At 66.9% G+C, this 56,480-nt stretch carries 51 protein-coding genes, 1 tRNA gene and 2 pseudogenes; 31 read left to right on the plus strand and 23 right to left on the minus strand.

The features are described 5' to 3' along the window. Positions 1–70: 70 nt before the first annotated feature. Positions 71–2,506, minus strand: a pseudogene (gene ponA2 / locus AU193_RS13165) (transglycosylase/D,D-transpeptidase PonA2); the annotation flags it as partial. A 90-nt stretch (positions 2,507–2,596) separates the two neighbouring features. After that, positions 2,597–3,424 (minus strand): DUF1906 domain-containing protein, encoded by an 828-nt coding sequence (locus tag AU193_RS13170; protein WP_064422829.1) that lies wholly within the window; start codon positions 3,422–3,424, stop codon positions 2,597–2,599. Positions 3,425–3,572: 148 nt separating this feature from the next. Here AU193_RS13170 and AU193_RS13175 point away from each other — a divergent pair, with 148 nt between their 5' ends. Beyond that, entirely contained in the window at positions 3,573–5,141 is a 1,569-nt protein-coding gene (locus AU193_RS13175; RefSeq protein WP_253867804.1) for a serine hydrolase, read from the plus strand. Positions 5,142–5,152: 11 nt separating this feature from the next. Further along, positions 5,153–5,902: a TIGR02206 family membrane protein gene (locus AU193_RS13180; RefSeq protein WP_064422830.1), complete on the plus strand. Its 750-nt coding sequence runs from the start codon at positions 5,153–5,155 to the stop codon at positions 5,900–5,902. Between the two features lie 395 nt (positions 5,903–6,297). Here AU193_RS13180 and AU193_RS13185 read toward each other — a convergent pair whose 3' ends face one another. Further along, positions 6,298–7,062 (minus strand): SDR family NAD(P)-dependent oxidoreductase, encoded by a 765-nt coding sequence (locus AU193_RS13185; protein ID WP_064422831.1) that lies wholly within the window; start codon positions 7,060–7,062, stop codon positions 6,298–6,300. Positions 7,063–7,227: 165 nt separating this feature from the next. Between AU193_RS13185 and AU193_RS13190 the strand changes: the two genes are divergently transcribed. Next, the gene (locus tag AU193_RS13190) at positions 7,228–8,454 is read left to right on the plus strand and encodes a TerC family protein (RefSeq protein WP_064422832.1); all 1,227 of its coding nucleotides are present in this window, start codon (positions 7,228–7,230) and stop codon (positions 8,452–8,454) included. Between the two features lie 113 nt (positions 8,455–8,567). Next, the gene (locus tag AU193_RS13195) at positions 8,568–9,419 is read left to right on the plus strand and encodes an SDR family oxidoreductase (RefSeq protein WP_064422833.1); all 852 of its coding nucleotides are present in this window, start codon (positions 8,568–8,570) and stop codon (positions 9,417–9,419) included. Positions 9,420–9,432: 13 nt separating this feature from the next. On the opposite strand, the gene AU193_RS13200 is transcribed toward AU193_RS13195, so the two are convergent. Both AU193_RS13200 and AU193_RS13205 read right to left on the minus strand, forming a co-directional pair. After that, a complete protein-coding gene (locus AU193_RS13200) occupies positions 9,433–10,278 on the minus strand; it encodes a mycofactocin-coupled SDR family oxidoreductase (RefSeq protein ID WP_064422834.1) in 846 nt (281 codons plus the stop codon). Positions 10,279–10,333: 55 nt separating this feature from the next. After that, positions 10,334–10,606, minus strand: coding sequence for a hypothetical protein (locus tag AU193_RS13205; protein ID WP_064422835.1), 273 nt, complete (start codon positions 10,604–10,606; stop codon positions 10,334–10,336). Positions 10,607–10,670: 64 nt separating this feature from the next. Between AU193_RS13205 and AU193_RS23585 the strand changes: the two genes are divergently transcribed. After that, positions 10,671–10,796: an Rv1535 domain-containing protein gene (locus AU193_RS23585; protein WP_253867808.1), complete on the plus strand. Its 126-nt coding sequence runs from the start codon at positions 10,671–10,673 to the stop codon at positions 10,794–10,796. 44 nt (positions 10,797–10,840) lie between these two features. On the opposite strand, the pseudogene AU193_RS23850 reads toward AU193_RS23585, so the two are convergent. The 5 genes and pseudogenes from AU193_RS23850 to AU193_RS13230 form a co-directional block, all read right to left on the minus strand. Beyond that, positions 10,841–14,731 (minus strand): annotated as a pseudogene (locus tag AU193_RS23850) (HAD-IC family P-type ATPase); the annotation flags it as partial. 275 nt (positions 14,732–15,006) lie between these two features. After that, positions 15,007–15,462 carry a hypothetical protein gene (locus AU193_RS13215; RefSeq protein ID WP_064422837.1) on the minus strand — a complete coding sequence of 152 codons (456 nt, stop codon included), beginning with the start codon at positions 15,460–15,462 and terminating at the stop codon, positions 15,007–15,009. Positions 15,463–15,680: 218 nt separating this feature from the next. Beyond that, positions 15,681–16,325: a hypothetical protein gene (locus AU193_RS13220; protein WP_064422838.1), complete on the minus strand. Its 645-nt coding sequence runs from the start codon at positions 16,323–16,325 to the stop codon at positions 15,681–15,683. A gap of 3 nt (positions 16,326–16,328) precedes the next feature. Next, positions 16,329–17,006, minus strand: a complete 678-nt coding sequence (locus tag AU193_RS13225) for an MspA family porin (RefSeq protein WP_064422839.1) — start codon at positions 17,004–17,006, stop codon at positions 16,329–16,331. A 21-nt stretch (positions 17,007–17,027) separates the two neighbouring features. Then, complete coding sequence (locus AU193_RS13230; RefSeq protein ID WP_064422840.1) at positions 17,028–17,708, minus strand: MspA family porin; 681 nt, start codon at positions 17,706–17,708, stop codon at positions 17,028–17,030. A gap of 341 nt (positions 17,709–18,049) precedes the next feature. Here AU193_RS13230 and AU193_RS13235 point away from each other — a divergent pair, with 341 nt between their 5' ends. Together AU193_RS13235 and AU193_RS13240 are read left to right on the plus strand one after the other, a co-directional pair. Next, positions 18,050–18,577: a hypothetical protein gene (locus AU193_RS13235; RefSeq protein WP_064422841.1), complete on the plus strand. Its 528-nt coding sequence runs from the start codon at positions 18,050–18,052 to the stop codon at positions 18,575–18,577. Beyond that, positions 18,574–19,269 (plus strand): sensor domain-containing protein, encoded by a 696-nt coding sequence (locus tag AU193_RS13240; RefSeq protein ID WP_253867806.1) that lies wholly within the window; start codon positions 18,574–18,576, stop codon positions 19,267–19,269. The genes AU193_RS13235 and AU193_RS13240 overlap by 4 nt, the downstream gene beginning before the upstream one ends. Positions 19,270–19,290: 21 nt before the next feature. Here AU193_RS13240 and AU193_RS13245 read toward each other — a convergent pair whose 3' ends face one another. Next, positions 19,291–20,157: an alpha/beta fold hydrolase gene (locus AU193_RS13245; RefSeq protein WP_064422842.1), complete on the minus strand. Its 867-nt coding sequence runs from the start codon at positions 20,155–20,157 to the stop codon at positions 19,291–19,293. Then, positions 20,154–20,726, minus strand: a complete 573-nt coding sequence (locus AU193_RS13250; protein ID WP_064422843.1) for a TetR/AcrR family transcriptional regulator — start codon at positions 20,724–20,726, stop codon at positions 20,154–20,156. Before AU193_RS13250 ends, AU193_RS13245 begins: the two co-directional genes overlap by 4 nt. Positions 20,727–20,844: 118 nt before the next feature. On the opposite strand from AU193_RS13250, the gene AU193_RS13255 reads away from it, so the two are divergent. The 4 genes from AU193_RS13255 to AU193_RS13270 are packed head-to-tail and all read left to right on the plus strand — an operon-like array spanning position 20,845 to position 25,710. Continuing rightward, the gene (locus AU193_RS13255) at positions 20,845–21,852 is read left to right on the plus strand and encodes an NAD-dependent epimerase/dehydratase family protein (protein WP_064422844.1); all 1,008 of its coding nucleotides are present in this window, start codon (positions 20,845–20,847) and stop codon (positions 21,850–21,852) included. Continuing rightward, positions 21,849–24,068, plus strand: a complete 2,220-nt coding sequence (locus AU193_RS13260; RefSeq protein WP_064422845.1) for an acyl-CoA dehydrogenase — start codon at positions 21,849–21,851, stop codon at positions 24,066–24,068. The genes AU193_RS13255 and AU193_RS13260 overlap by 4 nt, the downstream gene beginning before the upstream one ends. A 19-nt stretch (positions 24,069–24,087) precedes the next feature. Next, on the plus strand, positions 24,088–25,296 hold the full coding sequence (locus tag AU193_RS13265) for a thiolase family protein (protein WP_064422846.1): 1,209 nt from the start codon (positions 24,088–24,090) through the stop codon (positions 25,294–25,296). A gap of 3 nt (positions 25,297–25,299) precedes the next feature. After that, on the plus strand, positions 25,300–25,710 hold the full coding sequence (locus AU193_RS13270) for a Zn-ribbon domain-containing OB-fold protein (RefSeq protein WP_064422847.1): 411 nt from the start codon (positions 25,300–25,302) through the stop codon (positions 25,708–25,710). 5 nt (positions 25,711–25,715) lie between these two features. On the opposite strand, the gene AU193_RS13275 is transcribed toward AU193_RS13270, so the two are convergent. Both AU193_RS13275 and AU193_RS13280 read right to left on the minus strand, forming a co-directional pair. Beyond that, complete coding sequence (locus AU193_RS13275) at positions 25,716–26,330, minus strand: TetR/AcrR family transcriptional regulator (protein WP_064422871.1); 615 nt, start codon at positions 26,328–26,330, stop codon at positions 25,716–25,718. Then, positions 26,317–27,648, minus strand: a complete 1,332-nt coding sequence (locus AU193_RS13280; protein WP_064422848.1) for an SRPBCC family protein — start codon at positions 27,646–27,648, stop codon at positions 26,317–26,319. Before AU193_RS13280 ends, AU193_RS13275 begins: the two co-directional genes overlap by 14 nt. 92 nt (positions 27,649–27,740) lie before the next feature. On the opposite strand from AU193_RS13280, the gene AU193_RS13285 reads away from it, so the two are divergent. The 8 genes from AU193_RS13285 (at position 27,741) to AU193_RS13320 (ending at position 41,065) form a co-directional block, all read left to right on the plus strand. Continuing rightward, complete coding sequence (locus AU193_RS13285) at positions 27,741–29,501, plus strand: amidohydrolase family protein (RefSeq protein ID WP_064422849.1); 1,761 nt, start codon at positions 27,741–27,743, stop codon at positions 29,499–29,501. 167 nt (positions 29,502–29,668) lie between these two features. Beyond that, positions 29,669–32,566, plus strand: coding sequence for an RND family transporter (locus AU193_RS13290; RefSeq protein ID WP_064422850.1), 2,898 nt, complete (start codon positions 29,669–29,671; stop codon positions 32,564–32,566). Positions 32,567–32,656: 90 nt separating this feature from the next. Then, a complete protein-coding gene (locus AU193_RS13295; RefSeq protein WP_082682962.1) occupies positions 32,657–33,331 on the plus strand; it encodes a PAS and ANTAR domain-containing protein in 675 nt (224 codons plus the stop codon). A 110-nt stretch (positions 33,332–33,441) separates the two neighbouring features. Beyond that, positions 33,442–33,792, plus strand: a complete 351-nt coding sequence (locus AU193_RS13300) for an STAS domain-containing protein (protein ID WP_064422873.1) — start codon at positions 33,442–33,444, stop codon at positions 33,790–33,792. Continuing rightward, complete coding sequence (locus AU193_RS13305; protein WP_064422851.1) at positions 33,789–37,955, plus strand: SpoIIE family protein phosphatase; 4,167 nt, start codon at positions 33,789–33,791, stop codon at positions 37,953–37,955. Before AU193_RS13300 ends, AU193_RS13305 begins: the two co-directional genes overlap by 4 nt. Before the next feature lie 198 nt (positions 37,956–38,153). After that, complete coding sequence (locus AU193_RS13310; protein ID WP_064422852.1) at positions 38,154–39,485, plus strand: APC family permease; 1,332 nt, start codon at positions 38,154–38,156, stop codon at positions 39,483–39,485. A gap of 273 nt (positions 39,486–39,758) precedes the next feature. Next, complete coding sequence (locus AU193_RS13315) at positions 39,759–40,571, plus strand: PHB depolymerase family esterase (RefSeq protein WP_172798299.1); 813 nt, start codon at positions 39,759–39,761, stop codon at positions 40,569–40,571. A gap of 65 nt (positions 40,572–40,636) precedes the next feature. Beyond that, positions 40,637–41,065, plus strand: coding sequence for a VOC family protein (locus tag AU193_RS13320; RefSeq protein ID WP_064422853.1), 429 nt, complete (start codon positions 40,637–40,639; stop codon positions 41,063–41,065). A 15-nt stretch (positions 41,066–41,080) separates the two neighbouring features. On the opposite strand, the gene AU193_RS13325 is transcribed toward AU193_RS13320, so the two are convergent. Beyond that, the gene (locus tag AU193_RS13325; RefSeq protein ID WP_064422854.1) at positions 41,081–42,274 is read right to left on the minus strand and encodes a thiolase family protein; all 1,194 of its coding nucleotides are present in this window, start codon (positions 42,272–42,274) and stop codon (positions 41,081–41,083) included. 91 nt (positions 42,275–42,365) lie between these two features. On the opposite strand from AU193_RS13325, the gene AU193_RS13330 reads away from it, so the two are divergent. Continuing rightward, positions 42,366–42,797 (plus strand): Zn-ribbon domain-containing OB-fold protein, encoded by a 432-nt coding sequence (locus AU193_RS13330; protein ID WP_064422855.1) that lies wholly within the window; start codon positions 42,366–42,368, stop codon positions 42,795–42,797. Positions 42,798–42,803: 6 nt separating this feature from the next. On the opposite strand, the gene AU193_RS13335 is transcribed toward AU193_RS13330, so the two are convergent. From AU193_RS13335 to AU193_RS13345, 3 genes are all read right to left on the minus strand, one after another. Then, the gene (locus AU193_RS13335) at positions 42,804–43,664 is read right to left on the minus strand and encodes a SigB/SigF/SigG family RNA polymerase sigma factor (protein ID WP_082682965.1); all 861 of its coding nucleotides are present in this window, start codon (positions 43,662–43,664) and stop codon (positions 42,804–42,806) included. 152 nt (positions 43,665–43,816) lie between these two features. After that, positions 43,817–44,002 (minus strand): hypothetical protein, encoded by a 186-nt coding sequence (locus AU193_RS13340; RefSeq protein ID WP_064422856.1) that lies wholly within the window; start codon positions 44,000–44,002, stop codon positions 43,817–43,819. A gap of 109 nt (positions 44,003–44,111) precedes the next feature. Further along, positions 44,112–45,029 (minus strand): LysR family transcriptional regulator, encoded by a 918-nt coding sequence (locus tag AU193_RS13345; RefSeq protein ID WP_064422857.1) that lies wholly within the window; start codon positions 45,027–45,029, stop codon positions 44,112–44,114. Positions 45,030–45,165: 136 nt separating this feature from the next. Here AU193_RS13345 and AU193_RS13350 point away from each other — a divergent pair, with 136 nt between their 5' ends. From AU193_RS13350 to AU193_RS13370, 5 genes are read left to right on the plus strand one after another with little or no spacing between them, the layout of a single operon-like run. Further along, on the plus strand, positions 45,166–46,461 hold the full coding sequence (locus AU193_RS13350; RefSeq protein ID WP_064422858.1) for an SRPBCC family protein: 1,296 nt from the start codon (positions 45,166–45,168) through the stop codon (positions 46,459–46,461). Then, the gene (locus AU193_RS13355) at positions 46,458–46,781 is read left to right on the plus strand and encodes a hypothetical protein (protein WP_064422859.1); all 324 of its coding nucleotides are present in this window, start codon (positions 46,458–46,460) and stop codon (positions 46,779–46,781) included. Before AU193_RS13350 ends, AU193_RS13355 begins: the two co-directional genes overlap by 4 nt. Before the next feature lie 6 nt (positions 46,782–46,787). Next, positions 46,788–47,618: a TauD/TfdA family dioxygenase gene (locus AU193_RS13360; RefSeq protein WP_064422860.1), complete on the plus strand. Its 831-nt coding sequence runs from the start codon at positions 46,788–46,790 to the stop codon at positions 47,616–47,618. Continuing rightward, the gene (locus AU193_RS13365; RefSeq protein ID WP_064422861.1) at positions 47,615–48,475 is read left to right on the plus strand and encodes a TIGR03619 family F420-dependent LLM class oxidoreductase; all 861 of its coding nucleotides are present in this window, start codon (positions 47,615–47,617) and stop codon (positions 48,473–48,475) included. The genes AU193_RS13360 and AU193_RS13365 overlap by 4 nt, the downstream gene beginning before the upstream one ends. Before the next feature lies 1 nt (position 48,476). Then, a complete protein-coding gene (locus tag AU193_RS13370) occupies positions 48,477–49,079 on the plus strand; it encodes a carboxymuconolactone decarboxylase family protein (protein ID WP_064422862.1) in 603 nt (200 codons plus the stop codon). Here AU193_RS13370 and AU193_RS13375 read toward each other — a convergent pair. Together AU193_RS13375 and AU193_RS13380 are read right to left on the minus strand one after the other, a co-directional pair. Further along, the gene (locus tag AU193_RS13375) at positions 49,076–49,792 is read right to left on the minus strand and encodes a TVP38/TMEM64 family protein (protein ID WP_064422875.1); all 717 of its coding nucleotides are present in this window, start codon (positions 49,790–49,792) and stop codon (positions 49,076–49,078) included. The two genes, AU193_RS13370 and AU193_RS13375, sit on opposite strands and share 4 nt — an antisense overlap. Before the next feature lie 117 nt (positions 49,793–49,909). After that, complete coding sequence (locus tag AU193_RS13380) at positions 49,910–50,104, minus strand: hypothetical protein (RefSeq protein ID WP_064422863.1); 195 nt, start codon at positions 50,102–50,104, stop codon at positions 49,910–49,912. A 19-nt stretch (positions 50,105–50,123) separates the two neighbouring features. Between AU193_RS13380 and AU193_RS13385 the strand changes: the two genes are divergently transcribed. From AU193_RS13385 to AU193_RS13395, 3 genes are read left to right on the plus strand one after another with little or no spacing between them, the layout of a single operon-like run. Next, positions 50,124–50,492 carry a DUF488 domain-containing protein gene (locus AU193_RS13385; RefSeq protein ID WP_064422864.1) on the plus strand — a complete coding sequence of 123 codons (369 nt, stop codon included), beginning with the start codon at positions 50,124–50,126 and terminating at the stop codon, positions 50,490–50,492. 32 nt (positions 50,493–50,524) lie between these two features. Then, on the plus strand, positions 50,525–51,220 hold the full coding sequence (locus AU193_RS13390) for a proteasome protein (RefSeq protein WP_064422865.1): 696 nt from the start codon (positions 50,525–50,527) through the stop codon (positions 51,218–51,220). 59 nt (positions 51,221–51,279) lie between these two features. Continuing rightward, on the plus strand, positions 51,280–51,903 hold the full coding sequence (locus AU193_RS13395; RefSeq protein ID WP_064422866.1) for a GNAT family N-acetyltransferase: 624 nt from the start codon (positions 51,280–51,282) through the stop codon (positions 51,901–51,903). Between the two features lie 19 nt (positions 51,904–51,922). On the opposite strand, the gene crcB (AU193_RS13400) is transcribed toward AU193_RS13395, so the two are convergent. Beyond that, positions 51,923–52,306, minus strand: a complete 384-nt coding sequence (gene crcB, locus AU193_RS13400) for a fluoride efflux transporter CrcB (RefSeq protein WP_371259198.1) — start codon at positions 52,304–52,306, stop codon at positions 51,923–51,925. Continuing rightward, complete coding sequence (gene crcB / locus AU193_RS13405) at positions 52,285–52,656, minus strand: fluoride efflux transporter CrcB (protein WP_156425203.1); 372 nt, start codon at positions 52,654–52,656, stop codon at positions 52,285–52,287. The genes crcB (AU193_RS13400) and crcB (AU193_RS13405) overlap by 22 nt, the downstream gene beginning before the upstream one ends. 64 nt (positions 52,657–52,720) lie before the next feature. Between crcB (AU193_RS13405) and pgm the strand changes: the two genes are divergently transcribed. The 3 genes from pgm (at position 52,721) to AU193_RS13420 (ending at position 55,769) form a co-directional block, all read left to right on the plus strand. Then, the gene (gene pgm, locus AU193_RS13410) at positions 52,721–54,367 is read left to right on the plus strand and encodes a phosphoglucomutase (alpha-D-glucose-1,6-bisphosphate-dependent) (RefSeq protein WP_064422868.1); all 1,647 of its coding nucleotides are present in this window, start codon (positions 52,721–52,723) and stop codon (positions 54,365–54,367) included. Next, positions 54,364–55,641: an MFS transporter gene (locus AU193_RS13415; protein ID WP_064422869.1), complete on the plus strand. Its 1,278-nt coding sequence runs from the start codon at positions 54,364–54,366 to the stop codon at positions 55,639–55,641. The genes pgm and AU193_RS13415 overlap by 4 nt, the downstream gene beginning before the upstream one ends. 55 nt (positions 55,642–55,696) lie before the next feature. Then, positions 55,697–55,769 (plus strand) — tRNA-Ala (locus tag AU193_RS13420). A 128-nt stretch (positions 55,770–55,897) separates the two neighbouring features. Here the strand turns inward: AU193_RS13420 and AU193_RS13425 are convergent. Beyond that, positions 55,898–56,480: HNH endonuclease signature motif containing protein (locus tag AU193_RS13425; protein ID WP_156425200.1), on the minus strand; the 583-nt coding region annotated here is incomplete at its 5' end.

A 56,480-nucleotide genomic window follows, 5' to 3' on the forward strand; every position in this document is an offset into this window, starting at 1 on the left:
GAGCTATTCGGGCGTGAGTTGATCGGAGTCGGCGAACAAGAGCGTGCCCTCGTCGAGCATTACCGCCCGGCGGCGGGGGCGGCGGAGGTGGCGGCCCGAAGCCGAACGGCGGCAGACCGGGGATCTGCATCACCATCGGATCTGGTGGCGGTGGCGGAGGCGGTACACCCGGCGGAGGCGGCGGTTCCTCTCGACGCGGCGGCGGTGCCGGCACGATCCCGGTGCTGGTGTTGATGGTGACGACGGACCCAGGGATGGTTCGACCACTCGGCGTGGTCCCCACCACGGCACCGTAAGCGGCCCCGCTGTTGACCGGAGTCGTCTTCTCCGCCACCTGGAATCCGGCCTCCTTCAGCCGCTGGCGGGCTCTGTCGACATTCATGCCCGTCACGTCCGGCACCTCGCTGCCGGGACCGCCCTCGACGTAGCGCGGATCGGTCGGCGGCAGGCGCACCTCGCCGAAATTGTTGGCGATCGGTTTCATCGCCTCGAACCAGATGCGCGCCGGCTCGTTACCCCCATACAGGTCGCCGCTGTAGCACTTGCGCAGGGGAAACGAGCAGATCTCCGACGGCGAGTCGGAGTCGTCGAAGATGTAGACGCTGCCCGCGTACTGATTGGTGAAACCCAAGAACCCGGAGGACCTGTGGGATTCGGTCGTGCCGGTCTTACCGGACATCGGCAGATCCCAGCCCACCGAACCCGCGGCCCCGGCAGCCGTTCCCGCCCCCTTGTCGTCCTTGCTCAACGCGTTGGCGAGGGTGTTGGCCAACCCTTCCGGCACCGCCTGGTCGCACCTCTCCGCGGTGAAGGTCACCTCGTTGCCGCGACGGTCGATGATCTTGTCGATCGGGTTCGGCGGGCACCACATGCCGCCGGAACTCAGCGTCGCGGCCACATTTGACAACTCCAGCGCGTTGAGCTGAAACGGCCCCAGCGTGAACGATCCCGCGTTCTGTCGCTTGATGTAGTCGGCCAGGCTTTCATTGCTACCCCGGTCATACGCCCGCGCCGTTCCCGGAAGTGCATAGGAGCGCAGCCCGAGGCGAACGGCCATATCGACTGCCCGCGGCACCCCGACCTGCTGGATGAGCTTGGCGAAGGCGGTGTTGGGCGAGCTTGCCAGCGCGTCGGTGACGTTCATCGAGCCGCTGTAGTTGCCGGCGTTTTTCACACACCACGTTTCTTTCGGACAGCCCGGTGTGTCGCTGCTGCCGAGTCCCCGGGCTTGAAAGAACCCGGGCACGGCGAGTTGGGTGTTGGTGCCCATGCCCATCTCGAGCGCCGCCGCGGTGGTGAAGACCTTGAAGATGGAACCTGCGCCGTCGCCGACGAGTGAGAACGGTTGTGGCTGCACCGTCTGCCCGGCGTCCTTGTCCAGGCCGTAGTTCCGGTTGCTGGCCATCGCGAGCACCCGATGCGAGTCCTTGCCCGGCTTGATGACGCTCATCACGCTGGCGATGCCGTCCAGCGTGGGGCTTGCGACCTTGTCGATCGCGCGCTTCACCGAAGACTGGACCGTCGGATCGAGCGTGGTGCGAATCAGGTACCCGCCGCGGGCGACTTGTTCCTTGTTGATCCCCGCATGCGCCAGATACGCCAGCACGTACTCGCAGAAGAAGCCGCGGTCCCCGGCAGCGATGCATCCGCCGGGCAACTCCTTGGGGCGGGGCAGCACACCGAGGGGCGCGGACTTGGCGGATCGCAGTTCGTCGGCATGCTGGGGCAGGTGTTGAATCATGGTGTCCAACACCAGGTTCCGACGCTGAAGCGCGCCCTGGGGGTTGACGTAGGGATCCAGCGAGGTGGGCGACTGGACCAGGCCGGCCAGCAGCGCCGCCTGTTGCCAGTTCAACTGTGAGGCGTTGACACCGAAGTAGGTCTGTGCGGCGTCCTGCACACCGAACGCCCCGTTGCCGAACCCCACCAGGTTCAGGTAGCGCGTGAGGATTTCCGCCTTGGTGAACGTCTTGTCCAGCGTCAACGCCATCCGCATCTCACGGAGTTTGCGCGCCGGGGTCAGTTCGACCGCGGCACGCCTTTCGGCGTTCGTCTGCGCCGTCACCAGTAGCTGGAAGTTCTTGACGTATTGCTGCTCGATCGTCGAACCGCCGCGGGTGTCGAGATTGCCCGACAGATAACCGGACAGACCGGTGAGTGTGCCCTGCCAATCGACGCCCGCGTGCTCGGCGAACCGCTTGTCCTCGATCGAGACGATGGCCAGCTTCATGGTGTTGGCGATCTGCTCGCTTTTCACCTCGAACCGGCGCTGGGTGTAGAGCCAGGCGATCGGCTTACCTGCGGCGTCGACCATGGTCGTCACCTGGGGCACGTCGTCCTCCACCAACTGCGCCGAACCGTTGGCGACGACGTCCGAGGCCCGGTTGGACAACAGCCCGAACCCGCCCGCGAACGGGAACATCAGCGCCGCCACCAGCACCCCGGCCAGCGTGCAGCACAGAATCAGCTTGATGACCGTCCCCCCGGCCGGTGCGCGCTCCGGCATGTCAGCAGGGTATTAAATACGGACTCGCGGCGAACGTTCCCGCGCCGATTTCACAGCAACGACGGCGAAACGCTCTGGTAACGGACACGGTCACCCTCGGTCCAGATCCCACTGGCCGAAGTCGGGCGCGAGGACCTCGTCGACGTCGACATGGGTGTCTCCGATCGGCACACCGGGCTCGGACGGACCGATCACCACAGCCTGATACAGCACCGCTCTGGGATCGCGCTCACCAGCCGACCAGGCCTTCGTCTGCCACACCCACCAATGCCCGTCGCTGGTCGAGCGGCCGACGACCCCGTCGCCGATCGCCCACGAGCACGCCCGCGCGTGACCGTAAAGGCCGGTGCGCTGCACGCCCAGCACCGAGTTGATCCCGCGGTACCACTCGAGCGCGACGTTCTCCCAGGTCTCGGCGTCGATGTCCTCGTCGACGCTGAAGAAGATCGGCGCCGAATCAGGACCGCCCGCGGCTTTGTGCAGCCGCAGGGCGGTCGATGCGTCCGCGACACCACCGTCGTACCCGCGTGTGTAATCGGACGGCGTCGGCCAGCCGGGCTTGCCGTACTGGTAGCAGCTGACGACGTGCAAGCCCTCGGCTCGCAGCGAGTCGGCATACTCGCGCGTCACCGGTTTGAAGTCGAAGTCAGCGCCCGGCCGTAGCTCGGAGACGTATACCAGCGCGCCGTCGAAGCCCGCCGCCTTGAGCTGATCGGCCGGAACCTTTCGGTGCGCGAAGTCGACGACCCGCAGCGGGGCCGCCGACGCACGCGGGCCGGTAAGCGTCGCTGCGGTCGCCCCGAGGATGTATAGCGGCGGCGCGGCGACGGCGTACTTGAGCAGTTCGCGTCGTGAAGGAAGGTGCCCTCTGCCACGACGCCCTCCGCCACGACCGGGTGACGTCGGGGAATCCTGCACGGCGCGATGCTAACAACATTGACGACGCGCGTGGGTGCCGGTCGGTTGATTCCTCCGGCCCGGAACGTCCCCGCCCTATGCTGATGACCGACACGCCAGCCGGGCACGGCGGCGTCTCACCCGCACCTGCGACCTGACGGGGTGGCCCATGCCCGCCGACCAACTCGCTGTTCACGGCAAGCGGTCCATGTCGAGGTGCCTTGGCGTCGCCGCGGTCTTGATCGCGCTGACGGCATCCTCGGCGTGCGGTGCCCGGGTCGAGAATCCTCCGCCGAACTCCGGGGTGCAGGCGGCGCCGCAGCCGTCGACCACAACCCAGAGGCCCACCATCCCGGCACCCGGCCTGCCGGCGGTTGACGAGCTGATCAACACCGCGATCGCCGCACATGAACTGCCCGGCGCCGTGGTCGCGGTCGGACACCGTGGCAGGCTCGTCGTCCACCATGCGTACGGCTCGCGCAAGCTGGCGGGCGAACCGGCGCTCGACGGGGCCCCCGCCCCGGCCGAGCCTATGACCGAGGACACGATCTTCGACGTCGCATCCTTGACCAAGAGCCTCGCCACGGCCACGGCCATCATGCAGCTCTGCGAACAGGGCAAGGTCGCGATCGACGAACCGGTGCAGAACTATCTGCCCGCCTTCAACGGTGCGGGCGATCCCCAGCGGGCACGGGTGACGCTCCGCATGTTGCTCACCCACACTTCAGGTATCCCAGGCGATATCGACCTCCGCGACCCTTGGGGCCTGGCCCGCCCCGACAGCGCGGAAGGAATCCGTCGCGCGCTCGCCACGCCGCTGCAGTCGGAGCCGGGCGGGGTGTTCCGCTACTCCGACATTAACTTCATTCTGCTCGGGGCGCTGATCGAAGAGGTCGCCGGCGAGCCCGAGGACGTCTACGTCCAGCGGAACGTCTTCGCGCCGCTCGGCATGCAGGACACCCGCTACCTTCCTGCGGCCAAGGCGTGCGGTCCGCACAAGATCAGAGGAGCCGCGATCGCGTGGGCGTCCACTTCGCAGCCGCCCGCGTCGACCCGCTGTCCCGAAACTGGCTGGCGCACCGAGGTTTTGCCCCGAGTCGCCCCGACAGCCCTCGACGAGGAAGGCAGAGCACAACCGGGCAGCAACCCCGACCTGGACTTCCCGCTGCGAGGTACGGTCCATGATCCGACAGCGCGCCGCATGGGCGGCGTCGCCGGGCACGCCGGGGTGTTCTCGACCGCGCGTGACATCGGCATCTTCGCGCAGGCCCTGCTGGACCGATTGGCGGGCCGTCTGAGCACCTTTCCGTTGAAGCAGGAAACCCTGCAGCTGATGACGACGCCCCAGCAGCCCGGGCACTCGCCCGGGCAGGTCGAGGCGGCGAACGAGGCGGTCCGAGAGGCAATCGCGGTGGCACCGAATCCGAATCCGCTACTCGCTCCGAACTATCCGGCGATCTACGGCCAGAATTTGCGAGGGCTCGGTTGGGACATCGACACCGGCCATTCCCGGCCGCGCGGACTCCTCTTTCCCGTCGGCAGCTTCGGGCATACAGGTTTCACTGGCACGTCACTGTGGATGGATCCGGCCTCCGACACCTACGTGATCCTGCTGACGAACGTGATACACATTCGCGGTAGCAGCCCGCTGTCGAACCTGCAAGGAGAACTCGCCACCGTGACCGCGCGAGCGTTGGACCTGTACACCGACACGCAACCAGCCCCCAAGCCTCGCTGAACGAGCAGGAGATGGCCGAGTTGTATTACGCGCAAAGACAGTTCGAGGCCTACGGAACGTCCCACTTGCTGGTGCTCGCCATCTTCGCGGTAGGCGCGGCACTGCTGATCTGGTGGGGGCGCCGACAGACCGAAGCGCAGGCACGGGTGTTCTCGCGCGTGTTTGCGTTGCTGATCGTCGCGGCATTCGTGGTGGCGCTGGTCTACAAATTGATCCGGCCCGACATTCAAACGTCCGTGCCGATCCAACTGTGTGACATCGCCGAACTCACGGCCGCCTATGCACTGTGGTCGCAACGCCATTGGGCCTTCGCGCTGACGTACTACTGGTGTCTGCTCCTGAGCTCGCAGGCGTTGCTCACACCCGACGTGGGAACACCTCGAGAGGGCGCACCGGACTTTCCGCACCACCTGTTTCTCACGTTCTTCGTGCTTCACGTGTTCGCGGTCTGGACGGCCATCTACCTCACGTGGGGACGAGGGATGCGTCCGCGATGGCGCAGCTACCGCTTCGCCGTCGTCGTCACCCTGATATGGGCAGCGGTGACCTTCACCTTCAACGCGATCGTCGGCACGAATTACGGCTACCTGAACGCCAAGCCCCCGACCGCTTCGTTGTTGGATGTGTTCGGGCCGTGGCCGATGTATTTGGTGGTCGAAGTGGCGATCGTCATCGCCGTCTGGGCCCTGATGACGTGGCCGTGGGAGCGGAGGCGGCAAAACGCCGGAGTGGCTCGAGCCGCATCAGCGCCGTCGGGGTGACTCGCGAACGAAGGCCAAGTCGGGTCAACGACCGACTCCCGGCGCGCCGCAGGACTGCCCGGGTGGCAGCGACGGCGCTGTGCCGCCCGACCGCGGTCGCGCCGGCCAGGAATCCACACAAGGCGCCGAGAACAAAGATGCGCCGCGTATGCCGGTTGTTCCGCCGCATCGCGGTCGAGGTGACGAATCCGCACATCGCGCTGAGGATCGCGACCGCGACCAGACCTGCCCAATACGGCAGTCCGAGCGAACCCATAGGCAACCTTTCGGCGCGGCATCCGCGAGCCGCCGAGGTCAATGGAATCACCGTCACTGCGGGCCCGACGGTCCCGTACGCGTTTCGTGACCGAAGCGAACGCGAAGCGTTGCCGGAGGCCTCGGTGGTTGCAGGGCGCCTACGTGATCGTCACGCCACCGTCGACCACGATGGTCTGACCGGTGACGTAGCCACCGGCCTCGGACGCGAGCCAGACGACGGCGGCCGACAACTCGTGCGGTTCGCCCACGCGGTTGAACACCACGCGGCCGGCCAGGGTGCGGTCCAGATAGCCCGGCTTGTACTCGTCCGTCATCTCGGACCTGAAGAAGCCCGGTGCCAGGGCGTTGACACGGATCCCCTTGCGCCCGCCCCATTGTTGGGCGAGGTCGCGGGTGAGGCCGACGACCGCGGCCTTGCTGGCGCTGTAGGCGGCCTGGGGGAGCCCCGCGGTGGTCAGCCCCAAGACGCTGGAGATGTTGATGATCGAACTGCCCGGCTGCATCACCCGCCCACACGCTTGGGCGGCCCAGTAGGACCCGTTGAGGTTGACCTCGACGACCTTGCGGAACTCCTCGGGTGTTTCCCGAGTCGCGGGCACGGCGGTTCCGACCCCGGCGTTGTTCACCAGCACATCGACGCGGCCGAACTCCTGCATTGCAGCGTCGACGAGTGCCGCGCACTGATCGGGATCTGCGACATCGGTTTGGACGCTGAGAGCGCGCCTGCCTGCTGTCTTGACGAGTTCTGCGGTGGCTTCGAGCTTTTCGACACGCCGGGCAGCCAAGACGACATCCGCGCCTGCCTCGGCGAGCGCCTCGGCGAACGACACGCCCAGCCCGGACGATGCGCCGGTGATGACGACGACCTTGTCGTCGAGGCGGAAGCGGTCCAGAATCGTCATCTGCGACGTTCTCCTGTCTGTCGTGCTGGCTGTGTGCTCGCCCAACCGTAATGCGTGGCGCTCGTCGCGTCGGCCGGGCGGTCCCGGTCCCGGCTTGGGTTCGAAGCGGCCATTGCCGGGCACCACTAGTGGCGGCCGGTTCGGACGAGGGATAGCGAGTGACGCATGGTTGTACCCGGATGGGTGTGGGCGCTGACGGTCGTCGGCATCGCCGGACTCCTGGCTTTCGACTTCTTCTTCCACGTACGAAAAGCCCACGTCCCGACCCTCAAAGAGGCGGCGGTCTGGTCTGCGGCGTACGTCGGGATCGCCGTCCTCTTCGGGGTCGGTGTCCTGGTCTTCGGGGGCGTTGACGCCGGTGGCGAGTATTTCGCGGGATATATCACCGAGAAAGCGCTGTCGGTCGACAACCTCTTCGTCTTCCTGATCATCATCAGCAGCTTCCGCGTGCCGCGCGAGGACCAGCAGAAGGTGCTGCTGTTCGGCATCGTGTTCGCGTTGATCGCGCGTACCGGGTTCATCTTCCTCGGCGCTGCGCTGATCAACACCTTCGCCTGGGTCTTCTACGCGTTCGGGTTGATCCTTCTGCTCACCGCCGGAAACATGCTGACCCCGGACCACAGCGACTCCGAGACCGCCGACAACTTCGTCATCCGGCTGGCGAGGAAGGTTTTCCACACCACCGACTACTACGACGGCGACAAGCTGTTCACGACGGTGGACGGCAAGCGCGCGATGACGCCGATGCTGCTGGTGATGGTCGCCATCGGCGGCACCGACATCCTCTTCGCTCTCGACTCGATTCCGGCGATCTTCGGCTTGACCCAGAACGTCTACCTCGTCTTCACCGCGACGGCGTTCTCGCTGATGGGCCTTCGGCAGCTGTACTTCCTGATCGACGGCCTGCTCGACCGGCTGATCTACCTTTCGTACGGCCTGTCGGCAATCCTGGCGTTCATCGGTGTGAAGCTGATCCTGCATGCGTTGCACGAGAACAACGTGCCGTTCATCAACGACGGAGAACCCGTCGAGGTCGTGGAGATCAGCACCGGCCTCTCACTCTCGGTGATCATCGGAGTCCTCCTCGTCACCGTCGTCGCGTCGCTGTTCAGCAAGAAGGGTGCGGCCCAGACTGCGATCGCGAACGCTCGTCGCCACGCCAGGGCCTATCTCGATTCCGAGTACACCAGAAGCGCCGCGGAACGCGAACGCATCTTCAAGTCGCTTCTTCACGAACGCGATCAAATCCTCTCACTCGGTCCCAAGTACCGGCAGATGGTTCGTGATGAAACTGCCCTCCTCGATCTGCTCAATCGCGCAGCCGCCAAACACGATGAGGCAGTCGAGCGTGGCGAGGCCGCACCCTTCACCCGGAAGGGACTCACGAGCTGACGGCCCGCGAGTTCATCGACCTGCGGGAAGGGCTTCCACGGTTCGCCGATACGCTGCCCGTCGACATCGGGTGAACGACCGGCAGGGAACGGCGACGGCAGGGGATAGTCGAAATGGGTGTGTACGCAGTCACCGGAGCCGCATCCGGCATGGGACAACAAGCCGCCACCAAATTGAAGGCCCAGGGACACACCGTCATCGCCGTCGACGTCAAAGACGGCGACGTCGTGGCCGACCTGTCGACCGCCGACGGACGGCGAACCGCAGCCGATCAAGTCCTGGCCCGGTCCAACCGGCTTGACGGTGCCGTGTTGGCCGCGGGCATCGGGCCGACGCCCGGCAAGGACAGCACGCGACGGATATTCGAGGTCAACTATCGCGGCGTGGTCGATCTGCTGCAGGCGTGGCGACCCGCACTCGCCGCCACTGGACGAGCCAAAGTCGTCGTCATCGGCAGCAACTCGACGACCACCACCCCGGCGGTGCCGCGACGCACAGTGCGTGCGCTGTTGGCAGGCGATACCGACAGGGCGGTGCGCTCACTGACGTTGTTCGGACCGGTCGCGCCGTCGCTCGGCTATGCCGCATCGAAGATCGCGGTCTCCCACTGGGTCCGGCGCACGGCGGTGACGCGACAGTGGGCGGGCGCGGGTATCCGACTCAACGCGCTGGCGCCCGGCGCCATCATGACGCCGCTGTTGGAGAAGCAACTCGCCACACCGCGGGAGGCCAAGGCGGTCAACGCTTTCCCGGTGCCTGTGGGCGGCTTCGGAGATCCCGCTCAGCTCGCCGACTGGATGGTGTTCATGTTGTCAGACTCCGCCGATTTTCTCTGCGGCAGCATCGTTTTCGTCGACGGCGGGTCCGACGCCTACTTCCGGGCACGAGACTGGCCGAGGTCCGTGCCCGCACGGCGGTTGCCGTCGTATCTGTGGCGATTTCAAAGGTTCAAGGGCGCCGAATAGCGCCACCGCGGAGTCAGAACTTGGCGACGGCGCCCGCATCGACCGGCAACGCCGCCCCGGTGATGTACTGCGATTCGTCGGAGGCGAGGAACAACACCGCATTGCTCACGGCGCGGGCCTCGATCACCGGTTTCGGCAGCATATGGAAGTGACCGATGACCCGTGCGGCGTCCTCCATCGTCGGATCGGTGAGGTCCGGCCGCACCGTGCGGCGGAAGTGATCGTTGTCGATCATCGGTGTCAGGATGTTGCCCGGATGGATGGAGTTGACCCTGATCCATTGTGGTGCAAGCTCATTGGCCAGCGAGTTCATCAGTCCGACGACGGCGTGCTTGGCCGAGGCGTAGTGCGCCATATAGCCGCCGCCGCGGAGCCCCAGCATCGAGCTGACCAGGATGATCGATCCGCCGCCGTTGGTCATGTGCGGCAGGGCGGCTTTGACGGTGTGCCAGACGCCGGTCACGTTGATGTCGAGCATCGTCTGCCACGCGGATTCGGCAATCTTCGCGGCAGGCGCCGGATCCGCGCTGATGCCGGCATTGGCCACCACGATGTCGAGCGCGCCGAGTTCGCCGACCCCACGGGCGAGCGCTGCCTGAAGGCTCGCCAGGTCGCGCACATCCGCCGTGTCGGTCACGATGCGGCGGCCCGACTTCTCGACCAGCGCCGCCGTGTCAGCGAGGTCTGCCTCGGAGGGGCCGGGATATCCGGCGGCGTCGATGTCCTCGCACACGTCGACGGCGATGACGTCGGCCCCTTCCTCGGCGAGCCGAACCGCGTGTTCGCGGCCCTGACCCCGCGCAGCGCCGGTGATGAACGCGACCTTGCCGGCGACCCGCCCGACCCTGTTTCCCGTCATTGCGGCCTTTCCCGTGAGCAAGCAGCGATCACTGCGCCACGGTGGCGCCGCGACTTCAGGCGTCCTCCAACGCTTCGCCGATTTCATGTGCGACGCGGTTGTGCTCGTTCTGCAGCAGCACATGGCCGGCGGCCAACGCCAGAGCCACTGGCCACTCGATGATCTCGACGGCGGCCAGCACCCCGAGCGTTCCGTAGAACGCGAGTTGTTCAGGCCGGGGAATCTTGACGCGCCCGACCATCGGCAGGTCCATCGAGAACATCTGGGCGTCTCGAACACGCTGGACGGCATCGCGGTGGGTTGCCGCGTTTTTCGAGGATTTGGCCATCAGTTTGCCTTCCCGTCATGGCGTATTGGGCGTTTGGACGCTCGCGGTGCGGACCGTCGAGAGCATGGCCTCAACCGGTATAACACCCTCTTCCGATCCATTGGTTGTCGTTTCGGGCGTGATTTCAATACCGTTGCGGGAACTGTACGCCGTGCTGTGGCGGCTGGGAGTCGTCGAGATCGAGGACTGAGCCCGACGCAGTACCCAGGGTGCACAGCCCGCGGCGGCGGTGGCGACGCCTGCGGTGCCGAGTGCCTGAGCCCAACCGAGCGGCCCCAACGGCGTGCACCCCAGCATCTGGCTCACGCCCGGTGTGCTGATCAGGGCGCCCAGCGTCACCAGCGAACCCGCCGCCGTCGCGATCACCAGCGGGCTGCGCGAATCGATGAGCGTCTGGCCCAACTGCGTCGTCACCAATGCCACCAACGCCACCGTCGATGCCCGACGCGGCGCCAGCGTGAAACCGGCCATCACCCACGCAGACGTCGCGGCCGCGGCAGTCGTCGTTCCCCGGATGGCCACGGTTCGCCAGATCGCTGCGTGATTCGGTCCGTGTCCCACGTCGTCGCCGTTCCGCCGCGCCGGGCTCACGGCCAGGGCCGCCGCGGGCAGCGCATCGGTCATCATATTCACCAACAGCAGTTGGCGCGTGTTCAACGGCGAGCTTCCGGTCAACGCCGACCCGATAATGGAAAACGCGACCTCGCCGGCGTTGCCGCCCAACAACACCGAAACCGCGGCCTGCACGCGCCGCCACAGCTGCCGTCCCTCGTCGAGCGCGTCGAGCAGCGAGCCGATGCGGCCGTCGAGCAGCATCACATCGGCGGCGGTGCGTGCGGGATCACTGCCCTGAGCGGCAACCCCGATGCCGACCGTTGCTGCTCGGATCGCCGCCGCGTCGTTGGCGCCGTCACCGACCATCGCGCAGACCAAGCCGATGCGCTCCAGGGTCTGCACCACCTGCACCTTGTGCTCGGGTGTCATCCGCGCGAACACCAAGCCGTCCCGCACGGCGCGTTCTTGGCCCCGCCGCGAGAGCGCCTCCCAATCCGCGCCGCTGATGACCTGGGCGGCCGTGACCGACATCCCGAGTTCGGCGGCGATGGCCGCCGCGGTGACCGGGTGATCGCCGGTGATGAGCCGTACGCCGACCTCCTGCTTCTGCAGTGCGGCCAACAACGACGCCGACTCCGGACGTGGAGTATCCGACAGACCGAGCAGTCCGACGAACTGTAACCCTCTGCCGCACAGGCTGATCAGTGTCTCATCGCGGCGGCGTGCGGTTCGTGCCTGCTGCGTCGTCAACGTGCGACGAGCCACGGCGATCACGCGCAAGCCGGATTCCGCCATCCGATGCACCATGCGCTTGGCCGTCGGGTCAAGACCGGTGCACGCGGCAAGGACGCTTTCCGGAGCGCCCTTGATGTACAGCTCGGAGTCGAGGAGGGAAGCCGAGAAGGGCCGTCCCGACCGGAACGGCAGATTCGTCGTGTTCACATCCGGTGCGTGCGCATCGCCGGCTGCTTCGATGACAGCCGCGTCCGTGGCGTGTTCGTGTCGATCGCCGTTCTTGGCCGGAGTGGCCCGTGCCGCGCATTCGAGCACCTGTCCTCGCGTGACGCCGTCGGCGTGATGCACTTTCGTGACTCGCAGCCGGTTCTCACTGAGCGTTCCGGTCTTGTCGAAGCACACGACGTCGATGCGGCCCAGTGCCTCCACCGAACGCGGGGTGCGAACAAGCACACCTGTCCGCGTGAGCCGGCGCGCAGCCGTCTGTTGTGCCAGGGTGGCCACCAGCGGCATGCCCTCGGGCACCGCGGCAACCGCGACGGCGACACCGCTCGCAACCGCGCGGCGCAGGGGAACCATGCGCAGCAGCCCCATTCCGCTCACGAGCGCTCCGCCTGCCAGGCTCAACGGCAGGGCACGATCGGTCAATTCGCGCAGTTGTGCCTGCAAGCCGACTGCCGACTTCTCCGCCGACTGAACCTGCGCCGCCCGGCTTGCCTGCGTACCTGCACCGACCGCGGTGACGATCGCCATCGCGGTTCCCGCGACCACCGTGGTGCCGGCGTGCAGCATGCAACTGCGTTCGGCCAGCGCCGCGCCCGGAGTGGCAGCGGCCCGCTTGGGTACTGGAAGCGACTCGCCGGTCAGCGATGACTCGTCGAGCTCGACGTCGGATGCCCCGATGATCCGCGCGTCGGCGGGCACGACCTCGCCGGGCCTCACCTCGATCAGATCACCGGGCTGCAGGTCTGCGGCGTCGATCGTTTCGTACCCGTGGTCGGTCACGAGCCGCGCGGGCGGAACCTGAACGGCCAGCAGCCTGCCCAGCAGGCGCTCCGCCCGAACCTGTTGCGATGCGGCGAGAATCGAGTTACCCGCCAACACCGACCCGACCAGGATCGCGTCGATCGGCGATCCCAGCAGGGCGCTCGCCGTGGAGCCGACGGCCAGTATCGGTGTGAGGGGGTCCGACAACTCCTGGCGCAGCGAACCGACGATATCCCTGGTGAGCCGAGATGGGGGTCCGACCACCCGCGGGATGACGTTGATCGACGCGCTCGCAGCCGCAGCCGCCCGCGACTTGCGTTGCTTCAGTTCACGTTTCGGCGGTGGCAGTATCTGACGCACTTCCTCGGCAGACATCGCATGCCACTCGTGCACGGTGGCCGGGATCGGAGTCCGGTCGTTGAGGGCTCCACGCGCCAGCAGGAGTCCGGTGGTCAGCCCGGCGGCCGCGCCAGCGGTCACCGGTCCCGGTCCGCGGCCTCGCACGCCCGGAATCATGAGCAGGGCGCCCAGCATGGACGCGCTGGTTGCAAGTTCCACGCCCCGCTCACTGGCCCTACGCGCGGCGGGCAGGGCATGCATCACCCGCCACACGGCGTCGAGGTCAGCGGCGAGCAGATCGGCTCGCCATGGGGGTGGACCGTCGTCGGGTAACAGCCCGATCGATACATCTGCAGCCGAAAGCGCCTGCGCCGCATGTGAAGCGATGACGGCAACGGTACGGCCGTCGGCTTGGAGTGCGATGACGGCATCCAGCAACGCCGCGTCGGCGGGCCCCTCGAGCGGATACAGCTCGTCGAACGACGGTCGCAGGTCGTCGAGTTCGTCGCACTGCAGCGAGACCAATTCGGCGCCTGCCCGCCGAACCTCGCCGAGCACGCTCGCCGCCAACGGATGATGCACATGGCGAACCAACACTTCGGCCGTGGCCGCACCGTTGGTGCTGCCGTTCGTGTGCGACGGTGCGCGTTGCCAACCGACGTCCAGCTCACCGCGATCGAGGCTCTCGCGAGCCCACTGCCATGCCGCAGCCCGGTCGCGATCGGAGATGCCGCGTAGCCCCCCGATTCGCAGTCGATCGGTCAACAGGACGCGCGGGTCGACGACGACGGCGTCGACGCGGTCCAGCCGGCGGATCGCCTCCGGATCCAGCGCGACGATGTTGTATTTGTCGGCTAGGCCGCGACCGAGGGCAGCGGCGAAGCCCTCGCGGGCGTTGCGCGCCGCCTTCGGGGTGGAAACCACCGCTGCGGTGGCGGCGGTGTTGATGTCACGACTGAGGACGCCGACCGCGGCCGCCCACAAGCCCTGCACCACGCCGCTCCGGTCGATGTGTCGCTCAATCGGGCCGGGCGGCATCGGACAGGGGCGCTGTGGAGGCGAACCGATGTCTGGATCGTCCGCGTGCGACGCGATCGCCGGTTCGTGACGCTGCCACGCGCGCGAGCCGGCCATCGTCTCCGCGACCTGATAGAGATGCCGGACCGTCTCGACGGCCAGCGAGGTCGGCGCCTCGGTCACGGTGTAGACCGTCGCGGCGGCGATCGCTATGGCGGTGTCGGCGGCGCTGCGTCCCAGTCGTTGTTCGACGACTTCCCGTAGGCGCGGCTGATAGTCGACGAGCACCACCGCGGCCGCGAGTCCCGCGGGCAGCGCAGGCCACATCAGGGCCCGCCCCGCAATCGCAGTGCACAACCCGACACCGTTCGCCGTCGCCGCGATGAGCTTGCCTGCGAGGACGACGCCGTCGGCGGGCAGATCGGTGGCGGCCCCGGCGTCCGGCTCCGTTTGGTACTCGACCGCAGCGACCAATTGGCACAGTCGATCCATCGTCGGCCCGTCGTCGGAGACGGTGATGACCACTCGCGACAGCGAGTGGTTGAGCCCTATGGTCAGCACACCGGGCTCGGCGCGCACAGAGTCGAGAACCGCGCGACCCAGGGCCTTACCTTTGTCGCCGTTCAATCCGCGTACTTCGATCCAGCAGCGGTTCCCGTTGCGCCAACACCGCCGGCTCGGCCTACCGCCCGCGAGTTCTTTGACCGCGCTGACGACGGCTGTGACCGACTCGCGCGTGGCGCTTCCGACGAGCCTTTCGACGAGGCTCACTTCTTGGTCGTACGACGTGCCGGCGTGGTCTTCTTGGCCGGGCGCGACCGGCTACTGTTCTTCGATTTGGTCGCTCGGCGTGCGGTCGTCGTCGGTGCGGTCGATGAGTCCCGCCGGCCTTCGCTTCGGGGAGGAACCGAGCGCAGTGTCGGTTGGGCGTCGCTCGACGCGTCGGCGCGGTGCGAGAGCCGATGCAGCACAAGCGCGGCGCCGCCGACGGTGACCAGTACCGGCCACTCGACCAATCCGACTGCGCCGATGGCGCCGATGGTGAGTGCGGCGGCGGCAGAAGACCGGCTGCCGTTGTCGAGGCCGGCCTTCACCCCGGACGCCGCACCTTGGACGGCGCCCACCGCACCGCTCACTGCCGCTCCGCCGATCGCTCCGGCCGCCGCGGTCGTCACGTCAGCTGTCTTGGTCACTGCTCGGGTGGCCGCCGAAATGATGTTCATCGGAGCTCCTCGCGTTGGATAGCCCTTAGCTGTTCCCGTAAATAGGCGTTATACACCGCTTGGGTGAACAGGTCTTCGCGAGAACATCACGGTGGCGGTCGACCGCGGGTCAGCGGCTGGAGCGCGCAGATGTTTATCGTGCAGCGCTCCCGACGACTATGCGCGGCTCCGCAGACCGTGGCTGCCCGTTCGTATTGCGCAGCAACACTTTTCGCGGATCATCCGGGCGCGCCCGGGGGCTGGGGTGCGACCGTCGGTAGGAACTGAACCGGGCCCGGCGGGATGTTGGTGTCCGGCGGCGGCGCCGTACCGGGTAGGGGCTGGCCGAGTCGGTCCTGCGGCATCTGGCCGAGGAGCCCGCCTTTGAGCATGCCCGCGTGGTACATGTCGATGTACCTACCGAACCACTCCCGCCGGCTGACGTCGGCGTTCTCTTGCCCGGGTGCGACGTCGAACTGCACGCCCTGGTCCGGCGCCGCGGGTGTGACGTTCTGCGCGATGCCGTAGGCGTTGTTGAAGATTCTCAGGTTCGGCGGGGCTCCGGGGCCGGCTCCGGGCGGCGCCGGCGCGATGTTCTGGCCAAGCACCGTGCTCGCATCGAGGCCCGGGACCTGGGGGGCGCCGAGGGGTCCGGGCGCAGGAGCGCCGCTTTGCCCCAGCACCGCCAATCCGTTGAGGCCCAACGGCGCACCGGCTACCGGCACAGTCGGCCCGAGCGGCGACGGTGCGGGTGCGGGCGCCGGGAGCGCCGGTGGCGCCGGGTCCGCGGTCGCCACCGCACAGAAGGTGATCGCCGCCCCGGTGAGCAACACGCCGACTGCCCAGATGCCCGCGGTTGGCGAGGTCGCCGAGTTCGCGCTCATGCCTCAGACGGCCTTGGTGACGCCGTAGTAGGCCACGACGTCGTCGGTGTCGGTGGTCGCACTGGTCAGCGTCGCGTACGAGCGCATGAAGGACTGGCCGACGCAGCCGTCGACCTTGACGTGGGTGTCCTTGAGCGTGACCCGCACAGGCGCGCTCTTGTACTCCTTCTTGTCGACCATGACCGTCGTCACCGTGCCGGGCTTGGGATGGACCTCGATCTTGCCCGAGAGCGGCATTGTCGCACCCGTGGGCAGCAGTCCGCCGGTGAGCGACGAACCGCTCGTACCGATACCCGCCTGGCCGATCAGCCGGACCTGACCGAGTTCGATGCCGCAACCGATCTGGTATCCGACCTCGAGGATGCCGCCGTTCAGGGTGGTGCTGCCCCCGCCGGTCACGGTGCCGGTGAACGTGCCCCCGGCGAGGTATTCGCGCGAGGACGTCGCGGTCGTCAGCGGTGCGACGGGCAACTGGGATTCGTTGCCGCCAGCCACATTCAGGATCCAGCCGTCCGGTGTGACCACCACGCCGGGCGGGGCCGACGCGACCACGCCGGTGTCCGGAGGAGGAGCGGCATCGCCAGGCGGCGGCGGCACGGGCGGCGGCTGAGCCGCCGCGAGGGGTGTCACCCCGAACGGAATGACGGCGACGGCGAGGACTGTGGCGATTCGGTTGATCATCTTTCTGCTTTCCATCCCGGCTCAAACAACCTTGGTGACACCGAGATACGTGACGACGTCGTCGGTGTTGTCGGTGGAACTGGTCAGCGTGGCGTACGAGCGGATGAAGGACTGGCCCGCACACTGGTCGGTCTTGATACGCACACCGGTGATGGTGATTCGCGTCTCGCTCCCCTTGAACTTCTTCTTGTCGACGGCCACCGTGGTCACCTGTCCGGGCTTGAGGTACACCTTGCCCTCGAGGGCGACGCCGAATGCACCGGTGACGTTGCCGTTGAACGGAATGCTGATACCGGGGGTGAAGCTGCCGATCGGGTTGATCTCGGTCTCGTCGGAGATGATGCCGCAACCGATCTGCTCGCCCGCCTCCAACTGCCCGCCGGCCAGCTTCGTCGAGCCGCTGCCGGTGATCCGGCCGGTGAACGTGCCGGCGACGAGATATTCACGTGAGGTGATGGCGGTGGTCAACGGCGCCACCGGCAACTGGGTCTCGTTGCTACCCACCACCTCGAGGTGCCAACCGTCCGGAGTGTCGAGAATCCCCGGAGCCGCGGACGGCACCGCGCCCTCGGGCGGAAGCGGATTCGTGGCGATCGCCGGCACAACGGGCTCTGGAGGTGGGGGTGGATCGGCCGCCGCGAGCGGTGTGGCCCCGACCGGGATCACGCACACGGCGGCCAGCGCGGCAAATCGGATCAACATTGCGAAGAGGGGCCTTCCAGCTCGGAACGAACAGTTGCGACGAATCTGTCGCGACGGAGCCTCTAATGGCCGGGTTGCCGTGGGGTGAACGGAGCCCGAACAGTCGCCGCCGAGTCACAGGCCAATCGCGATATCACTGGTACAACCGTCATGCCCAGCCGAATCACAGCTGAGGTCAAGGCTTTTCACAGCTGGGCGATAGCTGACCGATGGCGACTGTGCGCCGGCGGTTACCGCTGTGTTCAGTGACAGGACACTTCGGGCGTCGACGGTTGGCGGAATCGTCTCGCATGCGCTGCGACGCACGCCGCATGCAGCAGATAACGACTGGATGAGGAAACGTGACGTCACGCCAACTGTGCCTGCGAACGACAGCGCTCATTGTCGTGGCCGGCCTCGCCTCGTTCGCGACGCCGGTCGCTTCGGCCGACGACCTCGGCGTCGATCCGCAGACGCCCGGGCCCATCCAGGTTGCGCCCGCGCCCACCTCCGACAACGCCGACCCGATCGCCGTCGCGGCATGTTCACAGTTCGCCTCGGTGCTCGACGGCAGCTCCTCGTACTACGGGGATTTCGCCGATTCGTTCGAGGGCTCCGACTACCGCGATCCGGCGGTGGCCAGCAGCAACGTGACCGGTCGCACCGCTTTACGGGAGTCCGCCGCGCTGGCCATGCGTGCGGCCGACACACCGGGATTGTCGGCGGATATCGCTCAACCCATGCGGGTGTGGTCGCTCGGCGCGACCAAGCTGTTGGTGAAGATGGGGCTGCGGATGTCGGGCGAGGGGTTGAACAGCACCGCCACCGAGATGAACAACCAGGCGACGAAGGTGCAAGAGGCCTGCGCTGCGGCGGGCACTCACGCGTGAGCATCGCGTTCCCTTGTGCCACGGGGCTTTTGGCGCTCGGAACGGGACTCGCCGGATGCGCCACACCGCCGACGGCTTCCGGGCCGCCGGCACCCGTCTCCGACACCGTGCTCGGCAGCTTGTTGTTGGACACGGTCGAGGTCGACGAGATCATGGGAACGGCTTCCATGCGGGCGCATCCGCTCGTCACGTCGATGGGCGATCATCGCGCGATGCTGCCCAACCTCAGCTGCCTGGGCGTCTGGCAGCAAGACGAAGCGTCGACTTATGACCCCAGCCACTGGAAGTCGCTGCGCCAGCAGATGTCGCGCACCCCAGACACCGACCAGTGGGAGCATCTGGTCGTGCAGTCGGTGGTCTCATACCGCACGGCGGACGAAGCCCGTGAGTTCCTCGCCGAATCGGCGGACCGTTGGAGCAAGTGCACCCACCACGACGTCAACATCCAAGTCAACAACCAGGTGCTGCCGGCATGGCGGAGCGGGGAACTCACCCGGACCGACGATCGACTCGCCATGCCGTATACGCGTGACGACGGCGGGCGGATGCGGTCCTGTCAACACGTGCTGCAGGCCGCGGCCAATGTCATCATCGACGTCGTCGCCTGCGCGCCGCCCGCCGCGCCGACGACCGCGCCCATGGTCAAGGCCGCCGATGTCGCCGACCGGATCGAAGCCGGGATGCCGAGATGACCGGCTGTGCCCGGGCGTCCGCTAAGCGCGCTTCGCGAGGAACTCCACCACGGCGTCGGCGAAGACGTCATTGCGGTCGCCGGCCACCATGTGTCCCGCGCCGCCGACGTCGACGAACTCGATATCCGGGAAGCGGGCGAGGAACTCTGCGGCGCGGTCCTCGGTGACCAGGTCGCTCATCTGCCCGCGCACCAGGAGCATCGGCACGCCGTCGCGCAGGATCGATGCCACCGCTGCGTTCATCCGATCCACTTCGGTCACCTCGATCGGCGGGGATGCCGCCGTCCCGTCGATGAACTTCGGGTCCCAATGCCAGTACCACCGCCCGTCACGCTCGCGCAGGTTCGTCCGCAGGCCGTCGAGATCGCTCGGTCTGCGCCGGTGCGGGTTGTACTCGGCGATCATGTCGGCGACTTCGTCCAGCGATACGAAGCCCGATTGCATCCGATCGGCCATGAAGTCGTGGATGCGCGATGCGCCGGAGGGGTCCATGTCCGGCACGATGTCGACCAGCACGACGGCGCGCACAGTTGTGGGCGCCAGTTCACCCGCGAGCAGCATCGCGGTGAATCCGCCGAGCGACGCCCCGACGATCACCGGCCGCGGCGGCAGCTCGGCGATCACTTCCAGAACGTCGCCGGCGAAGCTGACGACGCGGTAGTCGCCGTCGGTGGACCAGTCCGATTCGCCATGGCCGCGCAGATCTACGGTGACGGCCTGCCATCCGCGTTCGGCGACCGCGGCCGCTGCCCGGCCCCAGGACCGCCGGGTCTGCCCGCCCCCGTGGAGGAACACCACCGCCGGCGCGGTCGGATCACCGATTCGGTCGGCCACGATCGTCAGGCCATCACTGCTGCAGACGCGAAAGACATTGGGAGAAGCGGTCATCGGCGGGCTCCGGCGATGACGGTGCGAGTGACCGCCTCGGCTCGGCTGCGTCGAAACGAGCGGCCTTCGGTGAGGATCGCGTAGACGATTCCGCCGACGATGGCGTCGGCGGCCGCTTGCGATGTGGCGTCGTCGAGCCCGTCGGCCGACAACCGCGCCTTCACGCCTTCATGGAGCGGCGCGCTGAATCCCGCCTGCATGCGCGCCTTGGTGTCCTCGTGCTCCATCCCCGCGACGGTGAGGATGCGCAGCATGGCGTTGCCGCGTTCGCCCGTGAGCGTCGCCGCGAGGCTGACGGCCCATCGGCTCAGGTCGGCCACGAGGTCCTCGGTGTGGGGGACGGGCTTGAGGATCTTGTCGGCATCGTCGAGCAGCACATCGGCGACGAGGGACGGCCGGCTCGGCCACCACCGATAGATCGTCTGCTTGCCGACACCGGCGCGCGCCGCGACGGCCTCGATGCTCAGCCCGTCGAATCCGCGCTGAAGCAGCAACTCCTTGGTGGCCGAGATGATCGCCGTTCGCGACCGCTCGCTGCGGCGACGGGGCGCCTTGGCCTCGGTGACCATCGATTGACTCCACATCTGACGGGGCCGGCTTTACAGATGGTGACAGCACTGCCTAATCTTGGCAAGACGAGACGTTGCGTCTCGTGCGAGCGAGAGGGACGAGATTGGCCGACCGCCGGTGACGCCCACGAAGCTGGTCATCGGGGCCAGCGGCTTCCTGGGTTCGCACGTCACCAAACAGTTGGCCGCAAGCGGCGACGACGTGCGGGTGCTGATCCGTCCGACCAGTTCGACCCGCGGCATCGACGGAGTGCCGGTCGAGATCCGGCGCGGCGACATCTTCGATCCGGACAGCGTGCGATCGGCGATGCGCGGATGCGATGTCGTGTACTACTGCGTCGTCGACGCCCGTCCGTGGCTGCTGGACCCGGCGCCGATGTGGCGCACGAACGTCGACGGCTTGCAAGCCGTGCTGGACATCGCGGTGGACGCCGGCCTCCACCGCTTCGTGTTCACCAGCTCGGTCGCCACCATCGGCCGGTCCACGGACGGACCCGCCGACGAGACCACCGCCCACAACTGGCTCGACCTCGGTGGCGCCTACGTTCGCAGTCGCGTGCAGGCCGAGCGGATGGTGTTGCGCTACAGCGCCGAGAAAGGCCTTCCCGCCGTCGCGATGTGCGTCTCGAACACCTACGGCCCCGGGGACTGGCTGCCGACCCCGCACGGCGCGTTGCTGTCGGCGGCCGTGCGCGGCAAGTTGCGGTTCTACATCGACGGTTTCGAGAGTGAGACGGTCGGCATCGAGGACGCCGCCCGCGCCATGATCCTGGCCGGCGAGCGCGGCCGGGTCGGCGAGCGGTACATCGTTTCCGAGCGGTGGATGAGCGCGCGCGAGATCTTCGAGACAGGTTGCAGCGCTGTGGGAATCGAACCCCCTCGGCGGGGCGTGCCGATCGCGTTGATGGCCGCCGCCAGCTACCCGAACAGCTGGATCGCCCGGGTCCGCGGCCGGGACACCATGTTGACACCGCTGAACATCCGCCTGATGCACGTCATGTCGCGGATGAACCACTCGAAGGCGGTCCGGGAACTCGGATGGGATCCGTCACCCACTCCGGACGCGATCGCCGCGGCCGCGCATTTCTTCCGCACCTCTCGCCGGACCAGCACGGAGTCCCGATGACCCTGGCCCTCACCCCCGAACAGCGGGAACTCAGCGACTCCGTCGCCCGGTTCGCGGCACGGCGCGCCCCGATGTCCGCCACCCGCGAGTCCTTCGACCGACTTGCGAAAGGCCATCTGCCGTCATGGTGGGAGGAGTTCGCGGCCAACGGATTTCACGCCGTGCACTTGCCCGAGCGTTACGGCGGCCAGGGCGGGAGCCTGCTCGACGCCGCCTGTGTCCTCGAGGCGGCGGGCAAGGCGTCGCTGCCGGGTCCACTGCTGCCGACCGTGGCGACGGGCGCCGTCGCCTTGTCAGGTGAACCCACCCCGCCGGTCGAGACGTTGCTGACGCGCCTCGCCGACGGTGAAGCGGCCGCGCTGGCCTTGCCGGGTGACTCGACGTTCACCGCGAGTGACGACGGTCAGCGGTGGTTGATCGACGGCGGCTCGGACCTCCTTGCGGGAATCTGCACGGCGACGACGGCATTGATCAGCGCGGTCACCGACCGCGGGGATCGCATCTGGGTCGTCGTCGAAACCACGCACCCCTCGGCGGCGGTCGAGTCCGTGCGCGGGACGGACCTGTTGACCGACCTCGGCAGGTTGCGTCTGGCCGGCTATCCGGTCGAGAAGACCGACGTCGTCGACGGTATCGACGTGGATCGGGCCGAGTACCTCACGACCGCGCTGACGGCGAGCGTGGCCGCTGGTATCACGCAGTGGTGTGTGGAGGCCGCCACCGCGCATCTGCGTACGCGCGAACAGTTCGGCAAACTCATCGGCACGTTCCAAGCGCTGCAGCACAGCGCCGCAATGCTCTTGGTCAACAGCGAGTTGGCCAGCGCGGCAACCTGGGATGCGGTGCGTGCGGTAGCCGACCCGATCGACCAACACGCGATCGCCGCGTCCGGGGCCGCGCTGATGGCCATCGAGCCTTGCCCGGACCTCGCGCTGGACACGCTGACGATGTTCGGCGCCATCGGCTTCACCTGGGAACACGACCTGCACCTGTACTGGCGCCGGGCCATCAGCCTGTCCGCCTCGATCGGCGACAAGACTCGCTGGGCCACGCGGCTGGGCGAATTGAGCACCACGCGCGAGCGTGACTTCTCGGTCGGCCTCGGTGACGCCGAAGCCGAGTTCCGGGCCTGGGTTGCCGAAACGCTCGACAAGGCTGCAATGTCCCACAACGACGGCCAGGGCCGCCAGGGCGATTACGAGCATTTCGCCACCGGCGCGCAGCGCACCGCCATCGCCGACGCCGGCCTGATCGCGCCACATTGGCCGCCGCCCTGGGGAATCGGTGCCAGCCCGCTGCAACAACTGATCATCGACGAGGAGTTCGGCAAGCGGCCCGCGGTGGTGCGGCCGTCGTTGGGAATCGCCGAATGGATCCTGCCCTCACTGATCAAAGCCGGCCCGAAGGAGCTGCAGGACCGACTCATCCCACCCACCCAGCGCGGCGAGCTGGCATGGTGCCAGTTGTTCAGTGAGCCGGGCGCGGGCTCCGATCTCGCCGCACTGGCGACACGCGCGACCAAGGCCGACGGCGGATGGCGCATCCACGGACACAAGATCTGGACCTCGTCGGCGCACCGGGCCGATTACGGAGCGCTCCTGGCCCGCACCGATCCGACCGCCCCGAAGCACCGCGGGATCGGCTATTTCATCGTCGACATGCGTTCACCGGGCATCGAAGTCCAGCCGATCAAACAGGCCAGCGGGGAACAGGAGTTCAACGAGGTCTTCCTCGACGATGTCTTCGTCCCCGACGAGATGCTGCTGGGCGAACCGACCGGCGGATGGGCGTTGGCGATCGCCACCATGGCCGAAGAACGTTCGGCCATCAGCGGTTACGTCCAGTACGACCGGGCGGTGCCACTGCGTCGAATCGCCGCGGCACCCGACGGCCTACGCGACGACAGGCTGCGCGAACTCGGCGAGCTCGACGCCTACGCCAACGCGATCAAGGCGCTCGGCGTGCGCGAGACCGTCCGGTTGCTCGACGGACAGGATTCGGGCCCGGCGTCCAGCATCGCCAAGGTCGCGATGAACGTGCTTCTGCGACGTACCTTTCCGGCGACGCTCGGCGCGGCGGGCCGTTCGGCGATGGCGGCCGATTCGGACGTCGTACAGCCGTATCTGCGAGTGCCCGCCGAGCTGATCGGCGGCGGCACCAGGGAGATTCAGCTCAACATCATCGCCCAGATGATCCTGGGGCTTCCGCGCAAGTAACGAATCGAGAAGGACATCCATGGGTCTACGTGGTGAAGCCGCGATCGTCGGCTACGTCGAACTACCACCGGAGCGGATGAACAAGGCCACACCGGCACCGTTCACCCTCGAGCAGTGGGCCGAGCTGGGGTCGGCCGCGCTCGACGATGCCGGCCTCTCCGGTGAGCTTGTCAACGGCATCGTCACCTCGCATCTGGCCGAGTCGGAGATCTTCGTACCGTCCACGATCGCCGAATACTTGGGCGTCCCAGGCAACTTCGCGGAGCTCGTCGACCTCGGTGGTGCGAGCGCGGCGGCGATGGTGTGGCGGGCGGCAGCGGCGATCGAACTGGGGATCTGCGACGTCGTGCTGTGCGCACTGCCCGCCCGCTACATCACGCCGATGTCGGAGAAGAAGCCGAAGCCGTTGGTGGACGCGGTGTTCTTCGGGTCGTCGAGCAACCAGTACGGTTCTCCGCAGGCCGAATTCGAGATCCCTTACGGCAACCTCGGCCAGAACGGGCCGTACGGGCAGGTGGCCACCCGCTATGGAGCGGTCTACGGCTACGACGAGCGGGCGATGGCCAAGATCGTCGTCGACCAGCGAGTCAACGCGAACCACACCGACGGCGCGATCTGGAAGGACAAGCCGCTCACCGTCGGGGACGTGTTGGCCAGCCCGATCATCGCCGACCCATTGCACATGCTCGAGATCGTGATGCCGTGTGTGGGTGGCGCCGCGGTGGTCATCGCGAGCGCTGACATCGCCAAGCGGGCGCGGAACAGGCCGGTGTGGATCAAGGGCTTTGGTGAGCACGTCCCGTTCAAGACCCCCACGTATGCGGTCGATCTCCTGCACACCCCGATGGCGGAGGCCGCCGCAACCGCGTTCGGCATGACCCATCTCACCCGCGCCGATATGGACATGGTCTCCATCTACGACTGCTACACGATCACCGTGCTGCTCTCGCTGGAGGATGCGGGGTTCTGCGAGAAGGGCAAAGGCATGCAGTTCGTCGCCGACCACGACCTCACGTTCCGTGGCGACTTTCCGCTCAACACCGCCGGTGGCCAACTCGGGTTCGGCCAGGCCGGTCTGGCGGGCGGAATGCACCACGTCTGCGACGCCGTCCGCCAGATCATGGGCCGCGCCCAAGCGGCACAGGTGCCCGACTGCAACCGCGCTTTCGTATCCGGTAACGGTGGAATCCTGTCCGAGCAGACCGTCCTCATTCTCGAAGGAGACTGACCTGTGACGTCCTTCGAACGGCCCATGCCCGTCAAAACCCCGACCACCGCGCCCTTTTGGGACGCGCTGGCCCAGCACCGCATCCTGATCCAGTACTCGCCCTCGTCGGATGCGTATGTGTTCTATCCGCGGGTCCGGGCACCGCGGACCCTCGCCGACGACCTCGAGTGGCGCGAGATCTCCGGGATGGGCACGCTGTACTCCTACACGGTGGCTCGCAGACCCGTCGGACCGCATTTCGCCGATGCGGTGCCCCAGCTGCTCGCGATCGTCGAATGGGATGAGGGACCTCGGTTTTCCACCGAGCTCGTCGACGTCGAACCTGACGAGCTGAACGTCGGGATGCGGGTCAAACCCGTGTTCTTCGACTACCCCGAGCATGACGTGACGATGCTGCGCTACACACCCGCGTAGTCGGCTTATCGCCGCAGCGGGGCCAGCAGCGCTTCCAGACCGTAGGCGAACACCGCGTCGTAGTCGGTGGGTGACTGCAGCGCTTCGACGAGGGCCCGGTCGGGCCAGTCGTCGGTCCACAGCGATGGGTCCTCCTCCTCGTGCTTCTCGCCGCGCACGGCCGAAAACTGCATCACCGCAGACGAAATGACATGCACCTCCACCGCACGCAGCACCAGCGCGGCATCGTGACCCGTGACCCCGAGTTCGGCGAGTTGAGCCGCCAGCGCCTGTTGCACCGGTAGGAACAGCCTCGGGGTCTGGTCACGCTCGTGGGCAATGGCGAGCAGATGTTGCCTGCTGATGAGCACCCGGCGTTGAGCGTCAGCGAGTGACGCGATGCGGTCGACCGCGCTGTCACCGTCGGTGGGAAGATGTGCCATTTCGTCGAGGAGCCGGTCGACCAGACTGTCGAACAGCTTGTCGCGGCCACCGACGTGCCAATAGATCGACGTCACCGCCACACCGAGCTGCTCGGCCAACCCGCGCATGGTGAACCCGTCCACCCCGTCCCGTTCGATCATCCTGGCGGCGGTGTCGAGGATGCTGTCGGCGTTGATCGACTCCCTACCCCCGCTCAACCGGTTCACCCCCGGTCATCCGTTCGGACTCGGGCAGGTCGAGGTAACGCTCGAGGTTGCGGTGCATGTTGATCACGCGGCGCTCCTCGTTGGACAGCGTGAGATGCTTCAAGCCGGGCTGGTGCAAACCCCGCTGCAATCCCGACAACACCGAGATGTCCTGGGTGAGAACCAGTCCCGGGTGGGCGTCGTCGGCCTTCACGCGCACATCGACGGGCTTGGAACGCGGCGCGCCGGGCGCCATCCGTGTCCACAGCAGCATCACCAACTCGCCGTGATCCGGATCGGATCCCGGATGTGACGTCATCACCGTCAGATGGTCGGCATTCATCAGCAGCGTCATGTTCGGAAACACGTTGTACTGGTGAAGCCGCAGGATCTGCTCGGTGTCCGCCCACTGCAGATCGACACCGCGGGAGGCGGCGAATGCGCGCGTGCGGGCGGCGATGACATCGGCCACCGATGCGCCGGGTTCACGTTCGTCGGGCAGCGGGGTGCCCTCTTCGACGCCCATCAATGCGCCCTGCGTGCACACGTACGCGTCCCACACCTCGTCATCGCTGAGCGGCTGGTTCAAATGCCGACTCGGAATCCCGTACAGCTGTTCGGATTTGCCCGTGTGACCCCAGATCGTCTGTGGGGCGTACACATCGTCCATGCAGCGGTGCAACTCGGGGTGCAGGGTCTGGATGTGGTAGGTCTCGCTGTATCCGTCGGCGATCGTCTTCCAGTTGGCGTCGACGTCGATCGTCATCGTGGCGTAACAGCGGAAGTCGGCGAGGCCGCACCACTTCACGTCGGCGGGCATCTCCTCGAGATAGTCGAGCAGCGGCATAGCGTCGACGTCGACGTTGACGAAGACCAGCCGATCCCAGGCGTCGACGGCGACCGGCACCAGCGGTAGCTCGGACATGTGCAATGCGCCGAACCCCTTGCGGTTCGGCACCCGCCGCAGTGATCCGCCGAGATCCCATGTCCAGCCGTGATAGCCGCACCGCAGTTCGCGCAGTCCCGAGCCGGCGCCGGAGCACAGGGAATTGCCGCGGTGGCGGCACACGTTCTGGAAGGCGCGCAGCACGCCGTCGTCGCCGCGCACGATCAGCACCGAGTATGGGCCGCACTGATATTCGAAGTAGTCGCCTGGCTCGGCGACGTGGTCGATCGTGCAGGCCAGTTGCCACACCTTCGGCCACATGCGTTCGATCTCGAGCGCAGCGAATGCGGGGGAGTAGTACCGCTCGGCGGGCACCAGGGTGGGCCGCGCGGGCGGGGTGCCGATCGCATCTTCGCGACGGAGTTCTTGTGTTGCGTCCGTCATGAACGGTCCTCTCCGAAGCCGCCGCGGAGCCTCTGTAACGGTGTTACAGTGCCCGACAATAGCGGCTGAAATCCGGATGCGGAGGGCTTATCGTGTTCGACCTGAAGATCACGGGCGGAACCGTCGTCGACGGCACCGGAGCGGACCGGTTCAGCGCGGACATCGGTATCCGGGACGGCAAGATCGTCGAAGTGCGTCGCCGCGGACCCGGCGACGCTCCGCTCGAGGGTGAGGCCGCCGAGACGATCGATGCGACCGGGAAAGTAGTCGCCCCCGGCTTCGTCGACATCCACACCCACTACGACGGGCAGGTCAGCTGGGACAGCTTGCTCGAGCCCTCCAGCGGCCATGGGGTGACCACGGTGGTGACCGGCAACTGCGGGGTCGGGTTCGCGCCGGTGCGCCCGGGTCAGGAGGAGTGGCTGATCGGGTTGATGGAGGGTGTCGAGGACATCCCGGGAACCGCGCTCACCGAGGGCATCTCGTGGGGGTGGGAGAGCTATCCCGAATACCTCGATGCCGTTGAGAAGAAGGACTTCGCCATCGATGTGGGCAGTCAGATCGCCCACGGTGCGGTTCGTGCGTATGCGATGGGGGAGCGCGGAGCCCGCAACGAGCCCGCCGCGCCGGAGGACATCGACGCTATGGCGCGCCTCGTGCAGGAAGGCATCGAGGCAGGCGCACTGGGCTTTTCGACGTCGCGCACGCTGGGTCACCGGGCCATCGACGGTGAACCGGTTCCGGGCACGTTCGCCGCCGAGGACGAACTGTTCGGCCTCGGCCGCGCCATGGCCGCGGGCGGGCGGGCCGTGTTCGAGCTGGCGCCGCAGGGCGTCGCCGGCGAGGACATCATCGCGCCCAAGAAGGAACTGGAATGGATGAAGCGGCTCGCCGCCGAGATCGACCGTCCCATCTCGTTCGGGATGATCCAGGTCGATGCCGCGCCCGACCTATGGCGGGAACAACTCGACATCTCCGCCGAAGCGCATGCGTCAGGCAGTGAACTCTATCCGCAGATCGCCGCGCGCCCGTTCGGGATGCTGTTCGGCTTCCCCGGCCATCACGCGTTCACCCACCGCCCGACCTTCCGCAAGCTCAAGGCCGAATGCGGCCGCGAAGAGTTGGCCGAGCGCCTGGCCGACCCGGCGGTCAAGGCCGCGATCCTGGCCGAGGAAGACTTGCCGCCGGACCCAAATGTGTTGTTCGACAACATGTTCGCGCTGGTACAGTACTCGCTGGGCCGCATCTATTCGCTGGGCGATCCACCCGACTACGAACCGACCGTCGAACGCACCGTGGACAAGATCGCCAGCGACCGCGGGGAGGATCCGCTGGCCACGTTGTACGACCTGATGCTCGAGGACAACGCAACGGCCATGCTGATGCTGCCGTTCTACAACTACTTCTACGGCAACCACGACGCGATCCGGGAGATGCTGCTGCATCCGGCGGGCGTGGTGGGACTGTCCGACGGTGGCGCACACTGCGGAATGATCTGCGACGCTTCGTATCCCACGTTCCTGCTGACCCATTGGGCGCGGGACCGCCGCCGCGGGCCGAAGCTTCCGCTGGAATATGTGGTTCGCAAGCAGTCCCACGACACCGCGCAGCTGTTCGGGCTGAGCGATCGCGGCGTCATCGAGGTGGGAAAGAAGGCCGACGTCAATGTCATCGACATGGATGCGCTGACGCTGCGTCCCGCGCGGATGGCCTACGACCTGCCCGCGGGGGGCCAGCGGCTGGTACAAGGCGCCTCCGGTTACACCGCCACGATCGTCAGCGGCGTGGTGACGAGGCGCAACGGCATCGACACCGGCGCCCGACCCGGACGTCTGGTGCGCAGCGCCCGCTGATCGCGGATTCGCCTCCGACGAGTGACCTCCTGCGACGCTGCTAGCTGTGAAGTTGCTGTCAATGCCGTGTTGACAGCAGATACTTCGACCGGCTAGATATGACACACCTGACGGAGTTTGTAATGTCCGGGCTCCGCCGTGTAGTACGTGCGAAAAGGGGCCGGGACATGAGCAGAGCCGCAACGGTTCGCGCGCAGCACGGCGAAACGGGGCCAGCCCGCCGCTCACGCATCGCCCACGCCATCAGGGTGCTCTCGGTGCCGATCATCCTCGGTTGGATAGTGCTCACCGCGGTCACCAACATGTTCGTGCCGTCGTTGGAGAAGGTCGGCGAGGCCAACACCGTCTCGATGAACGCCCATGACGCACCGGCTTTCATCGCGATGCAGCGCGTCGGTGCGAATTTCGAGGAGTTCGACTCGGACAGCAATGCGATGGTCATCCTGGAGGGTGACAAGCCGCTCGGCGCGGACGCACACCACTACTACGACGAGTTGATCAAGCGTTTTCGGGCCGACTCCGACCACATCGAGCACGTCGCCGACTTCTGGAGCGACCCGCTGACCGCGGCGGGCGCGCAGAGCGCCGACGGCAAATCCGCCTACGTTCAGATCTATCTGCGCGGCAACATCGGCGAGACGATCGCCAACGAGTCGATCCGAGCGGTACGCGACATCATCGCGGAAACGCCTGCCCCGCAAGGCGTCACGGCATATGTGACCGGCGGTGCGGCACTGAACGCCGATCAGCGGGTCGCCGGCGACAAGGGCGCGCTCAAGGCGACGGTCGCCACGCTGATCGTCATCGCGGTGATGCTGCTGTTCGTCTACCGCTCGATCGCCACCATGGTGCTGATCCTGTTCATGGTGTTCGTCGAACTCGGTGCCTCGCGTGGCATCGTCGCGTTCCTCGGCAACACCGGGTTCATCGGGCTCTCGACGTTTGCCACCAGCTTGCTCACCCTGATCGCGATCGCCGCGGGCACCGACTACGCGATCTTCCTGATAGGCCGTTATCAGGAGGCACGCCAAGCCGGCGAGGACACCGAAACCGCCTACTACACCATGTTTCACGGCACTGCCCATGTGGTGCTGGGCTCGGGTCTGACCATCGCCGGTGCCCTGCTGTGCCTGAAGTTCACCAGGTTGCCTTGGTTCCAGACCATGGCTGTGCCGTGCGCGGTGGGCATACTCGTCGCGGTGATCGCCGCCTTGTCATTGGGTCCGGCCGTCATCGTCGTGGGTAGCCGGTTCAGTCTGTTCGAACCGAAGCGGCCCATCAATTCCCGCGGATGGCGACGGGTCGGCGTCGTCGTCGTGCGGTGGCCGGGACCGGTTCTCGTCGCGACCTGCGCCCTGTCGCTGATCGGACTGCTTGCGCTCAACGGGTACAAGGTCGACTACGACGGGCGCCACTTCCTTCCGGCCGACACCCCGGCGAACATCGGATACGACGTGGCCGACCGGCATTTCGACGCCGCCCGGATGAACCCCGAACTCATGATGGTCGAAAGCGACCACGATCTGCGCAACTCGGCCGACTTCCTGGTGATCGACAAGATCGCCAAGGGCATCTTCCACGTACCGGGCATCGCTCGGGTGCAGACCATCACCCGCCCCCAGGGAAAGCCGATCGAGCACACCACGATCCCGTTCCTGCTCAGCATGCAGGGCACCACCAACCAGCTCAACCAGAAGTACCAGCAGGACCGGATGGCCGACATGCTGGTACAGGCCGCCGAGATGCAGACGACCATCGACCAGATGGAGAAGATGGCCGGCCTGATGCAGCAAATGGCCGACACCACACACAGCATGGTTCAGAAGACCAAGGACATGACGGTCGACGTCGCCGAATTGCGGGACCACATCGCCGATTTCGACGACTTCTTCCGGCCGATCCGCAACTACTTCTACTGGGAACCGCACTGCTACAACATCCCGATCTGCTGGTCGCTGCGCTCGATCTTCGACACCCTCGACGGAATCGACACGCTGACCGATGACATCCAGCACCTCGTTCCTGACCTCGAACACCTCGACAGCCTGATGCCTCAGTTGATTCTGCTGCTGCCCCAGCAGATCGAAACCATGAAGACCATGAAGACCATGATGCTGACGATGCACTCCTCACAGAAGGGGCTGCAGGATCAGATGGCCGCGATGCAGGAGAACTCGCACGACATGGGCGACGCGTTCGACGCATCGATGAACGACGACTCGTTCTACCTGCCGCCGGAGGCGTTCGAGAACAGAGATTTCCAGCGCGGCATGAGCAACTTCATCTCACCGGACGGCAAGTCGGTGCGCTTCATCATCGAGCATGAGGGCGATCCCGCCACCCCCGAGGGCATCGAGCACATCGACGCGATCAAGCTCGCGGCCAAGGAAGCCATCAAGGGCACCCCCTTGGAGGGGTCCGCCATCTACCTCGGCGGCACCGCCGCAACGTACAAGGACATGCGCGACGGGTCCAACTACGATCTGGTGATCGCCGGATTGTCTGCTGCCGCATTGATTTTCATCATCATGCTGATCATCACCCGGGCGGTGGTGGCTGCCGCGGTGATCGTCGGAACGGTCCTGCTCTCGCTGGGCACGTCGTTCGGACTGTCCGTGTTGGTATGGCAGCACCTGCTGGGCATCCGCCTGCACTGGATCGTGCTGGTGATGTCGGTGATCCTGTTGCTGGCGGTCGGCTCGGATTACAACCTGCTGCTGGTGTCCCGGTTCAAGGAGGAACTGCATCACGGGTTCAAAGTCGCGATCATCCGTGCGATGGCCGGTTCCGGGAAGGTGGTCACCTCGGCGGGTCTGGTGTTCGCCGCGACGATGGCCTCGTTCGTGGTCGGCGATCTGCGCAGCATCGCCCAGGTCGGCAGCACGATCGCGTTGGGTCTGCTGTTCGACACCCTCGTCGTGCGTGCGTTCATGACACCGTCCATCGCTGCGCTGCTCGGCCGGTGGTTCTGGTGGCCGCAGAAGGTGCTCACGCCCGCGTCGAAGCGCAGGATGGCCGCCGTGTTCCCGGAGCGGGCGGCGGCGTCGAACAGCGCCCGCGGCTGAGTGCAACCGGCGCCTGAAGCGGCGTCGAACCGGCGTTCCGGAGCTTTCCGAACGCGCTCCCTCGGACGTCAGCGGTGCGATGATGGGCAGATGTCTCACCCGGACCCGGCGGACAGCCCACTGCCGTCCGCCTCGGACTGGGTGGTCGCCGACCGCAATGTCGGCACGTTCCGGTTCTGGTTCGTCGGGCAGCGGTGGGAGTGGTCGGACGAAGTAGCGCGGATGCACGGGTACGAGCCCGGCGCCGTCGTTCCCACGACCGAGCTGCTGCTGTCGCACAAACATCCCGACGACCGCCAACACGTCCAGGACCTACTGGACCACGCCCTGCACCTGGGCGGCTCGTTCTCCAGCCGCCACCGGTTCATCGACACCTCGGGCAGGGTGCATACCGTCATCGTGCTCGGCGACCGGATGCTCGACGACACGGGTGCGGTCGTCGGCACCGAGGGTTACTACATCGACCTGACCGACACGTTCGCCCAGACCCGCCGCCAGGCGTTGAGCGATTCGCTGCCCGAGCTGTTCAAGGCGCGCGCGGCGATCGAGCAGGCCAAGGGTGCCCTGATGCTCGCCTACCAGATCGAATCCGACGCCGCGTTCGAGTTGCTGATGTGGCGCTCGCAGCACACCAACACGAAGTTGCGTGCCCTCGCCGCGCAGATCGTCGCCGAACTCGGCACGATCGATCCCCAGCGTGACGACATGCGGAGGCAGTTCGACCACCTTCTGCTCACCGCGCACACCCGCGTGCGAGACGAGTAGATGATCGTGGGACGTGGATGCGCGTCGTACTGAATTCGTCCCCGTCTGGGTATCACCAGGGCATGACAGTTCCGAGGCGAGCACCGCTTCGCCACTGACGGGTGGCTGACGTGGCGCAACTAGAGGTGAGCCAGGACACGCGCGACGCCGCGGTGGTGGTGTCGGTAATCGGCGAGATCGACTCGCACAGTGTCGGATCGCTGCAACCACACCTCGACCGCGCCGTCGACAGCGCGGACAGACATCCGGCCAAGTTGCTGATCATCGAGATGTCGCGGGTCGCCTACTTCGGCAGTGCGGGGTTGAACGCCGTCCTCGAGTGTTACGAGAAAGGGTTGGCTGCGGGAGTCACGGTGCGGCTGGTCGCCGCCAACGCCGAGGTGGTCCGCCCCATCGAGGTGACCAAGCTCGACAAGGTTCTCCGGCCGTACGCGACCGTGACCGAGGCAGTCGATGGATGAGTGATCCGCGCGGGCCGCATCGGCTGGCCACGGTCTTCGATGCCGACGGCGAGGTTGGGCCCGATCTCGCCGGAGTTCGGTGGGCCGACACGCCGTTGGGGACGCCGGACAGCTGGCCGCAGAGCCTGCGAACCGCGGTCAGCATCCTGCTGTCGTCTCGATTTTCGATGTGGATGGCGTGGGGACCCGACCTGACGTTCTTCTGCAATGCGGCCTACCGACGGGACACGTTGGGCCGCAAGTATCCCTGGGCGCTCGGCCGGCCGGCGCGCGAGGTGTGGGCGGAGATCTGGCCCGATATCGGCCCGCGGATCGATCGCGTGCTCTCCACCGGACAAGCGACGTGGGACTCGGCCCTGCTCCTGTTCCTCGAGCGCTCCGGCTATCAGGAGGAGACGTACCACACCTTCTCCTACAGCCCGCTGCGTGACGACGCAGGGCTGGTCGTCGGCATGCTGTGCGTGGTCAGCGAGGACACCCAGCAGGTGATCAGCGAGCGCCAGATGGCGACGTTGCGCGACCTCGGATCCGACCCGAGTGTGGCGCGTACCGAAGAAGAGATCATGGCGTTCGCCGAACGCCAACTCGACCAGAACCTGCGCGATCTTCCGTTCACGTTGACGTACCTGTTCGATGCCGACGGCGGTGCACGCCTTGCCGGTTCCACGGGGATCCCCGCCGGGCACCCCATCGCGTTCCCACGCGTCGCCGCGGGCCACGATGGCGGTTGGCCGCTCGACCAACCCGCGCGTGGTGAGACGTCGGTGGTCGCATTCGACGACGACCGGTATTCCGATCTGCCGACGGGGGACTGGCGTGATCCACCCACGCAGGCGCTGATCGTCCCGCTACAGCAGCAGGGCGGTTCCCCCCCGATCGGATTTCTGGTCGCCGCGCTCAATCGGTACCGCCCCCTCGACGACACCTATCGCGGCTTCGTGACGCTCGTGGCCGGACACGTCGCCGCAGGCATCGGCAGCGCGCGCAACTACCAGGCTCAGCAACAGCGCGCCGAGGAGCTCGCCGAGCTCGATCGCGCCAAGACGACGTTTTTCTCCAACATCAGCCACGAGTTCCGCACCCCGTTGACGTTGATCCTCGATCCAGTGGCCGATTTACGGAGTCGCACCACCGACCTCGACGACGTCACCCGCGACGAACTGGACATCGTGTGGCGCAACGGATTACGGCTGGCCAAACTGGTCAACACGCTGCTCGACTTCTCGCGTATCGAGGCCGGCCGCATGCAGGCCAGCTTTGTCCCGGTCGATCTCGGAGCCGTCACCGGCGAACTCGCCAGCGTCTTCCGCTCAGCGATCGAGCGTGCGGGCCTCACGTTCACCGTCGACTGTCCTTCCCTCGACGACACGGTCTACATCGACCGTGACCTGTGGGAGAAGGTGGTGTTCAACCTCCTGTCGAACGCGCTGAAATTCACGTTCACCGGCGGCATTTCGGTCAGCGTCACCCGCGACGGTGACGAGGCGGTGGTCACCGTCTCCGATACCGGGGCCGGGATTCCCGCCGCGGAGATGCCCCGACTCTTCGAACGGTTCCACCGGATCGAGAACGCCCGGGCGCGATCGAACGAGGGCAGCGGAATCGGGCTGGCCCTGGTCAAGGAGCTGGTGGAACTCCACGGCGGCAGCATCAACGCCGACAGCATCGAGGGTGTCGGTACCACCTTCGCGATCCGCCTGCGGTTCGGCACCGCGCATCTGCCGCCCGCGGCACTCTTCTCGCCGGACGACGCGCAGACACCGGCCGGGGGCGCCGAGTCCTACCTTCAGGAGGCGCTGCGGTGGCTGCCCGCCGACGGCGAAGGACCCGCCCCGGATTTCTCCTCGAACCGGCCCGCCGCGGCGTCGTCGCCCCCTGGAACCGGTGCGACACCGCGAGTGCTCATCGCCGACGACAACGCCGACATGCGTGAGTATGTCGCCCGGATGCTGCGCAACGACGGATACCTCGTCGACGCCGTCACCGACGGCCAGCAGGCGCTGGACGCGGTCCGTGCGGAGCTGCCCGACATGGTGATCAGCGACGTCATGATGCCGCGGCTGGACGGCCTCCAACTCGTCGACGCATTGCGGTCGGACCCTCGCACCGCGGCCACGCCGGTGCTGCTGCTCTCCGCCCGCGCCGGACAAGAAGCCGCGATCGAGGGTTTGCAAGCCGGCGCCGACGACTACCTCGTCAAGCCGTTCGCCGCCGCTGAACTGCTGGCGCGCGTCCGCGCGAACGTCAAACTCGCCCGGATGCGCAATCATCACTCCCGTTGGCGCACGGCGCTGATCGACTCGCTGCAGGAAGCGTTCTTCGTGGCCGACGAACGTGGCGCGGTGATCGAGATCAATGCGGCGTTCACCGACATCCTCGGGTTCGGCGCCGACGGGCTGCCGTACGAGCCGGTACAGCCGTGGTGGCCGACGGTGGAGTCGGATCCAGACGCGCACCGCCACGCCAATCAGGTGCTGTCGCAGATATTGCGCGAACCCCATGGCAGGCATACGGTTCCGGTCACCCATCGCGACGGGCACCGGTTGTGGGTGACGTTCACCTACAACCGGATCGAGGAGATCGACACCGGCCGGCCCGTGCTGGTCGGCACCTTCCGCGACGTCACCGCCGAGCACTACACGGTGCAGCGGGAGGCCGCCCTGGCGGCGCTCAATCAACAACTCGCGCAGGCTGACACACTCGACGACGCGGTACGCACGGCAGCCGACGTCCTGCGTGAGGTGTGGCGGGCGCACCGCGTTCTGGCCGTCACGTTTTCGGCTGACGACGGCGACACCGCGACCGGTCCGACAACGCTGGTCTGTTCCGGCGAACCGGTGCTGTGGCACGACCTGCCCGTGGCCACGAAACTGGCCATCGCCTCGCTGCGCTCGGCCGACTCGCTCGTCGCCGACGCGCCAGACACCGGATCCGCACGCATCGCCCTGCAGCATCCTCGGGGAGTGCTCGTCGTATACCTCGAGTTGCCCGAGCGCCGCCCGTTCACGCCCGAAGACAAGACGCTGCTGGCGGTCTTGGCCGGCAGGCTGGGCCAAGGGCTGCAGCGGGTCCACCAACTCGACCAGCAGCGTGAAACCGCGCTCGCGCTGCAGCACGCGATTCTCGGTCCGACCGTTTCGAGTGGCTTCGCCGTGCGGTACCAACCGGCCACACGCCCGCTGCAGGTCGGTGGTGACTGGTACGACGTCGTCGATCTGGACGACGGTCGCATCGCATTGATCGTCGGCGATTGCGTCGGCCATGGATTGACCGCCGCAACGGTGATGGGGCAGCTGCGAAGCGCGTGTCGGGCACTGCTGCTCGAACATCCCGGGCCGGCCGCGGCGCTGACAGCCCTCGACCGGTTCGCTGCCCGGCTACCCGGCGCGCGATGCACGACGGCATTCTGCGCCGTGCTCGATCCGGACACCGGTGAGCTGTTGTACTCCAGCGCCGGCCACCCGCCTCCGGTCCTGATACTTCCCGACGGCACGAGCCGATTGCTCGACGATGCCTCCGTCACTCCGCTCGGTTTGCCCTTCGATCACATTCGTCCGGAGGGCCGGCAGGTCATACCGCCCCGCGCGACGTTGCTGCTCTACACCGACGGCCTGGTCGAGCGTCGGCGCGAGTCGCTGGACAAGGGAATCCGGCGGGCCGTCGACGTGCTCGAAAGCCATTCGGCCACAGCGCTCGACGACCTGGCCGACGAGATCATGACGCAGCTGACTCCCGGCCTCGGATATCAGGACGACGTCGCGCTGATGCTCTACCGGCAACCGGCGCCGCTGGAGATCGAATTCAGTGCAGACCCCGCTGAACTGGCCGGCACGCGCAGTTCGTTGCGGAAGTGGTTGGTTCGGGCGGGGGTGGATTCGAGCCAGACACTCGACGTTCTGATCGCCACCGGAGAGGCGCTCGCCAACGCGATCGAGCATGGGCATCGGGACCGTCCCGGTGGCAGTGTCCGACTGCGCGCGGCCGTGCTGGCGGACCGACTTCACCTGACCATCGCCGACACCGGGGTGTGGAAAGTGCCCCATGTCGATCCAGCGGCCCACCGCGGCCGTGGAATTGCGCTGATGCGCGCACTCATGCACGACGTCAGGATCGAAACGGGGGATTCGGGTACGACGATCGACATGCACGCCAGGATCGGTTGATTACCACACCGGATGTCGGTACCGGCGATCAGCGGATTGCCCTCGGTGACCGAAGTGCAAGCAGCAGAGGGCAACTGAAGGGCTGTGCGCACCCGCCGCGATTTGTGAGTGTTCTCGTTCGCTGAGCGATCCTTTCCACGCACAGGTCGCGCCGGCGGACGCGTATGGTTACCGGTCGCGCCGGGTATCAGGTCGGGCATGACCTCACCGGCCAAGGCGCATACCGGCGAGCCCGACGAGACGGCGGGCGGCAAACTCAAGCGCGGGATCACCGGGCCGCTGCTGTTCCTGTTCATCCTCGGTGACGTGCTCGGCGCAGGGATCTACGCGCTGATGGGTGTGCTCGCGGTCGACGTGGGTGGTGCCCTGTGGGCGCCGCTGCTGCTGGCGCTGCTGCTGGCGCTGCTCACCGCCGGCTCCTATGCGGAGCTGGTCACCAAGTACCCCAAGGCGGGTGGGGCGGCGGTTTTCGCGGAACGGGCGTTCGGTCGGCCGGCGGTCTCGTTCCTGGTGGGCTACTGCATGCTCGCCGCGGGTGTGACCAGCGCGGCCGGTCTGTCTCTCGCCTTCGCCGGCGACTATCTCGCGACGTTCATCGATGTTCCAGCCGTGCCGGCCGCGATCGTGTTCCTGGCTTTGATCGGATGCCTCAATGCGCGGGGCATCAGCGAGTCGGTGAAGAGCAACGTCGTGATGACGGTGATCGAGCTGACCGGTCTGCTGATCGTCGTCATTGCCGTGTCGGTGATGGTCGGCGGCGGCCGCGGCGACGTCGGCCGCATCACCGAGTTCCCCGAGGGCGCCACGCCGGCGTTGGCGATCTTGAGCGGAGCGATCGTGGCGTACTACTCGTTCGTCGGCTTCGAGACGTCGGCGAACGTGGCCGAGGAGATCCGCGATCCGAGCAAGGTGTATCCCACGGCGCTGTTCGGCGCCCTCATCACCGCCGGCGTGCTCTACGTCCTGGTCGGTGTGGCGAGCGCGGTCGCGCTGCCCGCCGAGGATTTGGCGAACTCTTCCGGTCCGTTGCTCGACGTCGTCGCGGCAGCCGACGTCGGGGTCCCCGACTGGGTCTTCAGCGCCATCGCGCTCGTCGCCGTCGCCAACGGTGCTTTGCTGACGATGATCATGGCCAGCAGGCTCACCTACGGCATGGCCGAGCACGGCCTGCTGCCCAGCGTGCTTTCCCGCGTGCTGCCGCGGCGGCGCACGCCGTGGACGGCGATCGTCGCGACCACCGCGGTCGCCATGGCGCTGAGCCTGTTGGGCGATCTGTCGACGCTCGCCGAGACCGTGGTGCTGCTGTTGTTGATCGTGTTCATCTCGACGAACATCTCGGTGCTGGTGCTCCGCCGAGACCGGGTCGATCACTCTCACTTCCGAGTCTGGACGGCCGTGCCGGTGCTCGGGGTCGCGTCCTGCCTGCTGTTGCTGACCCAGCAGACCGCGAAGGTCTGGCTCTTCGCCGCGATACTGATAGCGGTGGGCGCGGTGTTGTATCTGTTGGCCCGGGCGGCGACGCATCGCTGATGACAGCGCTTGCGCACGGCGCCTGGAACCGCGAGAAGTTCCGCACGAGATGCGCAGCGACATTGCGGCCGAACGCATGGATACGGCCAACCCGGGATGAAAGCGGAACGCGGCATGCGACGGTGGATTACGTTCGCGCCGGTGACTTTAGTTCGAAAGGGGGAACGAACGATGGTGGGATTTTCGGCCGATCCTGGTGGCGCTCTTCGCCGTGGGCCCGGAGCGTCGGCGATCACACGGTCGGTGGTCGTACTGGCGGCGCTGTGTCTACTGATGGGCATCGGCGGGGGACCGGCTTCGGCGTTCCCGGGGGGAAGTGACGCGGCGGGCGCGTTGACGATCGGCGGGCTGAACCGCACCTATACGGTGCATGCCCCGCCGGGGCTCGCTCGGCCCGCCGGGCTCGTGCTCAACCTGCACGGCGCCGGGATGACCGGACAGGCGCAGGCCGGGGCCACCAACTACAACGCGATCGCCGATCAGTACGGCTTCGTCGTCGCCTATCCCGACGGTATCGACATGAGCTGGGCGGACGGTCGCGGCGCCTCACTGCCGGACCGCCAGGGCGTCGACGACGTCGGTTTCCTGGTCGCGCTCGCCGACCGGCTACGCGAGGAGTACGGCGTCGACGCCGGCCACGTCTTCGTGACCGGAACATCGGCGGGTGGCTTCATGGCGACGCGGCTGGCGTGCCAACGTGCCGACGTCTTCGCCGCTGCGGCACCGGTCGCGGGCACGTTGGCGTCGGGTTTCCCCTGTGCGCCGTCGCAGCCGGTGTCGGTGCTGGCGGTGCACGGAACGGCCGATCCCGTGGTGCCGTTCGCCGGTGGCCCGATGGTCGGCCGCGGCGGGCCCAGCGACATCGTCGCGCCCGCGGCGATGGCGCAGCGCTGGCGTGAGCTCGACGGCTGCCCAGCCCCGGTCGAACAGGTGCAGGGCAGCGTCCACCGGTTCGTCGCCGCCGGGTGCGCCGGCGGAACGGAGGTGGTGTTCGTCCAGATCGACGGCGGAGGCCACGTCTGGCCCGGCGGTTCCTTCGACGCCTCTCAGTCGAGCGGGCAGTTCTTCGCCACCCACGGTAGATGATCCGTCGCTTCTGCCTACGGTGATCTGACGGCACACTGCACGGCGCGAAACGAACAGGAGATCCGATGAGCGACGACGTCCCGGCCATCACGGGCATCCACCACATCTCCATCACGGTGACCGACCTCGAGGCCAGTCTGGCGTGGTATCAACGCCTGCTGGGGGCGGACCGGGTGCCGATGAAATTTCCGCACTACGAGCGGGAGGACACCGGATACGGTGAACTGCTGATCGAGCCACGCTCCAGTGTCGTTATCGGACTGCACACCAACACCGGCAACGACGGGAACCAATTCGACGAAGCCCGAACCGGTTTGGACCACCTCGCCTTGAATGTGGCGTCACGAGACGAGTTGGAGGCGTGGACCCGACGGCTCGACGAACTCGGCATCGCGCACTCGGGTGTCCGGGCGGCCGAGGAGCCCTTTCCCTTTGCGACCGTGGTGTTCCGCGACCCCGACAACATTCAGCTCGAACTGTTCGCGATCGGCTGACCGGCAACCGGGAGGTCAGCAGGTCAACAGCAGGCAGCCGGCGATCGGCCCGCCGCCGGCCGCGGCGACCGCCACCTCGGGTCGGGGGGACACCTGCCGCTCGCCGGCCTGCCCGCGCAGCTGAAGACACGCCTCGTGCAGCAGCCAGTAGCCGTGCATCCGGCCCGCCGACAACTGTCCTCCGTAGGTGTTGAGCGGCAACGCGCCGTCGAGTGCGATGCGGGAGGCGCCCTCGACGAACGGGCCCGCCTCACCGTCGGCGCAGAACCCCAGCGCTTCCAGCCAGGCGAATGTCAGAAAGGTGAACCCGTCGTAGAGCTCTGCGAGGTCGACATCCGATGGCCTCAGGTCGGTGCGCGACCACATCTCGGCGGCCGCGTCGGTGGAAGCCATCTTCGGGAAGTCGTCGCGGTGGAACCACCCTCCCGAACCGTACGCTCCGCCAACGGCTTCCGCGGCCACCGGCGGCTGTGGACAATCTTCTACGTAGTCGGCGTGAGAGATCACGAACGCAATCGACCCGTCGATGGGCACATCGCAGTCGTACAGACCGAACGGTGTGGATACCGGCCGCGCCGCCAGGTAGTCGTCCATGGTCATCGGATCACGGTAAGCGGCAAGAGGATTCAGTCCGGCGTTGCGTCTGCTGTTGATCGCCAGCCAGCCCAGCTGTTGCTTGGTGGTTCCGTACAGTTCCATGTGCCGTCGGCAGTGCATGGCCAGCCAGTTGGCCGCGGAGTAGGCGTGCGCGGCGAGCAGTTCGTCGATGTCGCCGAACGGCCCGAGCTTGCGCCGCGATCCGGGGGCGCGGGGTTCGATCGGCGGGTTCGCCAGCGGGTTCGGCTCCGAGGTGGGGGGCGTCTGCGTCATCGTTCCGCCGAGCATCTGCACGGTCCGATACACCAACACGTGTCGCGCGCGCCTCTCGGAGACCGCCACCATCGCCGACATCACCGGAGTGAGCACACCGCCGGTCGGGAACCCGTATCCCTGGTCGATCGCCGGACCGCCCAGTGCCGCAACGACGTCCACCAGTGGCGTGTCGCCGAACGTCACGATGCCGTCGATGTCGTCCGGCGTGAGACCGGCATCGGCGACGGCCGCGCGCGCCGCCTCCATCGTCAGATCGATGTCGGGGATCCCGGTGCGGCGCCCGATACGGGAGATGCCGAGCCCGCTGATGATCGCGTCCTTCTCGAACGTGCGCAACCTGCCACCGCCTCGCCCTCGTGCCGCGCGGACGTCCCGTATTCGCGTAATCCCTGTGACGACGCCCGCTGCAGACTGTACTTTCCTAGAGGTGTCCGACGACGTGTCACCTCCCACCGCGGCCAGAATGCTGCCCGCTCTCGACGAGCACAATCGGGCCTTCTGGACGGGGGGAGGGGATGACCAACTGCTGATCACCCGGTGTGAGCGTTGCGAGTTGTGGGTGTCACCACCGGCCGCGGACTGTCCCGACTGCGGAGGGCGACTCACCGCTCGACCGGTGTCGGGCCAGGGCACGGTGTTCACCTACACCGTCAACCACCAGCCGTTCAATCCGGCTGTCGCGCTGCCGTACGTCATCGCGATCGTCGAACTCGACGAACAACCCGGCCTGCGCATCGCGGCCAACATCGTGGACTGTCAACCTGATTCGGTACACATCGGTCTTCGGGTCGCGGTGCGCTTCGAACGTCACGACGTCAACGGCGAGACCGTCTTGGCACCCGTCTTCGCGCCGCGCTGACGCGATTCAGGCGCCACGCTTGAGGTGCGGCGCCGTGGCGTGCGCGACGGTCGACCGCCGGCGACGCGGTGTGGCCGCCTCGACCTCCACACCGCCGATGCCCGCTTCGCGGACCTGCTCGCGGAGTCGGCGCAAAGCCTGCGCGAGCAGACGCGACACGTGCATCTGCGAATAGCCCATCCGTTCGGCGATCTGTGTCTGCGTCATGCTCTCGAAGAACCGCAGCAGCAGCACGGTTTTCTCACGTTCGGGTAACGCAGCGATCAGCGGCCGTACGGTTTCGAGGTCGACCACCTTGTCGATGTTCGGATCGATGTCGCCGAGGGTGTCACCGACCGAGCGCAACTCGTCGTCGTCGGAGGCTTGGACGTCGGTCGACAGCGTCGAGTAGTTGCTGCTGGCGATCGTCGCTTCCATCACCGCTTCACGTTCGATGCCGAGGTGGCCGGCGACCTCGGACGGGGTCGGCGCGCGCCCGATTTGCTGCGACAACTCGGCGCGGGCCTTCACCAGTTGCCCTTGGAGGTCCTTGAGTCGGCGGGGGACTTTGACCGCCCAGCCATAGTCTCGGAAGTGGCGGCGCACCTCGCCCATGATCGTCGGGATCGCGAAGGACAGGAAGTCGGCGCCGTTGTCGGGGTCGAAGCGGTTGATCGCATTGACCAGGCCCACGCGCGCGGCCTGCACCAGGTCGTCGATCGGCTCACCGCGGTTGCGGTAGCGGCGGGCGACGTGGTCGGCGAGCGGCAACGTCCGCTCCACGATCGCCTCCCGCTGGCGCCGATGCGGAAGTGATCCTTCGTCGAGCAATTTCAGGCGGCGGAACATGTCCGTCACGTCTGCGTATTCGGAATTCGCCTCTGACACCACACAGGCTCCTCGCTCCCGACCCTGCCGTATGGATCACACGGCTCGGATCTGAACCTGTGGCTGCTGCGGTCTACCCTTTCCCACGTTTTGTCGAAACATGGCCCGTCGGGACCTGTGACCAGCGTAGCCGTCCACGGGGATTTCCGTGGTCAACCGGCGAACTCTCGCGCTTTCCTCGGCGTGTTGACGGGCATGGCGTGCTTGCCATAGGGCCGCTGCTGCCTGCCGAGACGCACCGGTGCAGAGACGAGTGGACTGTCCCAGATCGCACCCGTGAACACCGCGGCGCCCAGCGCCGTCAAACCTGCCATCGCGACCAACGTGTCGGGGTCCATGCCTTGGGGTTACCCACCGACGGCCGCTGCAACGCCCATCGGCGCAGAAAAGTTTGCTCGCGCGTTCGACGCGGCGGGCGAGGAGTTCGGGGATCCGGTCTACGGCGCGTCACGGCCGTGCGGTGTTCTCGACGATGATCTGGCAGGCCGTCTCGTAAAAGGCGCTGATGAGCGTGGAGAAGGACAATTCGAACGGGTAGATCATGTGTACGTCGAGCGGCTCGAGGTGCCATTCGGGTAACACCGGAACAAGGGTGCCCTCGCGCAACTCCGCGGTGCAGATGATCTGGGTCGGCATAACACCGATCCCGAGCCCCTGCATGATGTATTGCTTGCAGACCTGAAAGTTGTTGGCGCGCGCCCGGACTTGCGGTGTCAGATCGCGTCGGCCGGCCTTGCCGGTGACCGTCAGTCTGCGGGGCCCGCCGAAGCCGAAGTCGATGAACGCAAGCGTGTTCAACTGTGCGGGATCGCGAATCGGTTCGGGCAGTCGCGCAACGAAATCCGGTGACGCGCAGAGGAACAGCTCGAGGTCGAAAACCTTGCGCGCTATCAGTGTGGAGTCCTGTAGCGGTCCGGTGCTGAATACCACGTCGAACCCGTCCCGGACCGGATCGACCACCCTGTCGACCAGCCGGATGTCCAGCCGCGAGTTCGGATAGTGCTGCAGGAACGCCGCACCGACGCGGGAGGCATAGTCGACGCCGACGAAGACCGGGATCGCCACCCGCAGTTCGCCCTGAGGCTCCTGCCTGCTGCCCTCGACCAGCGCGCGGACACCGTTGGCCTCGGCCAGGATGTTGACCGCGTGGGCGTACACCTGCTCACCGAGATCGGTGACGGTGAGCTGGTGGGTGTTCTTGCGAAGCAGTTTGATGCCCAGGTCGGATTCCAGCCTGGTCAGCTTGCGGCTGACGGTCGACTTCGGCATTCCGAGCAGCGCCGCCGCCTTCGACAAGCTGCGGTTCTCGACCACCTTGCCGAAGATCAGCAGGGCATCGACGTCGAAGGGCAGATTTTGTTCCATCGGTCTGCGACGCCCTCTCCATCTCGCCTGAATGTTCCAAATATGCAACAGGGTGTTGCGCTCACGGGTCTGTTTCGGCCATTTCGGCGGCGGTACGTTCGGCCTACCGTCTCCAGCCCCGACGGAGGAGAGATCGTTGAGTCACGACATCCTGGTGACCAAACCCGCGAGCGGACACTGGACCGACGCCTACCCCGAACTGGGTCGTGGTCCCGTTTCGCTGGAGGACTGCGTTTCCGAGGAGTTCTACAACAAGGAACGCGAGCACGTCTTCAAGAAGACCTGGCTCTACATGGGACGGGTCGAGCGGGTGCCGAAATCCGGCAGCTATTTCACCCGCGAGCTGTCTTTTCTCAACACCTCGGTGATCATCGTGCGAGGAAAGGACTCCGTGGTCCGCGCGTTCCACAACATCTGCCCGCACCGAGGCAACAAGATGCTGTGGGAGGACGATCCCTTCCATGAGGTCGAGGGCCGCGCACCGCTGCTGTACTGCCGCTTCCACGGTTGGCGCTACAAGCTGGACGGCTCGCTGCACTCGGCCACCCGCAAGGATCTGCTCCTCGACTTCGACGCGGACAGCTGCCGGGTGCCCGCCATCCAGTGCGAGGTGTGGGAGGGATTCATCTTCATCAACCTCGACCCGCGCAACACCGAGCCGTTGCGCGAGTTCCTCGGGGAACTGGCGCACGAGATCGAGGGCTATCCGTTCGCGGGACCCCATCAGGTGTACAAGTTCAAGGCCGAACTGCAGTGCAACTGGAAGATCTTCCTCGACGGGTTCGCCGAGAGCTATCACGGGCCGTACCTGCACGCGTCCTCGTTCGGCGCGCTCACCGCGGAGGCCAGGGACGCGTTCAACCAACCGAATCCGTTCACCGACGCCTTGGCCTACCGGCTCAAGGGCCCGCACCGGATGTTCTCGTTCTCCGGTGAGCCGTCGCGAAAGACGCCGTACTCCAAGCCGATCGAGTGCGTCTTCGAGGCCAGCGCGGCCGGGCCGTGGAACAAGAAAGCCGACCGCGGGCCGATGCCTCCCGGTATCAACCCCACGCGGTCGGAGAAGTACGGATTCGACTCGTTCCAGTTCTTCCCGAACTTCGTGCTGATCTTCGGGGCGTCCGGTTTCACCGTCCACACGCACTGGCCCACCGGACCGCACTCGCACATCTTCGAAACGGAGGCGTATTACCAACCGCCGACGACACACAAGGAGCGGCTGGGCCAGGAGCTGACGGTGACGTTCCTCAACGACATCATCCTCGAGGACGCCAGCCCGTCGGAGGGTCTGCAGGCCATGCTGAACAGCGGCGTGCTCACCCACTTCACGATGAACGACGAGGAAATCCTGCTGCGCCACTTTCACAAGGTCGTGGGCGATTACGTAGAAAAAGGCGTCAAGGCCGAGGAAGAACCGAAGGCGATACGATGAGCGCCGTTCTGCCGCCGGAGTTTTCACACCTCGAACACCTTGTGCCCGAATGGGCCATCGAGGACGGACATGCGCGCTATGTAAAGCGGGTCAACAGTTCCATGGAACAGATCCGCGCGTTCTACGACGAGATCTTCCCGCACGCCGAAGAAGCGGTGGCTTACATCGACAAGTTCGACTACTCCGAGCCGCTGCCCGAGGACGTCGCCAACCTACGGAACCTGCTCTACTCACTGATCACCGTCTCGCTCGCCGTGGAGTTGTGGAACCAACCGCGAGTCAAACATTCGGCCGACACGATTCTGACGAGGGTGAGCTGAGCCGCCGTGAGCCTGACCTCCGCACAACTGGACGTCGCCGACCTGACCCCCAGGATCGGCAGCGAGATCAGAACCGACCTCGACACACTGCTGAGTGGCCGCGCCGCCGAAACCATCCGCGCCACACTGGAACAACGCGGAGTGGTCTTCTTTCGCGGCTTGCAGATCAGCGACGAGCAGCAGGTCGCGATCGCCACAACGTTGGGTACCGTGGTCGCCAACGAGGGCGAGGACGGAATCTACAAGATCTCTCTCGACGAGAACATCAACCAACGCGCGAAGTACCTGAAGGGTTCGATGTTCTGGCACTTCGACGGCTCCCTGCAGCCCTACCCGAACCTGGCGACGTTGCTCCGAGCGGTGAAACTGTCTGATACCGGCGGTGATACGGAGTTCTGCAACACCTATGCCGCATACGACGATCTGCCGCAATCCGACAAGGATCTCATCGCCGATCTTCGCGTCGTGCACAGCGCCGAGCGATCTCAGTACTATGTCACACCCGAGATGAGTTACGACGAGATCGCGTTCTGGCAGAAGTCCCCGACGAAGGCGTGCCCCATCGTGTGGACGCACCAGTCCGGCCGCAAGTCGCTACTGCTCGGCGCGACAGCCGACTACGTGGTCGGCATGCCCGTCGAGGAGAGCCGCGCACTGCTTGCCCGGCTTCGTGATTGGGCCACCCAGCCGCAATACGTCTATCGGCACCAGTGGGAGGTCGGCGATCTGTTGATCTGGGACAACACGGGCACCATGCACCGCGCGCTGCCTTACGCCGCCGACAGCGGTCGCCTCATGCACCGGACCATCCTGGCGGGCGAAGAGCCGCTGAATTGAAGCTGGGCATCGCGACACCGGTCGTCACCAACGTCGCCGGGGCGGCATTGACGTGGGAGCGCGACGCAGGAGTCGAGGACATCGGCCGCGTCGCCGAAGCGGCGGACCGGCTCGGCTACCACCACCTGACCTGCAGCGAGCACATCGGGATCCCGGCATCGGAGGCCGGGCGGCGCGGCGCCCGGTACTGGGACCCGCTGGCCACCCTGGGTTATGTGGCGGCCCGCACCCAGCGGATCCGGCTCGCCACCATGACCCTGGTGCTCGGATACCACCATCCCCTGGCCATCGTGAAGCGTTACGGCACACTCGATCACGTCAGCCGGGGCCGGCTGATTCTCGGTGTGGGAGTCGGGTCACTCAAAGAGGAGTTCGACCTTCTCGGCGCGCCGTTCGACGACCGCGGTCCGCGCGGCGACGACGCCCTGCGGGCCCTGCGCGCCGCCCTGGCGAGCAATGAGCCCTCCTACGACGGCGAGTACTACTCGTTCGGCGGCCTCATCGTCGACCCGTGCGCGCTGCAGCCCCATCTGCCGATCTGGGTCGGCGGCCGGACCAGACGCTCGCTGCGGCGGGCGCTCACGCTCGCCGAGGGCTGGGCTCCGTTCGGCATCTCGGTCGCGACCGCGGGGGAGTGGTTGAAGGCGCGCGAGGTGCCGCCCGGCTTCGAGGTCGTGCTGCCCGCCGACCGTCCGCTCGACCCGGTCGACAACCCCGACGCGACGCGGGAAACGTTGCGCGCGATGGCGAACGCGGGCACGACGGTCGTGTCCGCGCGCTTCGTCCACCGCTCGCTCGAGCATTACCTCGAGCAGATCCACGCACTCGCGGAATTGCACCGCGACGACGAGAGGTGACATGACGCACGACGCCACGGGCCATCCGCTCCTGATGCCGCTGACCGCCGACGAATGGGGCCCCGACGAGTACGCCGCCGTCGGCGCGCTGCTGGGAGTGCCAGCCGAAGACGTTCCACGGGCCGGCTCGGGAGAACCCAGGGATCCGCTCAACTTCGACATCATCGGGGTGCTCGCCCGGCATCCGAAGATGGCGCAGAAGTTCCTCGGCTACAACGCGTTTCTGCTGCAGCGCGGCGAGCTGCCGTTGCGGCTGCGCGAGCTGGCGGTGTTGCGGCTCGCCCACGCGCGACGCTCGTCGTTCTTCTGGGGTGAGCATGTCAGGATCGCCAAGGCAGGTGGCTTGTCGGACGACGAGATCGCCCGGATCGCCCGCGGTAACGCCGAATTCGACGGAGTGGACCGGCTGGTGCTCGAGACGACAGACGAATTGCTCGCCCGTAACAGAGCCACGCCCGACGCGTGGCGACGTCTCGTCGACGAACTCGGCACCCACCAGGCAATGGAGCTGATCTTCGTCGTGGGCACGTACGCGATGCTCGCGATGGCCTGCGACACCTGGCAACTCGCCCCGCCGCCGGGCAGCGCGACGCTTCCGGATTAGGAGTCCTCGGCTTCGGGTACCGGTTCGCCGCCGTCGCGCCGGGAACGTCGCCAGCTGCGCACACCCCGGTGGGCGGCGAAGGCGCCGACGATCCCGGTGACGCACCACACCGCGATCGCGACATAGGTCAGCGGCGAATTCAGATCCGAGATCGACGCCCCCAGCGCCGTGTACACGAATGCGCGGGGGACCGATCCGATGAACGCGCCAACAGCCATCTGCCACAACGGAACTCCGAACGCGCCGAACGCGTAGGAAGCGAGCGCGTCGGAGATACCCGGTACGAAGCGCTGGCCGACGACGGCCCACAGCCCTCTGCGCGCAATGAGACCGTCGAGCCGGTTCGCTCGCTCCTCGCCGAGGATTGCCCGCGCGCTGTCGCGTCCGGCCCGCCTGCCGAGCAGGCTCGTGACACAGGCGGTGGTGACCGTCGCGCCGAGGGTCGCGAACGTGCCGACGACGGGACCGAACAGCACTCCGCTGGCGGCGGCCAGGATCGGCCCGGGCACGAACACCGAGCCCAGCAGACCCGACACCACGACATAGACCAGCGGTGCGATGGGGCCGGTGGAGGCCACCGTGCGTCGGACGTGGTCGACGTCGATCACACCGGTGACCGCAACCACGTAGAACAGCCCGAGCAGGAACGCCGCGAACAACACGAGTCGCACGACGTGTCGCCGACGGGTCGCGGGGCTCTCGCTGAGGGTCATGTCCAGGCAATCTTGCCGCACGCCGGTGCGGCACATTTTCGCTACCGAGGACCTCGCCGGCGTCGACGTCGCGGCCGCCGCGTCCGCCCGACCTGGTCCGGACGCGGTCGGTGAAGGTCAGTCTTGACTGCTTCGGCGCTCGCCGATGAACGCGAGCAGCCGAGGGTCTTCGGAGGTGAACGCGTCGACCTCCTCGCCGCCGTCACAGCTCAGCAGCGCGACCGTCACACTGCCTTCCCGTCGCGTCCGGACCTCCCACACGGCGCCCGAGTCCTGCCATCGCTGCAGATCCGCCACTCGGTCCACCGCCATGCCCCTACCATTCCACCGCATGGGTGGCCGGCCAAGCGTCGAGGTAGCACGGGTCTATGACCCGCAGGGCGACCATGACGGGACCCGGGTTCTGGTGGACCGGTTGTGGCCGAGAGGATTCCGCAAGGCCGACCCGCGGGTCGGGCGGTGGCTGCCGTCGGTGGCGCCGTCGACCGAGTTGCGACGGTGGTATTCGCACCAGCCGGAACGGTTCGACGAGTTCGCCGCCCGCTACACCGCCGAACTGGAAACCGAGACGGGCGCGCAGGCGCTGGACGAAATCCGCGCCCTGCTCGACCAGGGGCCGGTGGTGCTCGTGACCGCCAGCCGCGACGTCGACGCCAGCCACGCCGCGGTCCTTCGGGACCTGCTGACGCGAACGGCGTGAGACGATCGGCGCATGCCGTCGAAACTGCCGCGATGACCGTCGTTCTCGCCATTCGTTGCGCCGACGGGGTCGTGTTGGCGGGAGATTCGCAGATCACCGACCCCGAGCGGGGTTTGAGTTATCCGGCCCAAAAGCTGCACCCGCTCGGTGAACACGCCGCGTGGGGCGGTAGCGGATCGCGCGCCGTGCTCTACGACCTCGAGCAGATCTTCGACAACGAGCCGGACGCCATCGTCGAAGCGCCCGACATCGGCCATGCCCTGCAAGAGCGCGTCCTGCCGGTGTTTGAGCACCACTACAAGAACTTCATCGAGGACGTGCCTGCCGGTAAGCCCGGCGCGACTCCGGCGACGTACGTCCTTGCGGCGGGCTACGCGAACGGGCACCCGTTCATCGTCGACATCGATCCACACGGGCTGATCGGCCACTACGAAGAGATCGGCTTTCACGCGGTGGGCAGCGGGTCGCCGATGGCCCAGCAGGCCCACGCGCTTCTGGCGCACTTCGGAATGGGCGAACGCAGCGTCGACTACGGCGTGGTGGCCGCGCTGCGGGTACTCGACGCGCTGGACGCATCGTCACCCAGTGTCGGTGGGCCCATGGACCTCTGCCGGATCACTTCCGACGGCGCCCAGCATCTCGACGAGGAAGCCGTCGCCGAGGTGCGTCGCAGTGTGCACCGGTGGACCGAACTCGAAGGGCGGGCCCTCGACGACCTGTTCCGCTGAATGCCACGAAAAGACGAAGGTAAGTCTTGCCTTAGTCGGTCCGGTAAGCTCGGCGGGCGATGACCGAGATCGACGCTGCGCCCTCGTCGGTGCTTCCGCGGGAGCTGACCGACATCTCCGATGCGGTACGTGACGTCGCGGCACCGCCCACGCCGGTTCTTGCCGAGCCGTACACCATCCGCCTGGCCGATCCGGACGCGGACGCCGAGATGATCTCGGAATGGATGAACCGCCCGCACCTGGTCGAGACGTGGGAATACGACTGGCCGCCCGAGCGGTGGCACCGATATCTGACAGCGCAGTTGGCGGGCGAATACTCCAGGCCGTTCGTCGGCTCGTTCCGGCGACAACCGTTCGCCTACATCGAGTTGTACCGCGCCGCCAGGGATTCGATCGCGCCGTGCTACGACGCCGACCCCCACGACATCGGAATGCACGCGGCGATCGCGGATTTGCGCTTCGTCCACCGCGGTATCGCGGCGCTTATGTTGCCGCGGTTGACCGCCAACATCTTCGAGCTCGATCCGCAGTGCCGCCGCATCATGTTCGATCCGGACCACCGGAACAAGGGCGCGCGCGTTGTCTGCGAACACGGCGGCTGCCTGTTTCTCGGGGAACACGACATGTCGAACCGGCGCATGGCCCTGTACGCGCTGCCGCGCACGCAGCCGCGAGAACCGTAGCCCTCGTGGGCCAGCTGTCTCACAGCAGTGTGCCGATCCACCAGCCCAAGGCAGCCGCTGCCACGCCGAGCGCCAGACTGACGACGATGTTGGAGATCGCCAGTCCGGTCCGGCGTTCCGCCCCGAGCTCGAGGGTCTGCAGCATCCAGGTCGAGAACGTCGTGTAGGCGCCGACGAGCGCGACACCGACCAGCAGCGCCGTGGTGGGTCCCAGTTCGAGGCCGGCGAGCAGCCCGAGCACCAGCGCACCTGAGATGTTGACCACGAAGATGCCCGACGGGAACACTCCGCTCAGCCGGTGTGACACCGTGCGGTCGACGAGAAAGCGCAGCACCGCTCCCACTCCTCCGAGGACCGCGACACCCAGCCACACCGCGACCGTCATCGCCGCGCCCATCGCGATGCCAGCCAGGCGGCGGCCAGGCCGACGACGATGCTGGCCGACGCATAGCCGGCCGCCAGCCCGAAATGCTCGCGTTCGATCATCCTGAGCATCTCGACCTGCATGGTGGAGAAAGTGGTCAGCCCGCCGCAGAAGCCGGTACCGAGAAGTGGGCGCCGATAGCTGTCGTCGGGTAGCCGGGCGGCGACGTAACCCAACACGAACGCGCCGACGATGTTCACCACGAACGTCGGCCACGGCCAGTGTCCGGGTTCGGGCGCTACGAGTGTCTCGATCGCGGCGCGGCCGAGAGTGCCCAGCGCACCGCCGGCAAACACGGCAAGCAGCTCGCGGCCGTCGTAACCAAGCACGAGGGTCAGTATGGCCGGGCGGCTCACGGGACGCCGCATGACGGCAAGGAGCAGAATCGAGTCCATGGCGCCCAACCCCCGAGCCGGCCAGCCGGCCCAACCCGAGGACCTCATCGACATCGCTTCGGTGGTGACGGCGTACTACACGCGAGAGCCCGATCCCGAGAACGTCGACCAGCAGGTCGTGTTCGGCACGTCGGGGCATCGCGGTTCCAGCCTCGACGCGGCGTTCAACGAGGCCCACATCGTGGCCACGACGCAGGCGATCGTCGAGTACCGCGCCGCACAGGGCACCACCGGTCCGCTGTTCATCGGCCGCGACACCCACGCGCTGTCGGAACCGGCGTGGGCGTCGGCGTTGGAGGTGCTCGCGGCCAACGACGTTGTGGCGATGATCGATTCGGCCGACCGGTACACGCCCACGCCTGCGGTCAGTCACGCGATCCTGACGTTCAATCGGGGCCGGGAAGGTGATCTCGCCGACGGGATCGTCGTCACGCCGTCGCACAACCCGCCGCGTGACGGCGGCTTCAAATACAACCCGCCCAACGGCGGACCCGCCGACACCGACGCCACAGGTGCGATCGCCGAACGCGCCAACGAACTGCTGCGCGACGGGCTCGAGGGCGTCAAGCGGGTGCCGTTGGCGCGGGCGCTGCAGATCGCGCAGCGCCACGACTACCTCGACGCCTACGTGGCGGACCTGCCCAACGTCGTCGACCTGCACGCGATCAGCGCCGAGAAGATCCGCATCGGCGCCGATCCGCTCGGCGGGGCGAGCGTCGACTACTGGGGTGCGATCGCCGAACGCCACAACCTCGATCTCACGGTGGTCAATCCGCTCGTCGACGCGACGTGGCGGTTCATGACGCTGGACACCGACGGCAAGATCCGGATGGACTGCAGCTCGCCGAACGCGATGGCCGGCCTACTCGGGGCGATGAGCGACAACCCCGGCACCTACCAGATCGCGACCGGAAACGACGCGGACTCCGACCGCCACGGCATCGTCACCCCCGACGGTGGGCTGCTCAACCCCAACCACTATTTGGCCGTTGCGATCGACTACCTGTTCTCGCATCGGCCGACATGGCCGGCGTCGACCGCGGTCGGCAAGACGGTGGTCAGTTCTTCGATCATCGACCGGGTGGTCGGCGGGCTGGGTCGCGAACTGGTCGAGGTGCCGGTCGGGTTCAAGTGGTTCGTCGACGGTTTGCTCAGCGGGACAATCGGTTTCGGCGGTGAGGAAAGCGCGGGGGCGTCGTTCCTGCGGCAGGACGGGTCGGTGTGGACGACCGACAAGGACGGCATCATCCTGGCGCTGCTGGCGTCGGAGATCTTGGCGGTGACGGGTGAGACGCCGTCGCAGCGCTACGCCAAGCTGGCCGAGAAGTACGGCGCCCCAACGTATGCCCGCGTCGATGCGCCCGCCGACCGTGAGCAGAAGGCGCGGCTGGCCAAGCTGTCGGCTGAGCAGGTCTCGGCGACCGAGTTGGCGGGCGAGCCGATCACGGCGAAGCTGACGACCGCACCGGGCAACGGGGCGCCGCTGGGCGGGCTGAAGGTGACGACGGACAACGCGTGGTTTGCGGCGCGGCCGTCGGGCACCGAGGACGTGTACAAGATCTACGCCGAGTCGTTCAAGGGCCCCGAGCACCTGGCGGAGGTGCAGGCAGCAGCGCGCGAGGTGGTCAATAAGGTCATCGGGTGAGTTCTGAACCGGAGGGCGACTGCTCGACGGGGCCCGATCAGACGGAAGCCAAGCCGAAGCTCCCGCGTGAGGTCTGGCTGCTGGTCGGCGCCAATGTCGTGGTGGCATTGGGTTACGGCGTGGTGGCGCCGGTGCTGCCGCAGTACGCGCGCCACTTCGGGGTGAGCATCAGCGCGGCGACGTTCGTCATCACGGCGTTCGCGTTGATGCGGTTGATCGCCGCGCCGCCCGCGGGCCTCCTCGTGCAGCGGCTGGGGGAACGTCGCGTCTACATCAGCGGCCTGATCATCGTCGCGCTGTCGACCGGGGCGTGCGCGTTCGCGCAGACGTACTGGCAGCTGCTGGCGTTCCGCTCCCTCGGCGGACTGGGCTCGGCCATGTTCACGGTGTCGTCGCTGGGCCTGATGATCCGGATCTCGCCGGAGAACGCGCGCGGACGGGTCGCGGGTCTGTTCTCGACAGGGTTCCTGGTCGGCTCGGTCGGCGGCCCGGTGCTGGGCAGCCTCACCGCGGGTTTCGGGTTGGCGGCGCCGTTCGTGATCTACGGTGCGGCGCTGCTGATCGCGGCCGGCGTGGTGTTCGTCAGCCTGCGCGGAAGCACGCTCGCTGCGCCCGAGGAGACGGTGGACGCGGCGGTCTCGATCCGTCAGGTGCTGCGCCATCGGGCGTACCGCGCGGCGTTGTTCTCAAATTTCAGCACGGGCTGGGCGGCGTTCGGGCTGCGAATCGCGCTGGTGCCGCTGTTCGTGGTCGAGGGACTCGGCTACGGCGCGGGTGCAGCGGGTCTGGCGCTGGCGACGTTCGCGATCGGCAACGTCTCGGTGGTGATCCCCAGCGGCTATCTGTCGGATCGAATTGGGCGCCGCACGCTGTTGATCGTCGGGCTGACGGTGTCGGCGGTGGCGACGATTCTCGTCGGCTTCACGACGTCGCTGCCGATCTTTCTGGTCGCGGCATACGTCACGGGTGCGGCGACGGGCATCTTCGTCTCGCCGCAGCAGGCCGCGGTGGCCGACATCGTAGGGAACAAGGCGCGCGGCGGGACCGCGGTCGCGGTCTTCCAGATGATGGCAGACCTGGGTTCGATCATCGGATCGCTGGTGGTGGGCCAGATCGCCGAGCAGACGTCGTACGCGTGGGCGTTCGTGGTCAGCGGGGCGATCCTGGGGGCGGCGGCACTGGGATGGGTGCTCGCGCCGGAGACGCGGGGCCGGCCCGCCGCGCACACGCCGGCCCGCGCGATCGGGCCGGAAGCCGGCGGGGAAGTGCCGTAACCAGCGATTTTGAGCGCTTCCGGCAGGTGGTGTAACTTCGATGGGCACGACTTCAGGGGCTATGGCGCAGCTGGTAGCGCACCACACTGGCAGTGTGGGGGTCAGGGGTTCGAGTCCCCTTAGCTCCACTCTTCGAAGGCCCGCTCCGACCATCGGTTGGAGCGGGTTTTGTCGTCCCTGGGCGCTCAGTGCAGGCATGCTGTTTACGCACCCGGCTGATCATCGGAGGAGCATGCCGCGCTTTTCGGGCCGGCTGTCAGGCCGCCCGGTTGTCTGGGGGCGCTGGCCCGCCGGGTTCACTTGCGCCGTCGACGGGCGTCGCGGCGCTCGACTGGGACTCGCCCGGCCGGCTGTCAGCGGGTTCGGGCGGTGCGGCGGTGTGGTTGTGGCTGCGGGTTTCGTGTTGGTCGGGTGGGCGCAGGAGCCGTTCGGGTCGGTGGTAGTAGTTCAGCCGTGCCTGGCCGGTGTCTAGTTCGGGTGGGGGGAGCCATTCGACTTCGCAGCGGTCGTTCATTCGGGTGGTCCAGCCGTCGACCTCGTCGACGCTGCGGTTGTCGGTTCCGCAGGCCAGGCCGAGTTCGTCGACGTTGGTGTTACCGCCTTTGGACCAGTCGGCCTTCACGTGATGCACCTGGCAGCCGTAGGCGCCGACGGTGCAGCACGGCTTGGTGCATCCGCCGTCGCGCGCGATGAGCATGATCCGCTGTGCTGGGGTGGCGATTCGCTTGGCGCGGAACAGATCCAGGGCTGATCCGGTCGCGTCGTCGAACACCGCCAGGTAGTGGTTGGCGTGGCCGGCCAGTCGGATCACGTCGGCGATCGGCATGAGCGTGCCGCCG

It is taken from the genome of Mycobacterium sp. GA-1285, assembly GCF_001499905.1.
In the GTDB taxonomy this organism is placed as follows: Bacteria; Actinomycetota; Actinomycetes; order Mycobacteriales; family Mycobacteriaceae; genus Mycobacterium.

Bases quoted from the DNA above. Each gene is read 5' to 3' on its own strand.
- AU193_RS13245 (WP_064422842.1), bottom strand. From the start codon at position 20,157: ATGACCGCTTCTCCCAATGTCTTTCGCGTCTGCAGCAGTGATGGCCTG.
- AU193_RS13345 (WP_064422857.1), bottom strand. From the start codon at position 45,029: ATGGAACAAAATCTGCCCTTCGACGTCGATGCCCTGCTGATCTTCGGC.
- AU193_RS13390 (WP_064422865.1), top strand. From the start codon at position 50,525: ATGACCGTCGTTCTCGCCATTCGTTGCGCCGACGGGGTCGTGTTGGCG.
- AU193_RS13315 (WP_172798299.1), top strand. From the start codon at position 39,759: ATGGGCATCGGCGGGGGACCGGCTTCGGCGTTCCCGGGGGGAAGTGAC.
- AU193_RS13370 (WP_064422862.1), top strand. From the start codon at position 48,477: ATGACGCACGACGCCACGGGCCATCCGCTCCTGATGCCGCTGACCGCC.
- AU193_RS13385 (WP_064422864.1), top strand. From the start codon at position 50,124: ATGGGTGGCCGGCCAAGCGTCGAGGTAGCACGGGTCTATGACCCGCAG.
- AU193_RS13195 (WP_064422833.1), top strand. From the start codon at position 8,568: ATGGGTGTGTACGCAGTCACCGGAGCCGCATCCGGCATGGGACAACAA.
- AU193_RS13230 (WP_064422840.1), bottom strand. From the start codon at position 17,708: ATGTTGATCCGATTTGCCGCGCTGGCCGCCGTGTGCGTGATCCCGGTC.
- AU193_RS13205 (WP_064422835.1), bottom strand. From the start codon at position 10,606: ATGGCCAAATCCTCGAAAAACGCGGCAACCCACCGCGATGCCGTCCAG.
- AU193_RS13305 (WP_064422851.1), top strand. From the start codon at position 33,789: ATGAGTGATCCGCGCGGGCCGCATCGGCTGGCCACGGTCTTCGATGCC.
- AU193_RS13355 (WP_064422859.1), top strand. From the start codon at position 46,458: ATGAGCGCCGTTCTGCCGCCGGAGTTTTCACACCTCGAACACCTTGTG.
- AU193_RS13375 (WP_064422875.1), bottom strand. From the start codon at position 49,792: ATGACCCTCAGCGAGAGCCCCGCGACCCGTCGGCGACACGTCGTGCGA.
- AU193_RS13340 (WP_064422856.1), bottom strand. From the start codon at position 44,002: ATGGACCCCGACACGTTGGTCGCGATGGCAGGTTTGACGGCGCTGGGC.
- AU193_RS13290 (WP_064422850.1), top strand. From the start codon at position 29,669: ATGAGCAGAGCCGCAACGGTTCGCGCGCAGCACGGCGAAACGGGGCCA.
- AU193_RS13295 (WP_082682962.1), top strand. From the start codon at position 32,657: ATGTCTCACCCGGACCCGGCGGACAGCCCACTGCCGTCCGCCTCGGAC.
- AU193_RS13395 (WP_064422866.1), top strand. From the start codon at position 51,280: ATGACCGAGATCGACGCTGCGCCCTCGTCGGTGCTTCCGCGGGAGCTG.
- pgm (WP_064422868.1), top strand. From the start codon at position 52,721: ATGGCGCCCAACCCCCGAGCCGGCCAGCCGGCCCAACCCGAGGACCTC.
- AU193_RS13190 (WP_064422832.1), top strand. From the start codon at position 7,228: ATGGTTGTACCCGGATGGGTGTGGGCGCTGACGGTCGTCGGCATCGCC.
- AU193_RS13265 (WP_064422846.1), top strand. From the start codon at position 24,088: ATGGGTCTACGTGGTGAAGCCGCGATCGTCGGCTACGTCGAACTACCA.
- AU193_RS13280 (WP_064422848.1), bottom strand. From the start codon at position 27,648: ATGACGGACGCAACACAAGAACTCCGTCGCGAAGATGCGATCGGCACC.
- AU193_RS23585 (WP_253867808.1), top strand. From the start codon at position 10,671: ATGGCCTCAACCGGTATAACACCCTCTTCCGATCCATTGGTTGTCGTT.
- AU193_RS13220 (WP_064422838.1), bottom strand. From the start codon at position 16,325: ATGAGCGCGAACTCGGCGACCTCGCCAACCGCGGGCATCTGGGCAGTC.
- AU193_RS13225 (WP_064422839.1), bottom strand. From the start codon at position 17,006: ATGATCAACCGAATCGCCACAGTCCTCGCCGTCGCCGTCATTCCGTTC.
- AU193_RS13185 (WP_064422831.1), bottom strand. From the start codon at position 7,062: ATGACGATTCTGGACCGCTTCCGCCTCGACGACAAGGTCGTCGTCATC.
- AU193_RS13380 (WP_064422863.1), bottom strand. From the start codon at position 50,104: ATGGCGGTGGACCGAGTGGCGGATCTGCAGCGATGGCAGGACTCGGGC.
- AU193_RS13250 (WP_064422843.1), bottom strand. From the start codon at position 20,726: ATGGTCACCGAGGCCAAGGCGCCCCGTCGCCGCAGCGAGCGGTCGCGA.
- AU193_RS13320 (WP_064422853.1), top strand. From the start codon at position 40,637: ATGAGCGACGACGTCCCGGCCATCACGGGCATCCACCACATCTCCATC.
- AU193_RS13260 (WP_064422845.1), top strand. From the start codon at position 21,849: ATGACCCTGGCCCTCACCCCCGAACAGCGGGAACTCAGCGACTCCGTC.
- AU193_RS13175 (WP_253867804.1), top strand. From the start codon at position 3,573: ATGCCCGCCGACCAACTCGCTGTTCACGGCAAGCGGTCCATGTCGAGG.
- AU193_RS13200 (WP_064422834.1), bottom strand. From the start codon at position 10,278: ATGACGGGAAACAGGGTCGGGCGGGTCGCCGGCAAGGTCGCGTTCATC.
- AU193_RS13215 (WP_064422837.1), bottom strand. From the start codon at position 15,462: ATGAACATCATTTCGGCGGCCACCCGAGCAGTGACCAAGACAGCTGAC.
- AU193_RS13180 (WP_064422830.1), top strand. From the start codon at position 5,153: ATGGCCGAGTTGTATTACGCGCAAAGACAGTTCGAGGCCTACGGAACG.
- AU193_RS13310 (WP_064422852.1), top strand. From the start codon at position 38,154: ATGACCTCACCGGCCAAGGCGCATACCGGCGAGCCCGACGAGACGGCG.